This is a genomic window from Acetobacterium malicum subsp. dehalogenans DSM 11527 (assembly GCF_000472665.1).
GTDB classification, from domain to species: Bacteria; Bacillota; Clostridia; order Eubacteriales; family Eubacteriaceae; genus Acetobacterium; species Acetobacterium malicum.
Genome location: NZ_AXAC01000011.1, coordinates 57,672 through 103,567, shown reverse-complemented (window position 1 = coordinate 103,567; position 45,896 = coordinate 57,672). Strand labels below are relative to the sequence as shown.

Annotated in this window: 41 protein-coding genes, 2 pseudogenes and 1 riboswitch; of the genes and pseudogenes, 4 read left to right on the top strand and 39 right to left on the bottom strand. The window is 44.9% G+C overall.

The genetic code is table 11. From position 1 onward, the window contains the following. The 3 genes from A3KS_RS0105520 to A3KS_RS0105510 form a co-directional block, all read right to left on the bottom strand. A partial coding sequence (locus A3KS_RS0105520; RefSeq protein ID WP_026394065.1) for a NuoF family protein occupies nt 1-1,539 on the bottom strand: 1,539 nt, incomplete at its 3' end. Further along, on the bottom strand, nt 1,536-2,120 hold the full coding sequence (gene nuoE, locus A3KS_RS20205) for an NADH-quinone oxidoreductase subunit NuoE (protein WP_051355683.1): 585 nt from the start codon (nt 2,118-2,120) through the stop codon (nt 1,536-1,538). The genes A3KS_RS0105520 and nuoE, both read right to left, overlap by 4 nt. Nucleotides 2,121-2,453: 333 nt before the next feature. After that, nucleotides 2,454-3,374, bottom strand: coding sequence for a hypothetical protein (locus A3KS_RS0105510; protein ID WP_051355681.1), 921 nt, complete (start codon nt 3,372-3,374; stop codon nt 2,454-2,456). A 428-nt stretch (nt 3,375-3,802) separates the two neighbouring features. On the opposite strand from A3KS_RS0105510, the gene A3KS_RS0105505 reads away from it, so the two are divergent. Both A3KS_RS0105505 and A3KS_RS0105500 read left to right on the top strand, forming a co-directional pair. After that, nucleotides 3,803-4,141 (top strand): winged helix-turn-helix transcriptional regulator, encoded by a 339-nt coding sequence (locus A3KS_RS0105505; protein ID WP_026394063.1) that lies wholly within the window; start codon nt 3,803-3,805, stop codon nt 4,139-4,141. 453 nt (nt 4,142-4,594) lie between these two features. Then, entirely contained in the window at nt 4,595-5,152 is a 558-nt protein-coding gene (locus A3KS_RS0105500) for an NADPH-dependent FMN reductase (protein ID WP_026394062.1), read from the top strand. A gap of 63 nt (nt 5,153-5,215) precedes the next feature. Here A3KS_RS0105500 and A3KS_RS22385 read toward each other — a convergent pair whose 3' ends face one another. The 16 genes from A3KS_RS22385 to A3KS_RS0105415 all read right to left on the bottom strand — a co-directional run bounded on the left by A3KS_RS22385 (nt 5,216) and on the right by A3KS_RS0105415 (nt 21,036). Next, nucleotides 5,216-5,905: a metallophosphoesterase gene (locus A3KS_RS22385; RefSeq protein ID WP_026394061.1), complete on the bottom strand. Its 690-nt coding sequence runs from the start codon at nt 5,903-5,905 to the stop codon at nt 5,216-5,218. A 20-nt stretch (nt 5,906-5,925) separates the two neighbouring features. Next, a complete protein-coding gene (locus A3KS_RS22380) occupies nt 5,926-6,507 on the bottom strand; it encodes a metallophosphoesterase family protein (RefSeq protein WP_026394060.1) in 582 nt (193 codons plus the stop codon). Further along, on the bottom strand, nt 6,508-7,500 hold the full coding sequence (locus A3KS_RS0105485; RefSeq protein WP_051355680.1) for a zinc-binding dehydrogenase: 993 nt from the start codon (nt 7,498-7,500) through the stop codon (nt 6,508-6,510). Nucleotides 7,501-7,502: 2 nt separating this feature from the next. Beyond that, a complete protein-coding gene (acgM, locus tag A3KS_RS0105480) occupies nt 7,503-8,525 on the bottom strand; it encodes a radical SAM/SPASM domain protein, ACGX system (protein WP_026394058.1) in 1,023 nt (340 codons plus the stop codon). Between the two features lie 205 nt (nt 8,526-8,730). Beyond that, complete coding sequence (acgA, locus tag A3KS_RS20195) at nt 8,731-8,946, bottom strand: ACGX-repeat peptide (protein ID WP_035355356.1); 216 nt, start codon at nt 8,944-8,946, stop codon at nt 8,731-8,733. 332 nt (nt 8,947-9,278) lie between these two features. Next, nucleotides 9,279-9,965 (bottom strand): 4Fe-4S dicluster-binding protein, encoded by a 687-nt coding sequence (locus A3KS_RS0105470; RefSeq protein ID WP_026394057.1) that lies wholly within the window; start codon nt 9,963-9,965, stop codon nt 9,279-9,281. A 2-nt stretch (nt 9,966-9,967) separates the two neighbouring features. Then, entirely contained in the window at nt 9,968-10,702 is a 735-nt protein-coding gene (locus tag A3KS_RS0105465; protein ID WP_026394056.1) for an amino acid ABC transporter ATP-binding protein, read from the bottom strand. Then, nucleotides 10,699-11,415, bottom strand: a complete 717-nt coding sequence (locus A3KS_RS0105460) for an amino acid ABC transporter permease (RefSeq protein WP_242834742.1) — start codon at nt 11,413-11,415, stop codon at nt 10,699-10,701. Before A3KS_RS0105460 ends, A3KS_RS0105465 begins: the two co-directional genes overlap by 4 nt. 30 nt (nt 11,416-11,445) lie before the next feature. Next, complete coding sequence (locus A3KS_RS22375; RefSeq protein WP_051355679.1) at nt 11,446-12,282, bottom strand: transporter substrate-binding domain-containing protein; 837 nt, start codon at nt 12,280-12,282, stop codon at nt 11,446-11,448. A 212-nt stretch (nt 12,283-12,494) separates the two neighbouring features. Next, on the bottom strand, nt 12,495-13,433 hold the full coding sequence (locus A3KS_RS0105450) for a DUF1848 domain-containing protein (protein WP_026394054.1): 939 nt from the start codon (nt 13,431-13,433) through the stop codon (nt 12,495-12,497). After that, a complete protein-coding gene (locus A3KS_RS0105445) occupies nt 13,405-13,626 on the bottom strand; it encodes a hypothetical protein (RefSeq protein ID WP_026394053.1) in 222 nt (73 codons plus the stop codon). Before A3KS_RS0105445 ends, A3KS_RS0105450 begins: the two co-directional genes overlap by 29 nt. A gap of 273 nt (nt 13,627-13,899) precedes the next feature. Continuing rightward, entirely contained in the window at nt 13,900-14,907 is a 1,008-nt protein-coding gene (locus A3KS_RS0105440) for a uroporphyrinogen decarboxylase family protein (protein WP_026394052.1), read from the bottom strand. 259 nt (nt 14,908-15,166) lie between these two features. After that, nucleotides 15,167-17,233, bottom strand: a complete 2,067-nt coding sequence (locus tag A3KS_RS20185; RefSeq protein WP_051355678.1) for an HD domain-containing phosphohydrolase — start codon at nt 17,231-17,233, stop codon at nt 15,167-15,169. Between the two features lie 151 nt (nt 17,234-17,384). Next, nucleotides 17,385-17,771, bottom strand: coding sequence for an MmcQ/YjbR family DNA-binding protein (locus A3KS_RS0105430; protein WP_026394051.1), 387 nt, complete (start codon nt 17,769-17,771; stop codon nt 17,385-17,387). 514 nt (nt 17,772-18,285) lie between these two features. Further along, complete coding sequence (locus A3KS_RS0105420) at nt 18,286-20,649, bottom strand: heavy metal translocating P-type ATPase (protein ID WP_026394050.1); 2,364 nt, start codon at nt 20,647-20,649, stop codon at nt 18,286-18,288. Nucleotides 20,650-20,661: 12 nt separating this feature from the next. Beyond that, nucleotides 20,662-21,036: an ArsR/SmtB family transcription factor gene (locus A3KS_RS0105415; RefSeq protein ID WP_026394049.1), complete on the bottom strand. Its 375-nt coding sequence runs from the start codon at nt 21,034-21,036 to the stop codon at nt 20,662-20,664. Between the two features lie 346 nt (nt 21,037-21,382). Here A3KS_RS0105415 and A3KS_RS0105410 point away from each other — a divergent pair, with 346 nt between their 5' ends. Next, on the top strand, nt 21,383-22,015 hold the full coding sequence (locus A3KS_RS0105410) for a DUF305 domain-containing protein (RefSeq protein ID WP_026394048.1): 633 nt from the start codon (nt 21,383-21,385) through the stop codon (nt 22,013-22,015). 130 nt (nt 22,016-22,145) lie between these two features. Here A3KS_RS0105410 and A3KS_RS0105400 read toward each other — a convergent pair whose 3' ends face one another. The 14 genes and pseudogenes from A3KS_RS0105400 to A3KS_RS20175 form a co-directional block, all read right to left on the bottom strand. Continuing rightward, a complete protein-coding gene (locus tag A3KS_RS0105400; RefSeq protein WP_026394047.1) occupies nt 22,146-22,952 on the bottom strand; it encodes an MBL fold metallo-hydrolase in 807 nt (268 codons plus the stop codon). Nucleotides 22,953-23,069: 117 nt separating this feature from the next. After that, on the bottom strand, nt 23,070-23,354 hold the full coding sequence (locus A3KS_RS0105395) for a hypothetical protein (RefSeq protein WP_026394046.1): 285 nt from the start codon (nt 23,352-23,354) through the stop codon (nt 23,070-23,072). A gap of 26 nt (nt 23,355-23,380) precedes the next feature. Then, nucleotides 23,381-23,527: a hypothetical protein gene (locus A3KS_RS23430; RefSeq protein ID WP_156913205.1), complete on the bottom strand. Its 147-nt coding sequence runs from the start codon at nt 23,525-23,527 to the stop codon at nt 23,381-23,383. A gap of 204 nt (nt 23,528-23,731) precedes the next feature. After that, nucleotides 23,732-23,842, bottom strand: a riboswitch (NiCo riboswitch). A gap of 184 nt (nt 23,843-24,026) precedes the next feature. Beyond that, nucleotides 24,027-25,328 (bottom strand): transaldolase family protein, encoded by a 1,302-nt coding sequence (locus tag A3KS_RS0105385; protein WP_026394045.1) that lies wholly within the window; start codon nt 25,326-25,328, stop codon nt 24,027-24,029. A 187-nt stretch (nt 25,329-25,515) separates the two neighbouring features. Further along, nucleotides 25,516-27,036 (bottom strand): xylulokinase, encoded by a 1,521-nt coding sequence (locus tag A3KS_RS0105380; RefSeq protein WP_026394044.1) that lies wholly within the window; start codon nt 27,034-27,036, stop codon nt 25,516-25,518. Between the two features lie 13 nt (nt 27,037-27,049). Further along, nucleotides 27,050-27,772 (bottom strand): deoxyribose-phosphate aldolase, encoded by a 723-nt coding sequence (deoC, locus tag A3KS_RS0105375; protein ID WP_026394043.1) that lies wholly within the window; start codon nt 27,770-27,772, stop codon nt 27,050-27,052. A gap of 27 nt (nt 27,773-27,799) precedes the next feature. Beyond that, nucleotides 27,800-28,519, bottom strand: a complete 720-nt coding sequence (gene deoC / locus A3KS_RS0105370; protein WP_026394042.1) for a deoxyribose-phosphate aldolase — start codon at nt 28,517-28,519, stop codon at nt 27,800-27,802. A 199-nt stretch (nt 28,520-28,718) separates the two neighbouring features. After that, on the bottom strand, nt 28,719-29,456 hold the full coding sequence (locus A3KS_RS0105365) for a GntR family transcriptional regulator (protein WP_026394041.1): 738 nt from the start codon (nt 29,454-29,456) through the stop codon (nt 28,719-28,721). Nucleotides 29,457-29,563: 107 nt separating this feature from the next. Continuing rightward, complete coding sequence (gene deoC / locus A3KS_RS0105360; RefSeq protein ID WP_026394040.1) at nt 29,564-30,283, bottom strand: deoxyribose-phosphate aldolase; 720 nt, start codon at nt 30,281-30,283, stop codon at nt 29,564-29,566. 53 nt (nt 30,284-30,336) lie between these two features. Beyond that, nucleotides 30,337-31,008 carry an HAD family hydrolase gene (locus A3KS_RS0105355; protein WP_026394039.1) on the bottom strand — a complete coding sequence of 224 codons (672 nt, stop codon included), beginning with the start codon at nt 31,006-31,008 and terminating at the stop codon, nt 30,337-30,339. Between the two features lie 2 nt (nt 31,009-31,010). After that, nucleotides 31,011-32,783: a ketose-bisphosphate aldolase gene (locus A3KS_RS0105350; protein WP_242834741.1), complete on the bottom strand. Its 1,773-nt coding sequence runs from the start codon at nt 32,781-32,783 to the stop codon at nt 31,011-31,013. A gap of 574 nt (nt 32,784-33,357) precedes the next feature. Beyond that, on the bottom strand, nt 33,358-34,101 hold the full coding sequence (locus A3KS_RS0105345) for a TRM11 family SAM-dependent methyltransferase (protein WP_026394037.1): 744 nt from the start codon (nt 34,099-34,101) through the stop codon (nt 33,358-33,360). A 245-nt stretch (nt 34,102-34,346) separates the two neighbouring features. Further along, a pseudogene (locus tag A3KS_RS20180) lies at nt 34,347-34,766 on the bottom strand (transposase); the annotation flags it as partial. 82 nt (nt 34,767-34,848) lie between these two features. Then, nucleotides 34,849-35,508, bottom strand: coding sequence for a reverse transcriptase domain-containing protein (locus tag A3KS_RS20175; RefSeq protein WP_051355677.1), 660 nt, complete (start codon nt 35,506-35,508; stop codon nt 34,849-34,851). A 147-nt stretch (nt 35,509-35,655) separates the two neighbouring features. Here A3KS_RS20175 and A3KS_RS20170 point away from each other — a divergent pair, with 147 nt between their 5' ends. After that, nucleotides 35,656-36,816, top strand: coding sequence for a site-specific integrase (locus tag A3KS_RS20170; protein WP_084504901.1), 1,161 nt, complete (start codon nt 35,656-35,658; stop codon nt 36,814-36,816). A gap of 95 nt (nt 36,817-36,911) precedes the next feature. Here the strand turns inward: A3KS_RS20170 and A3KS_RS24255 are convergent. The 6 genes and pseudogenes from A3KS_RS24255 to A3KS_RS0105300 all read right to left on the bottom strand — a co-directional run. Continuing rightward, nucleotides 36,912-37,067, bottom strand: a pseudogene (locus A3KS_RS24255) (transposase); the annotation flags it as partial. Nucleotides 37,068-37,360: 293 nt separating this feature from the next. Further along, nucleotides 37,361-39,676, bottom strand: coding sequence for a methyl-accepting chemotaxis protein (locus A3KS_RS20165; RefSeq protein WP_051355676.1), 2,316 nt, complete (start codon nt 39,674-39,676; stop codon nt 37,361-37,363). Between the two features lie 375 nt (nt 39,677-40,051). Beyond that, nucleotides 40,052-41,236 (bottom strand): acetyl-CoA C-acyltransferase, encoded by a 1,185-nt coding sequence (locus tag A3KS_RS0105315; protein ID WP_026394036.1) that lies wholly within the window; start codon nt 41,234-41,236, stop codon nt 40,052-40,054. A gap of 14 nt (nt 41,237-41,250) precedes the next feature. Further along, nucleotides 41,251-43,602 carry a 3-hydroxyacyl-CoA dehydrogenase/enoyl-CoA hydratase family protein gene (locus tag A3KS_RS0105310; protein ID WP_026394035.1) on the bottom strand — a complete coding sequence of 784 codons (2,352 nt, stop codon included), beginning with the start codon at nt 43,600-43,602 and terminating at the stop codon, nt 41,251-41,253. A 101-nt stretch (nt 43,603-43,703) separates the two neighbouring features. Continuing rightward, nucleotides 43,704-45,002 (bottom strand): acetyl-CoA hydrolase/transferase family protein, encoded by a 1,299-nt coding sequence (locus A3KS_RS0105305; RefSeq protein WP_026394034.1) that lies wholly within the window; start codon nt 45,000-45,002, stop codon nt 43,704-43,706. 41 nt (nt 45,003-45,043) lie between these two features. After that, nucleotides 45,044-45,832 (bottom strand): enoyl-CoA hydratase/isomerase family protein, encoded by a 789-nt coding sequence (locus A3KS_RS0105300; protein WP_026394033.1) that lies wholly within the window; start codon nt 45,830-45,832, stop codon nt 45,044-45,046. Nucleotides 45,833-45,896 lie beyond the last annotated feature (64 nt).

The following is a 45,896-nucleotide window of genomic DNA, read 5'->3' as shown; positions in this document are numbered from 1 at the left end:
GTAAATATGATCTTCATATTCGTTACGGAAATATTTGATGGTGGTCAGTACCGGGTTGGGAGCGGTCTGACCGAGGCCGCATAGGGAACCGTCTTTGATCTTGTAACACAGTTCTTCGAGCAGTTCAATGTCGCCGTCCCGGCCTTCGCCCCGGGTAATCCGGTTGAGGATTTCGAGCATTCGGGTGGTGCCGACGCGGCAGTAGGTACATTTACCACAGGATTCTTTACAGGTGAAGTCGAGGAAGAACCGGGCCATGTCAACCATACAGGTGGTTTCGTCCATGACGACCATTCCGCCGGAGCCCATGATGGCACCGGTTTTGGTGATTTCGGCGTAGTCGATCGGGGTACCTAAAAGACTGGCGGGGATACAGCCGCCGGAGGGACCGCCCATCTGCACGGCTTTAAAGGCTTTGTCGGCTTTGATGCCGCCGCCGATGTCAAAAATAACATCGTGTAGGGTCAGGCCCATGGGGATCTCCACCAGACCGCCTTTTTTGACCTTGCCGGTGAGGGCAAAGACTTTGGTGCCTTTGCTCTCGGCGGTGCCGAGGGCGGCATAGGCGTCGCCGCCGTTACGGAAGATCCAGGGGACGTTGGCGAAGGTTTCGACGTTGTTGATGTTGGTGGGTTTGTTCCAGTAACCTTTCTGGGCCGGGAAGGGTGGTTTTAACCGCGGCATCCCCCGCTCTCCTTCCAGAGAAGCGATCAGAGCGGTTTCTTCGCCGCAGACGAAGGCGCCGGCACCGGCTTTGATACGCAGATCAAAGTTAAATCCAGTTTCAAAAAGATTGTCTCCCAAAAAGCCTTTTTCCCGGGCTTGGTCAATGGCGTTCTGCAAACGCACGATCGCCAGAGGGTACTCAGCCCGGACGTAGATGATCCCTTCGCTGGCGCCGATGGCTTTGGCGCCGATTAGCATTCCTTCAATCAGGGCATGGGGATCGCTTTCGAGAACGGAGCGGTCCATAAAGGCACCAGGGTCACCTTCGTCAGCATTACAGACCATATATTTGGTGGTCCCGGGCGATTTTTTTGCGGCGTCCCATTTGAACCAGGTCGGAAAGCCGGCGCCGCCCCGACCTTTTAAGCCGGCGACTTTGACGGTTTCGATAATCGCGTCGGGAGTCATTTCAGTCAGGCATTTTTTGGCGGCCAGGTAACCGTCAACGGCCAGATAATCGTCAATCTGTTCGGGATCGATGATCCCGGAGTTTCGCAGGACAATCCGTTTCTGTTTCCCGATCATGGTGAGATCTTCCTGAGAGATCTGTAAATCCGCCAGTTCTTTTTGGGCGACGACATAGTCGTCAATGATCCGCCTGGCATCTTCGGTGGTGACATTGACAAAGGTGATCTTCTTGCCGGCATCGTCAACTACGTCAACGATCGGTTCGAGGTAACAGGTGCCAATACAGCCGGTTTGTTCGACTGACAGATTTAAACCTTTTTCGGCAATGATGGCTTCAAAGGCGGTCTGGACTTTGTGGGCACCGGCGGCGATGCCGCAGCTGCCTGATCCGATTACGATTTTCATGCGGTCACCTCCTGGGCGCTTGTCTCTAAACCAATGGCATCACTCTTGGCAGCTTCTTTTAACTCGGCCAGAATATGGGTNACCTTGTCNCGGGTCAGCTGACCGTAGGTNTCGTCGTTGATCATCATNACCGGNGATAAGCTGCAGCANCCCAGACANGCCACGTTGTTNAGGGTGAACAGTCCGTCGGAGGTGGTTTCGCCTTCTTTGATGTCGAGGTAGTCCATCACGGCTTCTTCGACCTGTTTGGAGCCGTTGACGTGACAGGCGGTGCCCTGACAGAGCATGATCAGGTATTTCCCCACCGGTTCAAAGCGGAATTGGGTATAGAAGGTGGCCACCCCGTAAACCTTGGCAATGCTGGTGTGGGTTTCCAGGGCAATATGGCGCATCAGCTCAACAGATAAAAAACCGTAAAGCTCCTGGGCTTTCTGAAGGATCGTGATCAAACTTCCGGGGATGTCGGCATAGCGATCTAGTACCGGGTTTAGTTCCTCAAAGGGATTTGGCTGATCACCGTGACAACCGCAGCCGCAACCGGGTTCATGATGGTGGTGATGTTCGTGTGTTTCTTGACTCATTTCGGGATAACTCCTTTCAGTGAAAAAGGCCTTACAGGCATAATGCAAGGCTGGGTAGATAAACAATACATACAAGTACCTCCTCAAATAATTGCAATCTTCGAAATAGGCAACCATTTTTTGAAACCTATGATTTGATTATATTCCTAAGTGTAATCCTTTAACAATGATTCAAACAGGTGATGATTTCATTGCATTTCTACCCTTTTTGGACAGTCACTTTTATATTAATGAAGAATACCATCCCAACTTACGTTAAACGAAAGACGGGATGGTATTCATAAATGTATCTTTCAGTCAGACTGATCCCAAGTATCTAGTTCAACTGATTATTTATTTTTGATATAAGAATCCGGCGGTCATGTCCAGATAATTTGCTCCGGCATAATCCGGGAAGGCCTTGGACATGGCTTCTGTAAATATTTTAGCATCAGCTGAACTTTTGGCCAGTTCTTTAGCTTTTTCAATGTAGGCAATCTTGGCTACCACAGCTGCCTGGGTTTCAGGAGCAGCATGACTGGAGAGAATTAAATCATAACCCTTGGACTGATACTCGTTCAGGGTTGCGATGGTAGCATCCATCATCTCATTGCTGACCAGGATTGAATGGACTTTTTCACCCAACATGTGAGTATAGACGGCGTTCATCTCTGGGATTTCAATGGTATAGGTATCGCCGTTGTCGGTGATCATAAACTCAGTTCCAGCAATGGTTTGGGAACCAGCAGATAAAATCTTAGTTATTTTGGCCACATTGCTGTCAAAGGCTGTACCAATAGACTGTGCAAGCCCTTGCATGGTAGCCAGAGTCGCACCGCCCTCAATGGCAGCTTTGGCGTTTTCGGTGGCATAAACGTTCATCCCAGTAAGATAATCTCCGCCGGTATTATGATTGTCAATCAGAATATCATTCATCGGTTTGTTCAGACTTTTTATGTAGTCTTTCCATTCATTTAAATTGTCAGTAAAAGCCGGAATTTCAATTCCCACCAGATTGTCCTTATTTTCGACAATATAACATTCATCATTTAAGGCATCATTAGTAGCATAAGCGTGTAACTTGACATCGCCGAAATCATAAACCTGAACCTTGCCAATTTTTAGTGGCACTTCTATAACCGTAGCTTCTTTTTTTGTCTCCTCCGTGGTTGTTGAAGAGCTCTTGTCAGTGCTGTTTGCGGCATTGCTCCCACAACCAGCAACTGTCAGCATTAAAAATGATACAATCAGTGTCAATACAATCGTTTTTTTCATTTTCTTTTCCCTTTCTTTATTCAAAAATTAACGTGACTTTTAGAAAAAATACTCAGATCATATCTGTCGATTTTTTCCGTAATAGCTTATTTAACAAGCATTCATACTTTTTTGATCTCCCTTCTCTTTATTCAATTTACCCTCTTGTAAATTCTTTCAGGTTTGTAAAGCTTGTCAATTCATTTTAATTCAGCTGTACCGCTTTGAAAAGTAGGCACCTTTTTATTAGATAGTTGCCTATTTGTAACTATCGGACATACGGATAACCTCGATTTACGGTTTGATCGTTTTTGAACCTCTATATTAAAATATTAAAGCAGCAACTATTTATAAACACCGATTTGTGTTGACCCTTTCAGCATATTACACTATAATTCGAATATAACAATCGTTTTTATACTAACGTATTTTAAATTTGGAGGGTTATAATGTTAACAAAAGAAGAGTTACCGGCCTGTCCGGTTGCCACCATGGTGGAATTGATCGGAAATAAATGGAAACTGCTGATTATTAGAAATTTACTTGTTAGGGAATATCGTTTTGGCGAGCTGAGAAACGGCGTCCCAGGGATCAGCCAGAAAGTCCTGACGGACAACCTACGGGCTCTTGAAGCCGACGGACTGATTGTACGAACCGTTTATCCGGAAGTTCCGCCCCGGGTGGAATATTCCCTAAGCGATCTGGGCAACTCCCTGCGTCCGCTCTTTAAATCCATGGAAGACTGGGGCAACAGTTACAAGGAGTATGTTTCTTCAAGTACTAATTAATCATTCTTTTTCCAAAAGCGAAGTAACTGGACATAGCAGGTGTCCGGTTACTTCGCTTTTTGTGTTATTTATTTTTGTTTTATGGCTATATTTTTGCGCTCTAATCACGTCTCGAACAATTCAAACACTGCGCTGATCACACCAGTTTCTTTAATAAACAATTTAACAATTTTCCACCTTCATTTAAAAGTGACCGATAAGTCATTGTTGACCAATTGGTTATTGACTTATCGGTCATTTGTTGTTATACTTCACATTATTAAGCATCTTGCGTTGCACCACAAATGAACCCGCGGCTATAAAGAAAAAAGTAGCGAATATCGGCGGCCGCCAGTATTCTTTTTAAACACATTTATAATCATTTTTTATTTTATTTGTTTTATAACAAAATTTACGGGTAAAATATTATTAAATACATTTAATAATATTTATAAAAATTCTAGGAGGATTAAGATGACAAAAATCGGTATTATATTAGGAAGCACCCGACCGGGACGAAATGGCGAAGCTGTTGCAAAATGGGTTTATGAACTGGCACAGAAACGTGATGATGCTACATTTGAGTTAGTTGATGTGGCGGATTATGATTTGCCACTTTACGACGAGCCGTTTCCGGCAATGATGCAACAGTATACCAAAGATCATACCAAAGTATGGTCAAATAAAATCAAGGAATTTGATGCCTATATATTTGTAACGGCCGAGTATAATCACAGTATTCCCGGTGCGCTAAAAAATGCCATTGATTATTTGAATATTGAATGGAAAAATAAGGCTGCCGGATTTGTCAGTTACGGCAGTGCCGGTGGATCTCGCGCAGTTGAACATCTCAGACTTGTTGCCGCAGAACTTCATATTAATGATGTTCGAGCCCAAGTAATGCTATCGCTTTTTACTGATTTCGAAAATATGAGTACCTTTACTCCCGACCCACGCCACGAGGGCACACTTAACGATGTCTTTGATCAGGTAATCGCCTCGAGTAATTCGTTAAAAACAATACAGAATTAACAAAAATTAAAATTAGATTCACAAAACAAACGACTAAGTAGTGATATTTAGTCGTTTGTTATTTCAGCATTTTTTCGGTTCTTCTTTCAGCATACTTTCAATATACATGGTTTCGAAACTGGCGGGCATTTTTTGCTGCCATAATTTGTAGTTCAGATCCTGTTTGTATTTTTCTATTTTCACGGCATCAAGCTGGTCGCTGAAATAATCGAGATTCAGCATGGTGGCATAAACAGCCATCCCCTTCTTGGTTTCGTCCGGTAGGTAAAGCGTTCCCAACACATCATAAAACTTTTTATAACTGTTGTCATAAAAAAACTGATGTGAATCGCTGCCATAATCCACCGAGTTGGTGGTATAGCTGACTTTTTTGGTACTATCCAGCTCCACCAGGGCATAGAGATTGGGCCAAACCGCCAGGGATCCAGTAGCGCAATCGTAAAGAGTATTGTCATCTAAATTGTTATTGACGTCGCTATCGTTACTGGCAATATTCTGGATATGCATATGGCCACTTAAATTCAGATTGACCTGGTATTTTTCATATAATGCTGTCAGTTCCTGACCATTTTCGATGGTATAGAGTTCTGAAAAAGCCGGGTTATGGGGCAGCAGATTCTGGTGGGTAACACTGAGCACCGTTATACTTCTGCTCTGGGCTTCTTTCAGGCAATCTTCAATCCAACTCAGTGTACCGTCCTTGACCCTGCCCAGATCAGAGGTGGTGCTGTTGTACTGGCTGGCATCGATCATTATGAGCCAGATATCATTGGTCAGGGCAGCCAGATATCATTGGTCAGGGCAGCCAGATAACTTAAGGAACTGCCATCCCGGGAAATTGCTTTGTCATAACCAAAAGAACCATAAATTTGGGCAAAGCTTTGGGGGCTGATTGAAGCCGTCTTTTTGATCTCAGTATCGGAAATGGCATAAGCTTGAGTACTATTGATATCGTGATTGCCGGGAATTACCAGCACCGGTATGCCCGCCGCTTCAATCTGCTTTAAATACTCTGCCATTTCGACATGGCTGGCTTGTTCCCCATTTAAGGTCAGATCTCCGCTGATTACCACGGCATCCGGCTGTTTGATCTCCACTTCTTTGACAAAGGCCGCTATGATCTGAGGACTGTTCTTGACATCTTTTCCATCACTATTATTTATTATTTCTGTAAATTTGGCGCCGTAATCTGTGAGCGTTGGCGAATAATAATGGGGATCCGAAATGGCCATAATGCTTGCGGGGCTGTTGTTTGGTTTTAAGTTCTTGGAAACATCATTGAAGGTGGTGGCGCATCCTCCACTCACTAAAGCTGTCATAATCATCAACCCGGCGATTTGGCATTTTCGTTTCATTTAATCAACCTGATCCGCTGTAGTTCTGATGACGATCTTGCCCTGGGCTTGATTATTCTCCATCATTTCATGAGCCGCTGCGATCTCATCCAGTGTAAAAACGGCACCGATAATAGTGGCGAGCTGATATTCTTCGATCCGTTTAAAAATATCATCGATCACTTCTTGGGTGGGATAATTGCTGTAAAAAGAGCTTAAATAAATGCCATTGGGAATGCTTTTGATCAGATCAAAGCTACTGGTGGGATTACCGCCAAGCTGTCCAGTTGAACAAATGATACCATGTTTTTTTAGTAGTTTTGTAGTCTCGGGGATGGCCCTGACCCCGACCAGTTCCAGCACCTTTGTTACGCCATCAGGAAAAACATCGCGGATTCGTTTGGACAGCATTTCATCATCCAGCACCGCAAAATCTGCGCCGACTTCTTTAAGAAAGTCCAGCCGTTCTTTTTTTCGGGAAGTTCCGATAACCGTGCATCCAGTCGTTTTGGCCAGCTGGATAGCTGCCAGCCCCAGCGCACTGGTTGCGCCGTGGATTAGTAAGCGGTCATTTTGACCAAGCTGCAGGCACTCAAACAAGGAGCCATGGGCGGTAAAAAACGTTTCCGGAATGGCTGCAAGTTTTGTCCATTCCAAATTTGTCTTTGCTAAAAACACATGGGTCACCGGGAGCAGCGCATATTCGGCATAGCTGCCGTCAAAACTCCGACCCATCCCGCCCATTAAAGCCACCACGCGGTCATTAACCGCAAACTGACTATCTGAAGGATCAACAATTTCGCCCACGCATTCAATTCCCGGGATAATCGGTAGCTGAATATATGAAGAATCGGCTTCGTATTGGCGCAGCGTCAGCTCCGCCCGATTTAAACCAAAGGCTCTTATTTTGACCAGAACCCAACCGGGTTTGACAACTGGCACATCGACCTGGCTAAGTTGTAATACAGCCGGGCCTCCGGTGCCATTTAATAATACGGCTTTCATCTTTTTCATACTCAGACTTCCTTCCAGCACTGGGGATCGGCGGCATACATATTCTTGGTATAACCGTAAGCCACCGCCGGGCAACCCCGACAGAACCGCAGCAATTCACATTTTGCACATTTCTCAAATTGATCATACTGACGATAGGCATCCATCCCTTTTCCAACAAACAGATCATGCATACTATCACTCAAAGCATTGCCGATTTGACTTTCCATTCTACGACAGGCATAAACATCGCCAGTGGGCAAAATGGTCATATGGCAATTGCCGCAATTACAGCCATCGACCATCACCTGCGCATCCAACCCCTCCGGGATCTCAAACAGTCCTTTTTCATAGAGAAACAGATTCCATAAATGATCTTTCAGGTTAAAGGTGATCTCAGCGTCCTGATAGTCTTCAAATTTTTTCCAGAGCCGACTAAGCAGAGCTTTGTATTCCAGCGGATCGATATGGTTTTCCTTTTCAAATCCGGTGGGACAATAGCGGGCAAAGGCAAAGATGTCCACTTGATTGGCGACGACCAGATCGACAATCGCTTCAATTTCATGCTTATTGGTGCCGGAGACCGTGGTCATGACCGCACAATCGATGCCGGCCTTTCGGATACAGTCAATTTTTTCGATGGTGGTGTCAAAGGATCCGGGCTTCCGGATGGCATCATGGGTTTCACGCAGGCCGTCAATCGACAGCTGGTATTTCCGGCAGCCATGCTCGGCCAACCGTTGACAGATTTGATCATTTAAATGGAAAGGGTTTCCCAGAATACCAAAGGGGATGTTGCGATTTTTTAAGCTTGCGGCCAGCTGCCAGAAATCCGGGTGGAGCAGCGGGTCGCCACCGGTAATATAGAAATAAGGCCGCCGGTTCAACTGCTTGCACATGGCGACGCAGTTAGCGATGACTTTTTCAATATTCTCGATAATCATTTCGTCAAGACACTTCTGATGATCTTCTGAAAAAATATAACAATGCTCACAGCGCTGATCGCAGTGATCGGTGATGTGAAACTGATAGGCAAAATATTCCATGGTTTTTTCCTTTTTTTGTAGATTTAAATCAGAACTCGCTCGCTTCTCTACGCTCGACTGATTGTGAAGCAAATGTCTTTGCCTGCGAAAGCAAGCTTTCTCGTCAAAGTCGCTTGCTGCACTTTTAAAAAATAAGCTGACATACCTTTTAATATGCCAGCTCATGCTCCTGAATTGATTGTTAAATTCGAGATTTGGGAGTTTTCTATTTGTCGCCAGCGCCGCAGGCCGATCCGCAGGCTATTGGTTTTGTTTCTGGTTCTTTGTCACCGGCGCCACAAGCTGAACTGCAGGCGCTTGGTTTTTCTTCTTTTTCCTTGTCCCCGGCCCCACAGGCTGATCCGCAGGCACTTCCTGCTGCACTCATTTCTGGCGCTTTCATATAAGCCTGAGCGCTCAATCTTTTCTTAAATAATCCCATTTGTGTTCCTCCTAAAAAATTTAAATTTGATATGAATTGTTGTTACACTTACACTATAAATCATTTCCTTTGATAAAGAAAGTAGGCACTAATTTATTAGTTGGTAACAAAAAAGTAACTAATGAAATTTCGACTGTTCAGATAAAATCAGATCCATATTAAAATATGAGCACTCCCGTTATAAAAATTATCAGGCTAGCCAAAATGTTAATGATTTGTTATCACATAACTAAAGAACAATCAATAATAATTAGGTAAATCATAGATCCAATTACAATTTTAAAGCACTCGGCAACAGCTGACCCTATCACCACATAGGCTTCCCGATCCACTCACTCCCTATAACTGTCAATGGCACCCACCGGACAGACCAGGGTACAATCGCCACAGACATCACAGTGATTGTTATTAATGAAATAGCCACCGTTTTCGTCAATTTCGATGGCTTTAAACAACTTGACATCACATTGTTCCTTGCACTGGTTACAACCGATGCATTTTTCATTAATCTTCATCCCGCGAAATTTTGTCGGAAAATCATTGAAGCTGAAACTCTCCCGGATGATCTTATGATCCCGGGTGGCCAGATCAAAATCGTAATCATAATACTCACCGCGGAAGCGATCCATCACAAAGGCCCGCAAATCCCGATAACGTCGGATATCTTTAATCCCCATGGCAAAGCCCTGACTTTTATTTTCTTTTTTCAACAGCTCTTCAAAGGAAATCTCCCGGACATCACCGGTGGCTTTCATCGTAAAACCCGGTTCGAAAATCGGTAAACCGGTTGCTTCTGCATGAACCACATTAGGCGAAGCTGACATCCCGCAAATGGACATTTTGCCGGTTTCGGTAATTTGCCGATAAAACGGTTTAACCGTCATGGTTCGAAAATAAAGGCCCTCTTCATCATAGGCAAACAGATGGGCAATCCGGGTTTCCGGATAACCATCATCGATAGTTGCAAAAGTTAGGCAGCCGATCTGATCAAATTTCTCATAAATTTCTTTAATATCCATATTCATTCTCCAATAAATTGATTTTTTGTTTCAAATGCCAGAAACTGTTTCAGTTTTTCCGTTATCGGGTTGTCAATGTGGGTAATATCCCCATGCTCGATGATCTGGCCCTCATCCATAAAAATGACATAGTCGGCAAAATTTCGCAGAAATGAAATCTCATGAGTGACAAAGATAAAGTCCTTGCCGAGGTTTTTTAAGTTATGGATGGAACTAAGCACTTCCCCGGTCAAAATCGGATCCAGTGCCGCTGTCGGTTCATCCAATAGGATCAATGAGGGATTGTTGGACAAAGCCCGGGCGATGGACGCCCGCTGAGCCTGCCCCCCGGATACGACATTGGGCTTTTGATCAGCCTGATCGTTAAGCTGAAATTGTGTCAGGAGCCCATCAATTCGTTTTTCGGACTGATTTTTATCCATCTTCTTGACTTTCTCGAGAATCAGCAGCAGATTTTCCCGAATCGTCAGATGGGGAAATAAATTATGTTTCTGAAAAACATAGCCGATATTTTCCTGGTAGGATTTTACCGTTTTTAGATTAATTGGCACCTCATTGATCCGGATTTTGCCGGTCTCAGGAAATTCCATCCCCGCCAGCAACCGCAGCAGCGTCGATTTGCCACACCCGGAAGCCCCGATAATCCCCACCGCCTGGACATTATCGATGGTTAAATTTAAATCATTCAAGATCGTTTTATCATAATTTTTGATCAGCTTTTCCAGTTGCAGTTTCAATGGCTCATCTCCTTTCCGATCTTTTGGGCCAGCAGCGATAAGGGGATGGTGATCAACAGATAGGCCACCCACATGACCAGATACCCTTCAATGGAAGCCCAGTTTTTTTGAGAAATAAGGGTGATGATGTAGGAGATTTCGGTGACTGATACCACCTTCAGCAGGGCAGACCCTTTGATGGTGCTCGATAGCCCGTTGATGAATGATGGGATCATCGGCTTGATCATCTGTGGTAAGATGACATAACGGTATTTCTGATAGGCAGAAAAATTGTACAGATTCATGACCGTATACTGATCTTCGTCAACCACTTCCACTGCCGTCCGGTAGGAATTGGCCAGATAAGGACTGGTATATAAGGTCAGCGCCAGGATTCCCAATAACACCTTGTCCTGTAGCTGGATCATCGGTCCAAAAACGTAGACGGTTAGGAAAACCATCACCAACAGTGGCGTGCCCATCATGATTTCTTTAAAAAGCATGGCCACCGCTTTGATAAACGCAATCCGGCTATCCATCATTAAAAACAGGATAAAACCAAAAATCATACTTAAAACCAGGGTGACGACGCTAACGTACAGCGTCGTCCAGATCCCTTCCAGCAACAGACTTTTTTCATTGAGAATCAGATAATATTTAGGGTCGTCGATGGTGTTGGTAAAGATGTAGCCGATGATCCCGGCAAACAGGGCCACCGCCAGGATTGTTTGCATGTTTTGACTCCAGCGTTTCATCGGATCCCTTTACTGCGGCGGATCAATAATATAATTTAAGCCCAGTGACGGATCTTTCAAGTATTCACCAATCGCCTGGTCATATTTGCTGCCAGCGGTTTGGTAGAAACCGCCATCTGCATAGATGGTATTGATAAAAGCGTTGACCTGTTCGAGCAGATCGGTGTTTCCTTTTTTTACCGCCATGGCTGTTTCGCTGGAGTTATTGATGCCGACGTAAATCACCGTCGACTCTGGATAGGTGGCATGAAGACCAATAATGCTGTTGGCGCCCACCAGGACGTCAGCCGTGCCGTTATTAATTTCCATTAAACCACTGGCAATTTCGGTGATCTCTTCCACTTGATGTCCATAGGATTGGGGCACGGTGACGGAGATTGTCCCGGTCAAACCAATGTATTTGGCATCCAGAGCAAAGAAATCTTTTTCTGACATGCTATCAGTAATCTTGTTTTTTTCAGCGAAGCTTTTATTGACCAGCGCCAGGGTGCGATCATACATATATGGTTTTGAAAAATCAACCTTTTCTTTACGCTCTTCTTTTACCGACATTTCGCTGATAACAATATCGACCGCACCAGTATCCAAAGCGGTGATCAGCATCGGAAAATCAGTATTGACTATTTCCACGTCCCGACCCAAGTATTCGCCCAGAGCATAGGCCATATCCACTTCCAATCCTTCGGGATTGCCTTTTTCATCAGTCCCGGTAAAGGGGGGATACTTCAAATCCATAGCCACCTTTAGTGGCTGAGTTGCCGCAACCGTCTTGTCACTGCTGCTACACCCCGTTACCAGCAGTGTTGCCATAATGACTGTTAATAAAACAGCGATAATATTTTTCATTTTCTTTTCCTTTCATCCGCAGAAACTAATTGAATTTTGGTGTGATTCTTTTCTGCATTGATATTATACTGAACTTCAATGTGATTAAAAAGTAGGCACTTTTTTATTAGATAGGCACCTTTTGGTAACTAATGGAGATAACGGTGACTGCCCAAAGAATTATACAAAAATAAACCGTCATCAGTCACGAAAATCTAACTGATGACGGTATCTTATATTTTTCCAAATAGAGACAGCTGACCATCTAGATAGGATACCTGTTTAGCGGCCTTAATGATATCCTCAGCCATGGTATTGCCTATTAAAAAAGGTGAGCTTGGATCGTGGTTGGCCATATTGTGTTTGACGGTTTGGCCATCATGATTGGCGTAGCAGTAGCTGCAGCCATGGCCGCAGCTATTATATACGCCGATATCGCTGCCCAGCAGACAGTCACAGCCTTCCCGGCTGGTGTGGCGGTTTTTGGGCACCTTCAGGCTGGTGCCAATGGCTCGCTCCAGAACAGCCTGGGTCATACAGCCGAAGCAGTCTACCCCATAGGGTGCCAGATCGACTCCTTCACAGCAGGTGCGCAGCATCATCCCGTTTTGTCTGGCAATGGTGGCAAAGGCTTGGCCGATCTCGGTACGTTCGGCAGTTGTGACTGCCTGGATACCTTTAAAATTACGCCGGGTCTTTTGATAGAGATCGATAAAGCTGATGACGCTGTGATCGGTATAGCCTTTAAGGCTAATGGCCATCTGCTCAAAACTGTCTCGATGAAAATCCAGCGAATATTTCTCCGAAATGAAAATCGGATCATAACGCCAGCCCACCGCTTGAATACCGACCACGTCGGACAGCCGCTTGAAGGCCTCGATGACCTGCGCCTGGTCCGGCACATGGGGTTCAATGTCTCTACCATAAGGGGTTATAGTGACAAACCAGAACTGTTTAAAGGCACTGATTTCTGACAATCGGTCTAGCATCGGAGCCGGATTTTTAGTACAGAAAGCCAGACAGTCCACTACCTCCGGCGATAACCGATAGCGAATGACCTGCTGGGGATAGTAGGGATTACGAACCAGGACAAAGCCCGCCCGGATGCGATTGTAAAACCACTCACTGTAAAAGGCTGGTATATCAGTGCGGTTGCCGGTGTTTAGGATCATAGGAACCCCTTTCTGAGTTGTTATTTTTTACTTTCTCCCGGATCCCCCGCGAACAGGGCACGCCACACATGCATTTACCGCAGGCATCGCCGCTGCCGATGGGATACTCGGGCACCAGCTCGCCGGGCAGAGCGTGGTTGGGACCGATGATCTGCTTCAGTTGGGGAAACAAGGGATCCACAGCAGCCGCCACGCCGACGATCGGCTCCCGTCAGTCGGTACGGGTCTGTTTCTTTTCCTGATAGTTCTTAACGTAGTCGGTAATCAAAGCCCTCAATTTCTTCCATTATTTCGCTTGCATCCTGATCTGTTTAATCTATCCCTTATTTCACCACAAAAAAGAATATTTGTAAACCGACGAAAAAAACAGCCGAAGAAAATTCATTCTCCGGCTGTGGGGGTGTAAAAGATAACCTCGTACCGACAATTAGTCGGCACGGTATTTATTTTCTCAGATGAGGAGTTATTATTTACCGGCGTTGATCAGATCAATTTCCGCGGTAATGGCTTCATAAACACCAGGATAGACGCTGCCTGGACCACCTTGGGTGATGCAGGGAATGTAATAGTGTTTGCCACAACGAGCTACGGCCTTGCGAACTTCAGCACCAACGCTTTCCTGGGTCCAGTTTTCATCATCAATCAGGGAGTTGTCGATATCGCCCATGAACGAAATCTGGCCGCCATACTTTTTAATCAGGTCGGGAACATTATTGTTAGAAATACAGCCCTGCCAGATATCGATACCCATTTCGATCATCAGTGGTACCAGATTGGCAGCATAGGAATCGCTGTGATGGACCACTAGCTCGACGCCGTTGGCCTTATAGAAACCATAGATTTTTTTATAAGCCGGAACAATAAATTCTTCAAACATTTCCGGTGCCATAAACGAATTCAGAGAGCTGCCCCAGTCGTCATGATGGAAGAGACAATCCGGTTTGTAATATTTGATCAGTTCGGCGGCATAGGCCAATTCATATTCGACGATGTAGTCGATCAGAGCATGCATTTCTTCCGGTTCTTCATAGAAGCCCATCAGACAATCTTCCATTCCCATTAAATGATGGCATTGTTCAAAGACGCCAGGAGCGACAAAGACGGTGGCAAACACTTCGTTGCGGTCGATCGCTTCGATGGCTGGCAAAAAGGGCGCCCAGGCTTCAGCTGGCAGGTCTGTTTTCGGGGCTTTGACGACGTCTCGCCATTTGGTGATATCCTGAAGGACCTTGTGTTCCTTATCGTGTAAGGGAAATGCGCCGGGAGTGCCAGCTGGCCAGGCAAAGGTAATTCCCCAGGCATTCTTGACCGGTTCCCCGCCTGGCATCGGAAAGCCACCCTGACCGGTAATCGGATCGCCCATGATCATTCCGTAAATGGCATCGGTGCATACAAAGGCCTCGTACTGATTGACAAAGCGGTCAGGATTGCCACCTTTAATCGTTTCCAATAGGTTCTGTCGTTTCGTTAGCATAAATCATTTCCTCCTATAAAATAGTAGCGATACACAATTTAAATACGTGTATATTTGTAAAATTAATTATATCACCAGTTTTGCCAGATTACAAGCAATACTTAACCGGTTAAATTTTTATTTTTGATTACGTTACCATCGGCGTTATAATGGCATTTTAAAAAAGCCCCTGATGATCATTAATTTTCTGAGCATCAGGGGCTTTATCGTATTATTCTGTTATTTTAAATCTAATTAAGAAAGTATTGCAACTACTTTTTTAATCTCCGGCATTGCTATTTTTTTCGATGACATCGTCAATGAACACCGCCACCAGGGTCGGATCAAATTGGCTGCCGGCATGGCATTGCAGCTCGGCAATGGCATCCTCTTGGGACATCGCCCGGCGATAGGAGCGATCCTGGGTCATCGCATCGTAGGCATCCACAATCGCCAGAATCCTGGCCAGTAAGGGGATTTCCTCGCCTTTCAGACCCTGGGGATAACCCTTGCCATCCCAACGCTCATGGTGACAGAGTATATATTCAGAGATCTTGCGCAGTTCTGGTACGGTCTGGGCAATCCGATAGCCAACCTCGGGATGTTTTTTAATTTCCGCCCATTCGGCCTCAGTCAGGGGGCTATTTTTTTTGAGTAGCTTGCTGTCGATACTGATTTTACCGATATCGTGGAGGGTTGCCACCAGTTCCAAAGATACCAGTTCCTCCTGATCCAGACCTAATACCCGCCCCAATTGCTTGGCCAGGTCGGCCATCCGCTCGGCGTGTTCTTCGGTTTCGTTACTTTTTTCAAAAAGAGTGGTCTTAATCGAATCCATAATAGCAGAATGGAAACTTTTATATTCCAGCAGCTTTTTCCGATACATCGATTCCTCGGCCAGTTTAAATGTTTTTTCAAAAAGTTGATGCTCCCTGGTCTTGGTTGCATAACCCAGTGAAATGCTGGTAATGATCAGTTCGTTTTCCAGCTTGTAGCCTTCATCACAGGCAATTTTCAGCTTTTCAACCAGGGCCCCGGCTTGCCGATAGCTGGTCTGGGGCAACAGCATGACAAACTCATCGCCACCAGTTCGCACCAGAACATCTTGTTCCCGGGCACAATCTTCCATGATCTTGGCAATGCTGATCAGCAGTTTGTCCCCTTCGCCATGACCAAAGGCATCATTGATCAGTTTAAGCCCATTGATATCCCCGATGATCAGGGACAGGGGCAGATAATCCGGATGATCCAGCCGCTTTCGTTCTTTTTCGTAAAAGCTACGGTTGTGGAGGCCGGTAAGGGCATCGTGCTGGCCGAGATAGATGATCTCAGCTTCGGTTTTCTTACGGTCGGTGATATCCCGACTGACCCCGATTAAGCCAAGGATTTGCCCATTGTGATCATAATAAGGGGTTTTTAGAGTTTCCAGATAAACTTCCCGACCATCTGGATAGGTAACAATTTCCTCGTTTCGGCGGGATTTTTTTTCATTCATCATGATCAGGTCCATTTTTCGAAATAGGGTAGCCATTTCCAGATCAAAGATATCAAAATCGGTGAGTCCGACCAGTTCATCCATGGTTTTCCCAGCAAAACCTTCAAACGCTTTGTTGCAACCCAAATAAACACACTCTTTATCCTTATAAAAAACCAAGTCCGGCAGAGAATCCAGCAGCGAACGCAACAGTGATTCTTTTTTCTGATATTCGTAATACAGATGTTTATAGTTTTCCCGACTTTGCCTCAGGTTTTTTTCCGCTTCCCGATTTTTCAGACCCTGAATCATCACCAGACACAGGAGCAGCGAGCCAAGCGGATAGATGATCAGCACCGGCAGTGTGATGGCCTGAAGAACCACCATCCCCTGTTGATTGGGCAGGGTCAACATGCACACCAACATGGCAATATGGACGAGCAATCCAAACAGGTACAGCTCAGGCCAGATCTGGTTCTGCTTTTTCAAGATTTTCTGCAACCGATATTTATACCAGATCAGACCGATCAAAGCCGAAGTCACCGTCACCAGCACCCCGGTGAGAGCCCCACCGCCACCTAAATAAATCCGGTAGATCGAGATCAGCAAAGTGGCAATGATAGTCGGGATATAGCCCAGAAACAGACCGGAAACGCTGATTAAAACCGATCGGGTATCAAAAATAATACCATTTGCAAAGCTGACGGTATTCATCATCAAAAGCATCCCCACACCGCCTAGAAATAGACCGAGAACAACTTCGACCCACTTTTTCCGACTATTGAAGCGGATAAAAAAGAGATTGTAAACAATGCTGATAATAAGCAATAAGGCAGTATTAAAGAGCAGGTCCTTAATCAGTTCAGATGACATGGTGGTCTCACCTCTTTTCTATTTAGGCTGTTTAGGGGAACTGTGTTCGGTGACATCTCCTCCAGAAGCAGCAGGTTTATTTGATCTTTTTATACCCGTTTTCGTTGGTTTATCGCAATCGATTAGGTCAATGGTGGAAAAAGGTCGGCCCTCACGGTTGTGGCGGGCCTTCCTCAATCTCCCGCTGTTTCTTTTTAGTCAATTTAATCAGCACTGTATGATAGGCCAATTGGATACAATCAATTAAAATCCTTTCCGGCACATTTCCGTCGAGCATAATAGAATTCCAATGCTGTTTGTTCATATAATATCCGGGAATAATATCCGGATACCGGGAACGGAGAATTTCACCGTCACCGGGTGGCAGTTTGACTGTCAATAATGACTCACCGACCTTATTTTCACCACGCATGGCAAACATCACATCGCCTACAAAATATCGCACCGCATCCCATTCTGGTTGATAATCCTGGGATGTACCCGGCATCGATGCAATTGTTTTTTCAATCAGTTCATCCCAATTTTTACAAGCTTTCATCTTGACTCCTTCCAAGTTTACAGGATATCAGCATTTAGCTAAATCGCAGTTTTCTCCTTGATTATACTCGATAATCAGTCGTTTATCCATGTTCCTGGATATTTTTTTAATAACCGCTCTATTTGCCCCCAGCTTAATGATCGCTCTGTGATTTAATTACATAAAAACATAAACTATCCTATATCAATTTAATAAGAGCTTACCGATCTTGCAATTAATTATTCACATTGATCTCACTGACGGGATGATGGATTCGGGCATGATGCCTACGACCATTGAAAGCAAGCACGATTTTTTAGTCGATATGATTATCCATCATAAATAGGCGATTCTATTAAAAGGGGACGATCATTGATGTTTTCTACCCAACGCGACGATAATGTCAGCCAGCCGCTGGGGGTCGCTGTTTAATAATTAAAGCACTGAACATGTGGCAGTAGGATCGCATTACAAACATCCATGGGGAAGATCATAAAAACCACCGCATCATGATGATAACGGTGGTTGGTCGGCCTTAAAGATTTTTGGTATTCAGCACCCGCATCGCATTAAAGACGGCCAGCAGGGTTACGCCGACATCGGCAAAGACGGCTTCCCACATCGTCGCGACGCCAAACATCGCCATGATCAGAAAGACACCTTTGATCCCCAGCGCCAGAAAAATATTCTGCAGCACTATTTTACGGGTCTTCCGAGCAATTTTGATGGCCGTGACAATTTTCGTCGGCTCGTCGGTCATGATCACAATATCAGCGGCTTCGATGGCGGCGTCGGAACCCAGCCCGCCCATGGCCATACCGATATCGGCCCGGGCCAGCACCGGCGCATCGTTAATGCCATCGCCGACAAAGATAATTTTTTCATGGGCCGCTTTATGACTTTCCAGCCATTCGAATTTGGCCACCTTGTCAGCCGGCAGCAATTCCGCATAGACCTGATCGAGCCCCAATTGCTGGCCGATCTGGTCGCCGACCGCCTGGTGATCGCCGGTCAGCATTACGGTTTTCTTGATGCCGATGGCTTTCAGAGCCGCAATCGCCGCAGCCGCGTCGGCTTTGACCTCGTCCGAAATGATCAGATGACCGGCATAAACCTGATCGACCGCCAGATAAACCACCGTGCCCAAGCTTTCCACTGGACTGATCGGGATCTGCTGTGCCGCCATCAGTCCGGCATTACCGGCCATCACGACCTGGCTGTCGATGCTGACCTGCAGGCCCGAGCCAGCCATTTCCTGATGATGCTGGATACGATCCGGCCGGATCGTCCCGGGATAGGCGGCGACAATTGACTTGGCGATCGGGTGATTGGAAAAACTTTCGGCATGGGCGGCGTAATCAAGCAGCGCGTCCGCCGTGAAGCCGGGCTGGGGATTGATGGCGGTGACCTTGAAAACGCCTTTGGTGAGGGTTCCGGTTTTATCAAAAACCACCGTTTCGACGCTGTTTAAGGCTTCCAGATAATTACTGCCCTTAATCAGAATCCCCCGTTTGGAGGCCCCGCCAATCCCGCCAAAGAAACCCAGCGGAATCGATATAACCAAGGCGCAGGGGCAGGAAACGACCAAAAAAATCAGCGCCCGGTAGATCCAATCGGCGAAGGTCGCTCCAGGCAGCAGCAGCGGCGGAATGATCCCCAGGGCCAGGGCCGCAAAAACCACCGTCGGGGTATAATAACGGGCAAACTTGGTGATAAACTTTTCGGTCGGGGCTTTGCGGCTGCTGGCATTTTCGACCAGATCTAAAATTTTGGCCACCGTCGATTCACCAAAGGTTTTGCTGACGGTAATCGTCAAAAGCCCATTCTTATTGATAAAGCCGCTCAGCGCCACCGCCCCCGGCACTAGTTCCCGGGGCACCGATTCACCGGTGAGGGCCGAGGTATCAACCATCGAGAAGCCCTCCGCCACCACCCCATCGAGGGGAATTTTTTCGCCGGGCTTAACGACGATAGCATCGCCGACGCCAACCGCTTCCGGGGCGACCCGGGTGATGTTGTCGCCGACTTTCAGATTGGCATAATCGGGCCGGATATCCATTAAGGCACTGATCGATTTGCGGGAGTGATCGACGGCCATATCCTGGAACAATTCACCGACCAGATAAAACATCATCACCGCTACCCCTTCCGGGTACTGACCGACCAGGAAGGCGCCGATGGTCGCAATCGTCATCAGAAAATGCTCACTAAAGACCTGACCGCTGGCGATGCCCCGGACCGCCCGCCACACCACGTCGCCACCGACAATCAGGTACGACGCTAAAAACAGACTCAGCGCCAGCCAGCCGGGCAGACTGACCAGCAGCGCCACTGCAAATAAGCTGCCACCCAGAGCCAGTTTGGTCAACAGTTTCCGGCGCTGGCCACCCTCATCGGCGTCGGGTCGGACGGTTGCCGGAGCCCCGGACTGGGCGGTTGCCGCAGCCAACCGCACCTGCACCCCCGGCTCGATCTTCGCGACAATCGCTTCAAGCTGTAAAACCAGGGCCGACAGACTGACCGAAGCAACCGTTTCGAGGGTCAGCTTGGTGGAAATGAAGTCGAGGTGGGCGGCTCTGACACCGGTCAGTTTAGTCGCTTCGGTTTCAATTTTGGCAGCGCAATTGGCACAGCACAGCCCCTCCAGGATAAAAACCTGACGATCACTGGGCCGCCCCGCTTTTTCTTTGACCTGTACACCGGGTTCATGCTTATGGACAATCGCCTTGACCTGAGCCACCACGGCTACCCCGTCGCTGGCAGCGGTTTCGATGACCAGGGTCTGATTGATGAAATTCATGGTGGCACTCAGCCCCGGGATCGCATTGACTTCGGCTTCAATCTGGGCGGCACAGTTGGCGCAGCACAGACCCTCGAGAATTAATTCTTTTTTTATCATGGCGATTTTCTCCTAGCTGTTTTCCTCAGAAATATGAACCAGACCCTGTTCAAAGATTTGTTTGACGTGCTCGTCATTGAGCGAATAAAAGACCACTTTGCCCTCCTTGCGGCTTTTGACCAGATTGGCGTTCTTTAAAATCCGCAACTGATGGGAGATCGCCGATTGGGTCATGTTCAACAGGTAGGCAATATCACAGACGCAAATCTCGGCTTCATCCAGAGCCCAGAGGATTTTAATCCGGGTCGAATCGCCAAAGACCTTAAACAATTCAGCCAGATCGTAAAGCGTTTCTTCCGGGGGCATTTTTTTTTTGACTTGCCGGACGATCTCCTCATGGATCACATCACAGTCACAGCGTTCAATCGGCGGTATTTTATTCGACATGGTTCACCTCTTCTTTTTTTGAACATATATATTACGCTATAAAATAATACATGAACGATTGAGCAATCGTTCATACGTTGTGCCGCAATTATACCGCCACCCCATCCCCTTTGTCAATTACTTTATTTTTGACACCAAGCTGACACAAATAAATGGTATTATTTACTAAAGACTATTAAAGAATCCCGCTGGTTATGTGATCGGATCACATTAAAAAGAGCCGCTCCGTGCTATGCTTAACACATAAGATCCGGCCCGGTATCAGAATTGATTAGCTTTGCGCCCCACAGACAGGTGGCAAAGTTAAACCAGCGCGATAAATCGCGACGAAGTGGAGGTGTCTGAGATGAAAAAGACAACCCTTGTGATCCTCGGGGCCAGCATCGCTGCGGTGCTGCTCCTACTGATTGGGATGATGAGCTACATTATCTTTTTGCTGTCCAATAACAACAATCCGCAACCCAACTTTCAAAACATGAACGGCGGCATGATGGGCTCCGGGATGATGGATACAGAAATGATGGATGGGGGGATGATGCAGGCGACGATCGAAAGCGAGCATGATTATCTCGTCCATATGATTGCCCATCACGAGGAAGCGGTGGCCTCGGCCACGATCCTCAAAGCCAATACCGACCGGGCCGAAATGAAGCAATTCGCCGACACGATTATCACCACCCAGACGGCCGAAATTAACCAGATGAAGAGCTGGCTGGACAGCTGGTATCCCAATTTGGATCATCAGGTTGATTACCAGCCGATGATGCGGGATCTGACCAGTCTCAAAGGCGATGCCGTTGATCAGGCCTTCCTGCAGGATATGATATTCCATCATATGGATGCCGTGATGATGTCCCAACAACTGATCACCAGCGGCTACGCCGACCATCAGGAACTGATTCCATTTGCCCAGACCATCCGCGACACCCAGCGTGACGAAATTCATATGATGCGCAACTGGCTGGCCACATGGTTTTAAACCCTGATCAGGATTATGAACAAGCCCCGCCGGCAAGAACGGAAATAACCCCGGCCGGGGCGGCCAACGCCAAAGCGGGCCGGTTTCACCAGTAACGGTGGAACCGGCCCGCTTTTTTGCGGTCGTCAGCTTAAAGTTCAAATGCTTCGAGGTCATCCGGCACCAGCAGGTTGCCGCCGAAAAACGGCGCCCCCTCGGCGGTATACAGGGCCTTGCGGTGGACCAGATTGCGATCTTCGGTATGATAGAGCAGCAGATTGGCCACGGCCAGCCGGGCCCCGATTTCACAGGCATCCTTCACCGTGGTATGGGCCTTTTCATAGGGCTTGAACTGCTCCCGCTCGGCATAGAGACAGAAGGCCTCATGGAGCAGCCAGTCGGTCCCAAAAGCGTAGGGGTACTCGTGCTCCTGATAGGGCTCGTCGCCCAGAAAGGTCAGCCGCCGCCCCGTCGACAGCGTCATCACAAAGCCGAACTGCTTGGCCTTGGCGGACTGGATATCAAAAAACGTCACCTTATTGCCGAGAATTTTCTTGCTCTGTCCGTTTTTGATCACCTTAAACACCACCCGATCGCCGATCAGCTTGACAAATTTCTCCGGCAGCGTCAGTTTGACGATCGTCAGCGCCGTTTTCTTCAGCTCGGCATGGCAGTAAATGGTCAACTGGCCCTGATAGTGGCCGCTTTTGATCTGGGCGGTGATCATCCGGATCAGCCAGATCAGTCCCAGCAGATGATCGGTATGGCCATGACTGATAAAGACCTCATGGATCTGCGTCAGACTGATGTCGGCCCGCTCCAGCTGGGTCAGAATGCCGTTGCCGCCGCCGGCATCAACCAGAAAATAGTCCTCGCCCTGCTGGATCGCAAAGCAGGTATTATAACACCGGGTCACCGCCGCATTGCCGGTGCCCAAAATAATTAAGCGTTCACTCATGGTGTTCCTCCCTTAATTGTGGTCATTGATTGGTTCCTGCTTGATTATACTAAAAAAGCCGCAGATTTTCCAGTCCCATTCGCGCCGGTCCGGTCCAATGGCTCCGAAGCCTGGCGGCTATTCGTGATTTTTTAGCGCCGCCGCCAGGGGGATCTGGTTGATCCGCCGCAGCTGCAGAAAATTGATGCCGAGGTAGGAAGCCATCCCGATGGCGACAATCAGCGGATAGAGATACAGCGGCAGATAGACCGGCAGATAACCGCTGAGTTTCATCTGGACCAGGAAAAAGCTGCCCAGAATCCCCAGTTTGGTCAGCACCATCGGCACATCCGAACCCATGTCATCATCGATAAAGGCGATGCTCTGGTTGTTCTCAGTGCTTACAAAACCGGTTAGCAGCACTCCGCTGGCGATCAGCTGATCCTTGATTACGTGGCCAGCTGCCGCTGGGCGGTGATGCTCAAATCACGATTGTCAAAGCGATAGCCGTAGCCGTTGATAATTTCAGTGGCCGGCCAGCCCGCAAAGGCGGCCGGGGTGACGACGCCGACCCCGAAATGAAAGGAATCCATCATCAGATCGGCATTGTTTTTCGACAGCAGCCCGGGCTTCTCTGCTTAATGCCCGGGCGGTCTTAGAGGTCGTTGTTCGGGCCATTCTTTTTTTCCATGATCTTGCCTCCATTAGTGAGATTTTTTCACTCCACCACAGCCACAATTCCCATGCCTTGTCTCTTTTGTGCCATCAAAAAAACACCTGTGAAACAATAGCAAGTAAACTACTGTCCCACAGATGTCAAATACGTGCATCTGTTGTCACCTTGTGACCCGGCCCCACAAATTCTAAACGCCTACGCCTTTAAAATTTATCGCCTGCTCAGTTTGTACTGTCGAAAAATATGCAGTGCAAAGAGTATTATAGGATAATGTGTTATTTGAAGCGTTTTGTCAAGGCTTATCGTTCCAAAAGCCGCAGGCTGATTGATTAAAACGTTTTGAATTCATTAAACCCTACCAGCAATAACCGATCCGTTCTAATTATCAGGCTCATCCCCAGCCGTCCCGCTGGCCCCGCCTAACCCATCCCATTGGCGGCATTCATAAAGCGGCGTTGATAAGAAATAACCTGATTGGCGCTGGTAAACCGGGCCAGATAGCGGGGCTCCGCCGTCACCACGACCCGGCCGGCCATGTCGCTGTATTCATCAGTAGACAGCAGCCGATCGATATCCGGGTAATTGTCATTACCCTCGATACTGCATACAATCAGACGGGTGTCCGGCAGATTACTGTGGCGCAGCAGCCGTAAATTCTGGCGCACCGCATCCAATCCGTCGGCGCCTTCAGGGGTCCCGATCTGGCGGTGCTTGAGGATGTTTTCAGCTTCCTGAAAAACGGTATCAAGATCGATATTGGTCTCATTGGCGGTAAAATAATCCTTCTCTACCAGCAACGTCCGCAGCTGTTCCAGATAGCTTTTGTCGGTGGTGGTCTGATACCGGTGCAGCAACCGTTCGATGGCCTTCGACTGGATCAGCCGATGGCGGATGAAGCTGTTAATAAAATAAGGCCGGGCCTGCAGTGCCAGGGCGGCCTGCCAGGGTTCAAACATCAGCGTAAAATTGACCCGGAAGCCGTGTTCCCGCAGCAACAACGCCAGTCGATGGCCGCGGAACGCATCCCCGGTGGCGGGGTTGGTGTAGCGGGTGGTGAGCCGTTTATCCCCGGCCAGCAGGCTGCTCACATTGTTAGCATTAACCGGTCCGGTATGAGGCACCTTGATGACAACCCGATATTCGCTGAGCATTTCTCTGAACTTTTCCGCCTCTTCCAGCAGTTCGCTGTCACTTTTGCCGAAGGGATCGTTAAGCTCAACACTGATATCTGCGCCGGGCCCCAGAATTCTGCCGATTTCGGCCATCACCTCGTCCCGGGTCTTAAAGTGATTGCCCACATTGGCCTCGGGATTGTTGATAAATAAATCATAAATGATGCCCGGGTTACAGGTCAGATTGGCGATGTAATCCTTAATCGGAGCGATCTCATAGGGATTGGCACTGTCCGCCGAAAACAAGACCTTGGTCGGTCTGAGACAATTGTTTTTATCATAGCCGATATCCCGAACCAGATCGACCCGTAACACCCGCTCGGCAAAGCTCAAGCCAACCTTAAATCCAGCCGGGATTTCGGACGCCGGCACGGGAAAGGTTTCGATCACTTTCCGAAAGCCCGAGGTAACCCCAATCCGGTCCGCCCGACCACTTAACTGAGTGATCTCGGCGTAGCTCAGCGGCAAATTTTTAACCCGGGCAAGCAGCGACTCTTCGCCGCTGACCTCCGGCAAACCGAGATCATTGATGGTCCAATTGATATTCATAATTTCCTCCTAAGGTGTGATCATAACCAGTCCATACCACACTATTTCTAAAAAAATGCATGGGAGCAACAAGGGTGTCGCTCCGCATGCAAGAATCCCGCTCCGTCACGCTTCGACAAAGGCCGGTACCATTCCGCTTGCGCGCATCGTCGGCAACGCCACGGATCAGCGCAGCCGGTTACAACTGTTAAAAGAATCGTCCGTTTAAGGCATCGTAAACATCATTGAAACGCTTGTAAGCTTTATCATAGGCTTCATAATTAGCCGGATTTGGCATAAAGGTCTGGGAAATCTTAACTGCCCGTTCCACCGCTTCGTGGGGATTCTGATAGGCGCCAACCCCGATTCCGGCGTACAAGGCCGCCCCCAGACAGCCGGTTTCACTGGTCGAAAGCAGGTGAATCGGCTGTTTGGTGATGTCCGACAACATCTGGCTCCACATCGGCGATTTGGCTGCCCCACCGGTCAGACGAATCCCATTGAGCGCGATGCCCGCTTCCATTTCGGCATTGATGATATCATACATTTCATAACAGATGCCTTCCATCACCGCCCGGGCCATGTCAGACTTGGTGGTGCCCAGACTCATCCCGATGAAGGTGGCCCGGGCCTTGTCGTTGAGTTTCGCCCCGGAAACGCCCTGGAGATAAGGCAGGAAGGTGATCCCGTTGGCCCCGATCGGTGAGCATTCAATTTCCTGATTAATCAGCACATAGGGATCGATTTTGGTCAATTGACCGGAGAATTTTTCGAGATCGCAAAAAGTATCCCGGAACCAGCGATAGGCCGAGGCGGAGGTATTGGCAAAGGCTTCAATGGTAAAGTTGCCGACACCATGATTCCCCTTGACCACCAGACGGGCTTTAGGATCACGAATCGATTTGTCGGAGATTACAAAACAGGACCCGAAGGTACCCATAACCATGACGGCGGTACCATCATCGTCCCCGCCCGAACCAAAGGTATTACAGTTTTGATCGTGAGCGCCGATGGAAATCGGGGTTCCCACGGCCAAGCCGGTTTGAGCGGCGACTTCGGCGGTAATATGACCCACCACTTTTCCCGGTTCAGAGACAATTTTTGCCCGTTTGCTCAAGGGAATCCCCAACAGGACATGGTGTTTCTGAGACCATTCGGCCTTGTCAATGTCCATCATCCCTTCCCGGCTGGCCGAGGAATAATCGGTATAGTAGCCATCAGCCCCCAATTCCTTGAGGAAGTAATCCTGATGGGTGGAGAAAATCGCTGTTTTTTCCCAGTTTTCCGGTTCATTTTGTTTCAGCCAGACCAGTTTGGCCACGCTGAAGCACATGCCCAGTGGATCGCCGGTGATTTGATAGTGTTCGGCCCGGGAAATCTGTTCTTCCAGCCAGCAGATTTCCTGACTGCCGCCGCGGAGATCCTGCCAGCCGACAAAGGGTCGCAGCAGTTTACCGTTTTCGTCCAGCAAACCGATGACCGATCCCTGGGAGGACAACCCCACCCCCATGATTTCGCTGGGATCAACTTTAGATTTACTGATGGCATCTTTACAGGTGGCAAACAACGCCGGGGTAATGTCTTCCGGAATTTGTTCCACCCAGCCTTCCTGGGGATAATAACAGGGATACTCCCGATAGTCACTGCCCATCAGGTTTCCTTCCAGATCAAAAACGCATACCTTACAACCCGTCGTGCCAGCGTCCATACCTACTAAATATTTTCCCATGATACTCTCCTTTTTAATCTCCTTCATACTCCGGACACAAGCCACATCTGCGCATGTCCGCCACCGCATCCAATATTTCAGCTGCTCCCTGAGTGCCAATCAACTCGGCGCCAGCCGCGAAAAAGGCAAAGGCATTCTGGGGCCGCGGCGCCTTGACCCCGGCCACCTTGACCTTGGTCTTGGTTCCTTTAAGGGTATCGACCATCAGCAATACCTCCGAGACCGACGGCCCGGCGTACTGACCGGTGGATGTTTTCACCCAGTCAATGCCGGCTTCCGCCACCAGCTTGGTGGCGGTGACAATCTCCTCGTTAGTCAGCATACTGGTTTCAATAATCATTTTTGTCATCACCGGCCCGGCGGCGTTCTTGTAGTCTTTAAATTCCTGCAGAACCTCATCGTATTTTTTATCTTTAAGAGCTCCGACATTCATGCAATTGTCCAGCACCGTTGCGCCCAGACGCACCGCTTCTTCGGTTTCAAAGGCTTTAACGGTACTGCTCTGTTGTCCAAACGGAAAGCCAATCGCCGCTCCCACCAGCAAGTCGGTGCCGGCCAGTTCCTCCACCACCACTGCAGTCCAGTAGGAGGATGAAAAACAAAAGGCCTTGGCGTTGTAGCGGATGGCATCACGGCAGGCCTGGCGAATCTGGGGTTCGGTCGAGTTTTTCGGCAGCAGTGAGTAATCAAAGAGCTTACCCATATCCCATTTTGTCATTTTTGATAGATCTATCATTTCCTCATTCCTCGTCTCTGTATTCGTTTACAGCTGTAGCGCCGGCACTACCCCGATTTCCCGCATGGTATCCAGGGCCTCGATGATTTCCGGGGCCGACCGCGAACCGATCAGTTCGGCGCCAGCCATCAGAAAGACATAGGCATTCTGGGCCCGGGGAAATTTCACCCCCGAAACCTTGACCCGGGTTCGGGAATCCTTCAAGCTGTTCACCATCACCCGAACCTGTTCCAAGGACATGCCGTTGTATTGTCCCGATGATGATTTCGCCCAATCTATTTCGGCTTCGGCAATCAGTTGACAGGCCGTTCTGATTTCTTCGTCGGTGAGCATTTCGGCTTCGATGATCATTTTTGTCATGGCCGGACCCGCGGCTTTCTTGTAGTCTTTGAATTCCTGGAGAATTTCCTGGTATTTTTTGTCTTTGAGCGCGCCCACATTCATGCAATTGTCCAGCACTGTGGCGCCCCAGCGAACCGCTTCTTCGGCTTCAAAAGCCTTGACGGCGCTGCTCTGCTGACCAAACGGAAAACCGATCCCGGCCCCGACCAGCAAATCGGTGCCGCTGAGTTCTTCGGCCACTACCTTTGTCCAGTAGGATGAAGAAAAGCAAAAGGCCTTGCAATTATATTTAATCGCCACCTTGCATTCACTTCGGATCGTTTCCTCCGTGGTATCTTTGGGCAAAATGGCATAATCAAAACATTTACCCAGATCCCATTTTGTCATTTTTGTGAAATCAATCATACAACCCTCCTTGTTCTAAATTCGCCAGCGCCGTTTCAGGCACACTAGACCGGTCATGACTGGTATTAAAGATATTGTAACTAGATATAACTAGTATGTCAAGCAAATTGTGACGTTTGCCTCAATAAATATAAAAAAGCGCTGAAGCTCGGTTGGCCACCGGATTTCAGCGCTTTATCACCATTGACCTCACAATGGCTCAGAAACAATTCTTATATTCAAATTTCAATTTAATCTTGTCGCCCCGAAAAACCACCTTGGAATATTCATAGGGCGTATCCTGCTGATCATAGAGAACATCTTCCAGCACCAGCAGCGGATAACCAGGCTCCACTTCAAAGAGGGTGCTTTCCATTTCGGTGGCAGTTGCCGACTCCAGCGTTTCAATCACCCGGAGTGGTTTTAAGCCCCGTTGTTGTTCAAGCAGCACGCAGAGCTGTTCCCGTTCCAGAATATCATTATCCAGATTTGCACAAAGCGCCACCGGAATATAAGAATAGTGGAGACTGAGCGGCTGTCCCTTTAAGAACCGCAGGCGCCGTATTTGGATAATCGGGGTACCCTCGGGACAGGTTAAACGACGGCTGATCCGGCCCTCGGCGGCCACGGTCTCAATCCCCAGCACGGCGGTCGAGATTTCATATCCCATCCGTTCCAATTGTTCGCGAAAGCCCATGTATGCCAGCGATTCGGTTTCAATTTTGGCATCAGCCACGAAGGTTCCTTTTCCCGGCACCCGGTAAAGCAGGCCATCTCGAACCAGCTGTGAGCAGGCTGAGCGAATCGTCATCCGACTGACACCAAACATTTTGTTGAGTTCACTTTCTGATGGAATGGCCGTATGGGGTTTCCATTGGCCGCCCTCAATTTTGTTGCGGATCAATTCCTCTAACTGAACATACAATGGTTTGGGATTTTTTCTTCTGATATCTTCCATGACTTCTCCTCTATTTTGCGTTCCAACCCTGCTGAAATGATTTAATCCTTTAATCCTAACACAAACCACTGCTTTTGAAAAGTCCAGGCCTTTATAAAATTGTCGGTCTAGCCCTGATAAGGTGGTACCAGGCCGATTTCACGCATCTGATCGAGGGCCTCAATAATGGCCACGGCGGCTCGTGTTCCGATCAGATCGGCACCTGCCAGCAGAAACGCATAAGCATTCTGAGGCCGGGGGAATTTTACGCCCGCCACTTTCAGTTTTATTTTGGTATCTTTCAAGGTGTTTTTCATAATCAGAAATTGGTCCATGCTAGGCCCTTCAAACTGCCCGGTAGACGTTTTGGCATAGTCAATCCCGGCTTCGGCAATCAGCTGACAGGCCGTGGCAATTTCATCATCGGTCAGAAAACAGACATCCATAATACACTTGGTGACATGGCCCTGGGCCGCCTTAACAAAAGCATCCAGACCGTGCTTAACTTCCTGATAATTCTTATCCTTCAGGGCGCCAATGTTCATCACCATGTCCAGGGCGGTACAGCCGGCGGCCACCGCTTCCTCAGTTTCCAGACCCTTCATCCGCACCGTCGACACCCCAAAGGGAAAATCCAACCCTGTTGCCACATGAATATCGGTGCCCTGCAGTTCGTCCCGGACAACCGGGGTCCAGAACGCCGATGCGGAATAAAAGGCGGCACAATTATAGGCCTTTGCTTCCTGGCACCCCTTGCGAATGTCTGCTTCGGTGGTGTTTTTGGGCAACACCGAATGGTCAAAAAATTTCCCCAACTCCCATTTGTTCAGCTTTGCTAAATCGACCATAATTTTTACCTCCATCATTTATTAAGCAACCACAGCGTGGTACGGCCATGATTTTACCAGACGACCGATGGTAATTCAGCCATCCGGTCGATTACATAGGCTGGTTTCAAACTGATCATCAGCTCCGGCGAATTATAGCCGTAGGTCACCCCGCAAACATCAATGCCGGCATTGGTAGCGGTCAGATAATCGGTGCGGGTGTCCCCGATCAAAATAAAATCGGCTTTTTCGGCACCGTAATGATTGATAATCGCATCAATACAATCCGGAGCCGGTTTGGGGTTTTTAACATCATCGGCGGTAATGATCACGTCAAAATACGGCGTCAAGGCAAAACGTTCAAAAATATTCATAGTGGCACTGCGGATTTTAAATGTCGCCACCGACAATTTTTTCCCAGCCTCGCGGTACTGCTCCAGAATCTCCCGGACCCCCTCATAGAGCCGGGAATGGACGGCACAATTACTGGTATAATAGGCCACAAACAACGGCAAAATCTCCGCATCAATAAGGCTTTCCCGTTCCTCACCGAGACTTTTGAGCAAGACGTTGCGGGCCCCGCCACCGATGCAACTCTGGATAGAGGCATCGGTTTTTTCTGGCAAACCGTATTTTTTGATCAGATACTGGACCGCTGCCACAATATCCGGACTGGTATCCACCAGGGTTCCGTCCAGATCAAAAATAAGGTGTCCGTATTTCCGGGCATTCTGATTTAAAATCATCCTTACCGCTCCAATCTGGACAGCAACGGATTTGTCTTGAAATAGGTCAGGCTGATCCCGGCTTCACCGATCTGGCGGACCTTTTTATCGGTCTTTTTATAATCAGCATGATAATCCGAACCGCCGGAAATAATCGCCACCCGGTCAGCATAGTTATGCCTGACCTGTTCGATGATCTGGGCTTTTGTCAGATCGCCGTTGTAGGTGGTTTTATCATAGGTATATGCGGCCTCAATCCCGTCAAGACCGGCCTCAATCAGCCCGTCGATGAAATCGGCCCGGGTCATCTCACCCTGTTGCAACACAATCCGTTCATCAATCAGATAAGGATGGGCCAGAATGGCGATCCCCCCGGTTTGATGGGCCAGCCGGATAATTTCTGCGGCTGCCGGTTTTTCCCGCTTGACACTATACTCGGGATTATTTCGACAGAGCAGTTTAGCCTCACTCCAGGTCTTGGTATAACCTTTTTCGGCCATCAGATTGAAAATCAGTTTTTTCTGAACGTCTTCCGGTTTCCGGGGAATCTCATCGTAATTGAGGACCTCTTCCCAACTGATCGGGTAGCCTTTTTCGGTCAACACTTCAGTTAATTTCCGATAAGAATCAATTTTGCTGTGGACAATTTTCTGATTCATCGCAAGAATCCGGGGATCACTGAAGTCACATCCCAAAACGACAATGTGCACATCCTCAACCTCGGTTTCGCAGGAGAATTCAATGCCCGGGATAAACGTCACCCCTTTTTGAGCTGCAAACGCCACGGGATCAATCATAATCCCATTGATTTCAATCTTATCTGGCGGCAGGACATCATGATCCGTAATCGCCACCACTTTAACCCCCCGTTTGGCCGCATTGATAATCAGCTCCTTGGGAGTATCGCCGCCGTCAGAGCGGGTCGAGTGACAATGAAGATCCACCTCAAACGGGGCCCGGTCACGATCCATCTGGCTAAAAAAGCGGATGTGTCTGCTTACCACGGCCTTAACCTGAGCAGCCACAAAGGCATCCAGTTTGAGCGGATCATTCTGATCCGGGTGGTCAAGCAGATATTGCTTCATGCCCTGACAATAGGCAATCTTAATCGCAGTGGAAATATTGACTTTGGCAGCACCCAGATCAATGAGCCGATAAAACATTTCATCGGTCAGCCCCGTTCCACCATGGAGAACCAGCGGGCAGGGTGAGAAGCTGTTGATTTCATCAAAGAGATCATAATCGATGTTGATTTCGCCTTTGTACACCCCGTGGGCGGTTCCCACTGCCGGGGCAAACGCATCGACCCCGGTTTTTTCCAGAAAAACCCGGCAATCAGCGGGTTTGGCATGGGCACCGGCGCCTTCCATCACAAAAATGTCGTCTTCGACACCAACAATTGCCCCCAGTTCCCCCTCGATGGTCGCCCCCATTTTGTGGGCATACTCACCGAGCTCCCGGGTGTTGGTAATATTTTCGGCAAGCGACAGCTTCGAGCCGTCATACATAACGGATGACCAGCCCGCATCAAGGCAGGCCTTAGTAAAGGCGACATCCGTGGAATGATCCAGATGGATGGCCACATCGACGCTGGCATGCACTGCTAACGGTTTTAGAAAGGCCATCATTGCTGTGATCCCAAACGCTTTGACGGTCTTCACCGAGGTCTGCAGAATAATGTTCTGTTCCAGTTCTTCAGCGGCCTGAACGGCGGCCCGGGCAGTCAAATCATTGACTATGTTGAAGGCACCTACGGCATAACCGCCCTTGCGTGCATCGTGTAAAATTTTTTCCATATTGACATATCCCATTCTTATCACTTCCTCGCTTATCGGATACGACCTAATTATTCCAATCAATCCTGACTTCGTTCATTAAAAAGGTAGTCGCCATGTATGATTATGACTAGCTATAACTAGTATACTCTCGTGACGATACAAAGTCAAGATACTTTAAGACTTCCAGATTTCAGGTGCAAAGCCCCAACCTGCTGGAGGAACTTAGGAACTTTCAAATGTTATCACGATCGGTTAAAATTCGGTTAATGACAAAAAAATCCCATCCCCAAGAAACTGGTGAATGAGATTTATGGTATGCCTTTGTCCATGTTTTTATCAAAATTCATCTATCCTACTTCGCAGACCCAGATATAACGCAAAAAATCACCATTTTTATTTTTCCCAATTTTACAATGATCGATGATTTTGAGATTTTCCTGTGCAAGCTCATCTCTTATATCTTCTGATGAAGCTAGTACGATTTTTTTTGAAATTCTTATCGCATTCCTAATGATTTTTAATTGATTCTCATCATTTTTAAGGCTGAAATTACCATATGGAAGATCTACAATGGCAGCGTCAAAACTATCCTCTATATCCTGAATATCGCCAGTAATAACTGTTGCTTCATAATTGAGTATTCCGCTGATTTAGAGCCACCCCGTAATATCCAATAATTAAAATGTCTCAAGTTTTTTCGTGCATTTTCAGCCGTTTTACTATTTATTTCACACCCGATAATATCATATCCTGCCCAAATACCTTCTAATAATACCGTCCCGACACCACAGCATGGATCGATTAATCGTTTGGATGTATCGCCATTCCCCGCAATATTTATCAGAACTTTTGCAGTACTTAGACCGATCGAACTCGAATATGAATTCGGTTTATTATTGTGCTTTTTCCAATAAAGACTTCTCTCTGTTAAATTTCCAAAGTACCAGTTGCCCTTATAGAAAGTAATTCCAAATATAATTTTAGGTGACGTATAACAAGCAGGCCCCCCAATAACAAGACCGATTGCTTTGCAATACTCTCGTCTTTTCGTAAAGTGCGGGTCGTCTATTCCCAATTCCATATATTTAACCATGAAATCTGATGCTGTTATCTTATCTTTCGTTGTCAACTCGATAAGTTCTAAAAACGTGGAAGCCTTGTATCTAATTTCCAACCGGCTTTTTAAAAATGGACTTATGGAAGGATGAACTTTTCTACTGTCAAAAAAGACTTTTTCTTTCAAATCGAACTTAAAAAGAGAGCGCACCTCAATTTCGCAACTCTCTTTTTCATAACTAGGATAATTCAAATTATAAATGAACCCTCCTGTTTTCATTTGCATCACCTCATGGTTTATTTGACGTTTCCGATTCCGTTTTTTTGATTATACCACTTTCTTTGAAAATTACCAGTGTTCGATGTCGTGTTCGTATAATACAGTTTATCTTCCAATTGCCTTCCAGGCTGTTCTCAACGACCTGCGCAATCAATTCTTTGTCGAGATCATCAAAGTTATTTTCCATCTTTGATCGGTTTTCCTTCAAGAATTTTCCAATTAAAGCCCTTCATCCCTTCTTTTCTGGTGTGACGATGTTCGTAATTATAAAAACGGGTGAAGTTGAGTACCCATTCCCGCGCTTTGTCAAGATCAGAAAAGCCTTTATAGGGATAATTGGGCCGATATTTGACGGTTCTAAAGATGGATTCGGCATAGGCATTATCATTACTTACCCGTGGTCTGCTTCTTGATGTGGCAACTCCCAATTTATAGAGGGTTTCCAGTAAAGCTGCGCCTTTCATCGGACTGCCATTATCGGAATGTAGAATAAGTGGTTGGGTTCGGTGTAAACACCCTTCGGATAAAACGGCTTTTTTAACTAGAATACTGGCATTTTCGGCCGATTCTTCCGGCCATATTTCCCAGCCGACGATCTTTCCGCTGTACAGATCGAGAATGAGATAGAGATAATAATAAAAACCTTTTACTCCGCTTGGCAACCACGGGTGAGTAGACCGTGGGAATTTCACCCACAGCCCCTCGCAGAACCGGACGTGAACCTCTCGACTCATCCGGCTCCCATTATCAAATCGCTGGTAAATATCCAAGTTTCCAGTGTATAAAAAGATTAGAGTGCGCTCTCGACAATTCTCCCAATTTCTTTCTCGCCCGCCGTTGATGCTTGGCAAGATGTCTATCTTTTCGCATCAGCCATCGTGTCAGATACATGTTTACATGTTTCCATATTACAAACATTTCTGATTCATAGAATCGGCTGTAGTAGTTATGCCAGCCCCGTAATATTGGATTAAACATATTCGAAAGATCAAAAATATCTTTCTCGCATTTTAACTGAAGATGCCAGCCTCTGATTGTTTGACGCATTTGCGTTAAAGCATCCTTACTGACTGCGGGCAGAAAATTATGAAATATTCTTCCATATTTGTCTTTCGCTCTTCTCGGTCTAAACGTGTATCCTAAAAATGTGAACTGAATGTTTTCGTGGGTTTCTGTTCGATTAATATCTTTACAGTAAACAATTTTGGTTTTCAGCGGGTGTATTTCAAGACCACATGCTTTAAAGCGCTGAGTGATTTTTCTTAGAACATATTCAGCCTGTGATTTGCTTTTGCAGTGAATAACGCCATCATCCGCATATCTGCAGAAGCGTACACTCTTAAGATTTACTTTTACCCATTTATCGAACGCATAATGCATGAATAAATTGGCCAGTATCGGACTCACAACCCCACCTTATGCAAAGTAAGTAGTTATGCGAAGTAAAAGTTGAAATACCTGTAAATGATGGGATTTCTCTTTGATTTACTTTGCATAATATCCGACAATGAAGAGAGCACAAATGCTCAAAAATCATTGAAGGAGGTATTTCTTATGCAGAGAAAACCACTAAAAGAAGTTTTATCCGATTTGGAACAGGAACTGATCCGCCTTGGCTATACAAAAGGCAGCATGAATTTTTATCGCAATCGGTGGCAAAAACTGCAGCTGTTTGCCGATGAACGCGGTGAAACGTATTTTTCGGAACAATTGGGGCTGGATTTTGTTGAACATTATTTCCAGATATTTGAAAAAGATACTGGTAAAACCTTATCTCAGAAGGACACCCAGGAACTCCGAATTATCCGGATGATCGGTGATTTTCAGCTACATAGCACAGTTTTGAGGCGATATTATAAGCATCATGCGTTACTTGTTGATCCGTATTATATGGATATCAGCAATGGTTTCAGAAAATACTGTATTGGCAAAGATTATAGCAGTGTAACCGTTAATCACTATGTCAAACAATCGGAGCGATTGATGGACTATCTCGTCTCTCAAAAGATTATGGATTGTCATGATATCAACCTGCCCATCATAAACGCCTATATCCGAACATTGGCGGGTTATGCCTTCAAAACGGTGGAACAGAGCATCTGTTCTATCCGATCATTTTTGAGATACCTCCATGAACAGGATATTTTGACAACTGATTTAGCTTCCAAAACACCGATGGTTCAGACGCGTAAACAAACTCGTATCCCGTCGGTCTGGACAAAGGAAGAACTGACGGCACTGATTGCCGCCATCGACCGTGGCAGCCCAAAGGGCAAACGGGATTATGCGATGATTCTGCTCGCCTGTATGTTGGGGCTTCGGGTTTCGGATATCAAAAATCTGACGTTTGATTGTTTTCACTGGGAAGAAAAGAAGCTGATTTTCACCCAGTCAAAGACCCGGGAAACCGTAATTTTACCAATCCCCACTGAAGTTGGATGGGCAGTGATTGATTATCTGAAATATGGTCGACCCAAGGTGGATGTACCAGTGATATTCATCAGACATATGGCACCTTTTCTGCCTTTTGCTGCGGATGATCATTTGTGTCAGATGATTCAGTCCTATATGCGCATTGCCAGGCTGCCCACCTTAAAAAAACACCGGGGAATGCATTCACTCCGACATACCGCCGCCTCGAGAATGCTTGAGCATGACACCCCATTAGCTGTGATTTCCGATATTCTCGGACATGTGGATACCCCCCGACAATAAGCCGCCAGTTCAGCCTGGTTCATTGTTACGGTTTCTAGAACGATTAGAAATTTATCTTCACTTGACCAGCGTTCCGATGATGATTCACCGGCTGGCGCCGCAATACCAGCTGATTTTGCAGCCCGTTTCCACGCATATAGGGTGTGTTCTGAAACACCGGTTTCGGCGGTAAGCTGGTTAACTGATTTATTGGTTGGGGGCATCATCTGTTTGATAATGTTCTCTTTGAATTCCTTACTGTATCGTGTCATCAGGTGGCTCCTTCATCGTTATTAATTACTATAATAAAGTATTTTTGTCTACCTGACAACTATCCTAACATAGGGGGGCTACCGTATGTACGACAATCATGAAGTTAAACAAGGAAGTATAATTAAGATTCATTCAATTTTTAACTACTCTTTATGGTAGAGGCAGTCCGCATTTAAGGTGTCAAAAATAGCACGAATTAGGCATAAGTAAACTAAATTTAAATTATTTAATTTTATGCTGAATATACATCACTTGTTAATAAATAATTATTAAAATACTCCTTTAATGAAAGCTAATTTTTTCTTAACTGAAACTTATCTATCAATTCTTTGAGTAGTTCAGCTTGACCAGATAACTCTTCACTAGCAGCAGCACTTTGTTCTGCAGTTGCAGAATTGTTATGGACCACTTGAGCTACCTGTTCAATTCCCGTGTTAATCTGAACTATGCCTGATGCTTGTTCATTGGAATCAACTGCAATATCATCTATCAACTCTGTTACTTTTTCTATTCCTGAAACAATTTCATTCAGGGCTGATGCAGTTTTATCTGCAATTTTTGTACCATCCTGAACTTTCTCTATAGATCCTTCAATTAATAGTGTTGTTTCCTTTACTGCTTCTGCGCTACGTGCTGCCAGAGTTCGCACTTCCTCAGCAACCACTGCAAAACCTTTTCCATGATGACCTGCTCTTGCTGCTTCAACAGCTGCATTGAGAGCCAGTATGTTAGTCTGAAAAGCAATGTCATCGATAACCTTTATTATTTTTGAAATATCTACTGATGACCGATTTATATCAACCATCGAATTTTGCATTTCCTTCATTTGAACCATACCGTTAATAGCATTATCTCGTACTTTAACCGACATTTCCTGTACATGATTAGCATTTATCGCATTATTTTTGGTTTTAGATGCTATTTCTGTAATCGAAGCTGTTAGCTCCTGAAGTGAGCTCGCTTGTTCGGTAGAACCTTGCGCTAAAGCTTGGCTACCATCTGATACTTGAATTGATCCGTAAGCTACTTGTACTGCCGCATTATTAATGTCTGATAATAATGCATTTAACGATTCAATAATAGTGTTCACCGAAATTGACATTTTATTAAAATCTGCAAAATATTCTCTGAGATTTTTAATATCCAAATTTCCGGCTGCAATTTGAGCAGTTGCGTTTGTTATTTCATCAATAACTACTTTTAAATGAGCGCCCATTTTATTTGTCGTTATTTTTAGTTCATTAAACTCACCTTTATATGAACCGGTGACCGTAGCTTGTAAATTTCCACCGACAAGCAAACCGAAAACTTCTGAAACTTCTTGAAGCGGTTTCGCAATTTCTTCAAGCATATTGTTCATATCGCATATGAGATTCTGCCATGAACCAGTGAATTTAGTTTCATCTGCTCTGGCATTAAGTTTCCCTTCCAAAGCTGCAGTGCTTAACATCGTAGCATTTTCCAGCAGACTTGCAATTGTTTTCTTAACTTCAAATAATCTATTTCCGATTAAACTAAAATTGTCATATACTTCTCCGGTGTATTCGTCTGCTTCTCCGATAATTATTTCAAAATCTAAATTACCTTGTGCCAGTCTCTGTAGATTTTGTTCTAATCTAATTAACTCATCATTTGTAAATCGACTAACGCTAATCAATGGAGTTATATCAGTGACAACTTCAACAAATCCTATTTTCTCTCCATTTTTATTGGTAATGTATGATGCTTCTTGTCTATAATTTTTACCAAAACCATCAAAATAACTATTGTGTAAACCTTGTTCAACCAATCGATGTATTCCACAAAATTCTGTATTGCAAATATTTGCACCTGCGTTACAACAATCCATTCCATAAGCAGATTCTCTGTTATTAATTATACCGTTAACAATCATCGATTCTTCAAATTTCTTATTTAAATATGTCCATTTTAAATCATTGTCGACTGCCTGAATTGAAAATGGTATCGCATCCAGGATCGATTCATACCATTCAATCTTACTTATCAACATATTCTTCGTCTGATCAAAATTCTCCATTATCACTTTATAATCCCCTGCGTTATTTGCAGTATCGCTTTCAAAATTCAGGATCCCTTTTTCTACCAGGTCTTTCTGAACTGCTGTATCAGCACGAAGTGTTTTGATAGAGGATTTTATTTTAGATAAACTCATTCCCATCAAATCTTTTTCTGATGCAAGGTGAATATCTATTAATGTATCTCCCTCTGATAAGCACTTTGCTTCATTCGAATGAATTTTAATCAATTCACTTATATTAGAGAATGCTAAGCTCAACTCTCCAAATTGATCTTTGGAAGTAACCAACTTAAAGTTTTGATCAAGATTTCCATTTGCGAATTGATTAGCTGAATCTAAAAGGCTTGAAATTTTATTGGATAACCCGATCGCATTAAGAATAATTACCCCAAGAATAAAAAATACTCCTAGCCCATAAATTAATAATAAATTATTTTGAAGATCTTTAATTTGATCAACGTTGTCCCATACCATAGACATTGACACACTAACAATAATAATATAAATTATTATAACAGGCAGTACGTTATTCAATAACATCTTAACTAATAAGCTCTTTCGTATGCTCATCTTCTTCTCCTAAAAAGTTAATCAATAATTAAAAAAGCTGTACTGATTTTTTCAGAACAGCTTTTTTCTTTGTTTTTCTTTAATAAATTTACATATTTGATGATGGTGCCAAAAATAAATAGCTTCTAATCTATCTCCCATTTAAACATCAGTAACAGTATAATGAATAGCACATTCGTCCTTAAGCACTTTTGCTTATTCTTTCCAGAACTCAAAGTTGGCTTCTTTATTTATTTTAAGTTTTGCAAACATAGTTTTTCTTTAGGTATTGCATAATAACTTTCATCTAAAATCAAAATTCCAATTTAGTTTCGATTTCATCAATTTTTTCGCAGCATGAATAAATTTAACCTTAAAACAAATTTTCTAGTTTAATTAATCTATATTTTCAAATACCGCAGCTGCACCCATGCCGCCACCAATACACATGCTAACTAATCCGTATTTACTTTTTTTTCTTTTTTTCATTTCTGAAATCAGTTTAATTGTGAGATAAGCACCTGTACAGCCTAGAGGATGTCCTAACGCAATGGCACCGCCGTTAACATTGATTATTTCATTATTCAATTCCAGTTCTTTAATGCATGCTAACGATTGAGATGCAAATGCTTCATTTAGTTCTATTAAGTCAAGATCCTTTAATTCGATTCCAGCTGAACTCACTGCTTTGGGAATGGCTTTAATTGGGCCAATTCCCATTAATGCAGGATCGACACCAGCAACTGCAAAACTCCTAAAAACAGCTAAGGGTTTCATCCCCAACTCCTCTGCTTTTTCCCTACTCATGATTAATACAAACGCAGCACCATCACTAGTTTGCGAAGCATTTCCAGCTGTAACAGTTCCCCCATTTTTAAATACAGTTCTAAGTTTTGCAAGTGTTTCCGATGTAACACCTTTACGAGGTCCCTCATCCATTTTAAATAAGAACTTTTCAATGCATGGATTTCCGTTTTTATCTTTTGCCATTCTGTCTGCTTCTATTGGAATGATTTCATCATAAAATCTATTTTCTTCAATTGCGGATAAAGCTTTTTTATGACTTTCCACTGTAAAAGCATCTTGTGCTTCTCTGGTGATACCATATTTTTCTGCAACGTTTTCTGCCGTCAATCCCATTGATACATATGCATCGGGCTTTTCTTCAATCAGATCAACATCGGGGTGATAAATATTTCCTCCCATTGGCACAACACTCATTGATTCAACGCCACCAGCCAGAACACAATCAGATTGTCCTAACATGATACTATTGGCTGCTATTGAAATCGTCTGTAATCCGGATGAACAAAAGCGGTTCACCGTTTGTGCGGGCACAGAATTTGGCAAGCCAGCCTTAAATGCAATCATTTTTGCTAAGTTAACACCTTGCTCAGCTTCTGGAAACGCGCAACCTACTATAAAATCATCAATTTCTTTTGGATCAAACTCCGGTATTTTTTTTAATAATCCCTTTATCACTTGAGATCCGATTGCTTCCGGTCTTGTTCCTTTTAAGCTTCCTTTTGGCGCTTTTCCGATTGGAGATCTCCCCATCGCTACAATAACTGCTTCCTTTATCATAAATATTCTCCCTAATTTCTTAATGGTTTCCCTTTTGCCAACATATACTCAATTCTTTCTAAAGTTTTTGTTTCACCACATAAACTCAGAAAGGCTTCTTTTTCCAATCCAAGAATATACTCCTCTGAAACAGCCGTTCCTGGAAGCACATCGCCACCAGTGAGTATAAATGCGACCTTGTCAGCAAGAAATGTATCATATTCTGTTATCATCTTGCCATCTTTCATCATGTCAATTCCTATTCGAATTGCACCTCTTCCCGTCTTGCCTGTAACAACCAAATCTTTTTTGATATTTTTACGGAAAGATAAATTGCTCAAAAATAGAGCGACATCTTTTGCTTCTTTTACCTGATATTTCAAATTCATATTAATTTGATCCGTCCCTCTGATGAATCCCAATTTTTTTGCTTCATGAGCACTGCTAGAAACTTTTGCACTTGCAATGGCACTCCAAATATTTTTTACATGATTCACTCGTTCAGCCATACTAACTTTACTAAGCCCTTCCATTCCGCGCCAAAGCAATTCTTTGCATCCACCACCACCTGGCACTAAACCGACACCAAGTTCAACCAAACCCATGTAAGTTTCTGCGTTAGCTACTTGTCTATAACCATGCAATGCAATTTCAGCGCCTCCGCCTAATGTCATTCCATAAGCGGCAGTAACAACTGGTTTGTTACAGTATTTTAATGACATATTTGCATACTGAAATTCTTGAACCATTTTTTCAATTTTTGTCCATGCTTTTTCTTTCGCATATTCTCTAATGAGTGCTAGATTAGCACCAACAGAAAAATTCTTTGCTTGATTTGCAATCACTAATCCCTTATAGTCGCCTTTTTCTACCACTTCTACTGCATTATAAATCATAGAAATGACATCATCTGTGATTGTGTTCCCTTTTGTTTTAAATTCAAGACATACAATTTGATCGCCAATATCTTTTAATGTCGCTCCATTATTTTCATCTATTACTGAAAATTCTGGCGCTGACAAGCGAATATAAGGAACTTTCATGTTTTCAGTTTCATAAAACTTAGCACGTCCTTCACTCATTCGCTTCTCTACCCAATCAGGAATCACTTCACCTTCTTGTTTCATTTTTTCAATTGATTCTTTAACACCAATAGCATCCCATATTTCGAAAGGACCCAACTCCCAATTAAATCCCCATTTCATTGCATTATCAATCTCGATATAATTACTAGTAATTTCTGGTATACAATTAGCACTATACAAAAGATTTGCTTTTATTACTCGCCATGCAAATTCACTCTCTTTTGAATCGCCATATATTAGCTTTATCAATTTGTCTGAAAGTGTTTTTCCGCGTTTAGCAAATTCGACACAATCAATGCTTTCCGGTGTAATTTCAACGTACTCTTTTTCATTATAATCCCAATAGAGTCGCTTTATACCGATTTCAGATTTTATTTTCTTGTAGAAACCGCCATTTGTTTTATCACCTAAGCATTTATTATGCACCATATCCATAACATACTCTGGCACAAGATATTCATCTTTAGCTTTTTCACCAATTTTATTATTGATTACATTATCAGCAACATGAACTAAGATATCAATGCCAACAATATCCATAGTTTTGAAGGTCGCACTTCTTGGTCTACCAATTATTTCTCCAGTTAACAGATCTGCTTTCGGTATGCTGAATCCGTATTCTTCAGTTAATTTTGCGACAGCGATGTTCGCATGGCACCCAATTCGATTAGCAATAAAATTGGGTGTATCTCTTGCAAATACTACGCCTTTACCAAGCTTTTCTGTTGCAAAATCTGCCATAAAATCGATAATTTCTGGAATTGTGTCTCTCGCTGGGATAATTTCAAATAAATTCATATACCGTGGCGGATTAAAGAAATGAGTACCCAAAAACCGTTGTTTAATACTTAAAGGCATATTTTTCACGATTTCATTTATCGAAACACCCGATGTATTTGATGTGATAATCGCATCGGATTTGAGGTATTCACTGATATTTTCCATCAGCTTTTGTTTTACTTCGACATTTTCTAATATAACTTCAATAATCCAATCACAATCTTTTAACATCCCAAGATTATCCGTCAAGTTACCTACTTCAATCATGGCACCCAAATCTGTATCATAAATAGCCTTAAATTTTGGATTTGTAACTTTACTTTTACCTGCAATTGAAAAGCGATTTCTAAATTCATAGCTATCTGTTGATAGCCCTTTAGATTTTTCTTCATCTGTTAAAGCATTTGGAACAATATCAAGCAAACAAACAGGAACACCTGCCCCGACAATATGAGCCGCGATACTTGCCCCCATAACTCCTGCACCTAAAACAGCGACTTTATTAATACTTAAAGTCATATATTTTCCTCTTTTCTATATAGTTATTATTTAGTAGAGCAATTTTATCCAACTTATGAAATGATTGGATAAAACTGCTCATCATTTGGCCAATTTAGAAACTATTTGATTAATTTTGCATGTCTAGCTTTTTCTCTTAAATCATCTCTAAAGTCTGGATGTGCTATTTGAATCATTGCTTCCACTCGATCTGGAATCGATTTATTATATAAATCTGCAATACCGAATTCAGTTACAATATACATCACATCCGATCGAGGTGTCGTAACGATTTGACCGGGTGCAAAATCACACATAATATTAGACCTTAAAGTTCCATTCTTATCTTTGCTTACCGAAGCCAGGCACAAGAAACTCTTTCCACCTTTTGATATTGCTGCACCTCTAACATAATCAACTTGTCCACCAACGCCACTGTATTTTCTATGTCCAATTCCTTCGGAACAAACTTGACCCGTAAGATCAGCCATTAAACATGCATTAATGGAAATGAAATTGTCATTCTTACCAACAGCATATGAATCATTTACTATCCAAATCGGTGCCAGTTCGACATTTCCTCGACCTACGAATTCATATAGTTCCTGACTGCCTAATCCAAATCCACAATAAATTCTTCCGCTAATAACCCCCTTTTTGCAAAGATCATACATTGAATCGGTAAACATTTCCGTGTGCACTGATAAATCTTTTTTTGATTCAAGACCGTAACCAATAGCGTTTGCAAGACCACCTAAACCGATTTGAATACAAGCGCCATCAGGAATTTCATCTAAAATTACATTTGCTATTTTTTGATCAGTTTCACTAATCGGAGGTTGAGGAAATTCTGGCAATTGATGATCATATTCACAAATCCAGGTTACATCATTAACATGAATCTTATTGTATGTACCAAAAACTTTTGGTTGATGTTTGTTAACTTGAACGATTACTTTATCCGCAATTTCACACACCGGTCCAGTCACAGACACTCCCATAGGACCAAAATACAAATAACCATCTTCATCAGGCAGTGATACTTCTGCTAAAACAGTATTAATTCTCGGACCTTCTTTTGATTGATCCAAAATGAGTTTACCAAAGTTCTGAAACTGAACACTGTATAGTTCAACATTGCCAGCTTTTTCATAGGCTCTGTCATATGGTCCATAAAAAGCCGTGTGGTAATTAATATGACCAATATAATCTGGTGATGTCATAAACTTGAATGGATACATTGCTAATGCAGTAGTCATATGGACATCCGTTAGTTCCTTGTATCGATCACATATTGCATCGACAAGTTGTATCGGTGAAGCTGAACATGGACTAATCCAGGCTCGATCGCCGTCTTCAATTTTTGATGCCGCTTCATCTACTGAAATTAATTTACATTTATAATCGTCTTGCCAATTCATCTTTTTTCCTCCTGAGTTTTAATTTCTATTTTAAATAAGACTTATTTCCCAATGAAATTTGCTTTTCTTTTTTCAACAAAAGCAAAGACACCCTCTCTGAAATCCTCAGTTGCTCCGCATTTATTCTGAAGTTGTTCTTCAAGTGTCAAATATTCTTGAAACCCCTTGTACTCGCTTTCAAAAATCAATGCCTTCATTCCAGCAAGTGCTATTGAAGGTGACATTAATAATTGTTCTGCCGTTTTATAAACTGTTTCTTCTAATTTATCAGCTGATACAACTTTATTAATCATCCCAATTGTTAATGCTTCGTCTGCACCCACAGGCCTTCCTGTCATGACAAGTTCAATGGCTTTATTGACCCCAACTGCACGGGTAAGTAAATAAATTCCTCCAGCATCTGGAACTAATCCCAGTTTTACAAAAGCTTGAATAAATTGTGTTTCCTCTGTTGCAAAACAGAAATCACATGCTAATGCCACATTTACTCCAGCCCCAGCTACTGCACCATGGACCGCTGCAATTACTGGTTTTGAAAGTCTTTTTATTCCGTAAGCAACTAATCCAGCTTTTTTTACTGCATCACCAAATTCCATTTCTCCAGACTTGAGTGTTGAATACATGTATTTAATATCCCCTCCAGCACTGAATCCATTTCCAGAACCCGCTAAAACAGCAACTTTTACTTCATCATCATTTTCAATCAATTCAAGCGCCAGAAGTAATTCATCCAACATCGACTCATCCAGTGCGTTTAAATTTTTCGGTGAATTTAGAACGACTTTAGCAACATAATTTTTTACTGAATACTCAATTTTTTTAAATTCCATAGTTGATCTCCTCTTTAAATAAATATTTGCTTATTTTTTTATATCCAAAAACAAGCTAAAACTA

What these genes read in the sequence shown, in the direction of transcription:
- A3KS_RS0105380 (WP_026394044.1), bottom strand. Translation starts at nt 27,036, where the DNA reads ATGGGAAAATATTTAGTAGGTATGGACGCTGGCACGACGGGTTGTAAG.
- A3KS_RS0105300 (WP_026394033.1), bottom strand. Translation starts at nt 45,832, where the DNA reads ATGGAATTTAAAAAAATTGAGTATTCAGTAAAAAATTATGTTGCTAAA.
- A3KS_RS0105365 (WP_026394041.1), bottom strand. Translation starts at nt 29,456, where the DNA reads ATGGAAGATATCAGAAGAAAAAATCCCAAACCATTGTATGTTCAGTTA.
- A3KS_RS23430 (WP_156913205.1), bottom strand. Translation starts at nt 23,527, where the DNA reads ATGATGGATTCCTTTCATTTCGGGGTCGGCGTCGTCACCCCGGCCGCC.
- A3KS_RS0105485 (WP_051355680.1), bottom strand. Translation starts at nt 7,500, where the DNA reads ATGAAAAAGATGAAAGCCGTATTATTAAATGGCACCGGAGGCCCGGCT.
- A3KS_RS0105345 (WP_026394037.1), bottom strand. Translation starts at nt 34,101, where the DNA reads ATGAAAACAGGAGGGTTCATTTATAATTTGAATTATCCTAGTTATGAA.
- A3KS_RS0105410 (WP_026394048.1), top strand. Translation starts at nt 21,383, where the DNA reads ATGAAAAAGACAACCCTTGTGATCCTCGGGGCCAGCATCGCTGCGGTG.
- A3KS_RS0105450 (WP_026394054.1), bottom strand. Translation starts at nt 13,433, where the DNA reads ATGATCCTAAACACCGGCAACCGCACTGATATACCAGCCTTTTACAGT.
- A3KS_RS0105430 (WP_026394051.1), bottom strand. Translation starts at nt 17,771, where the DNA reads ATGAAAGCTTGTAAAAATTGGGATGAACTGATTGAAAAAACAATTGCA.
- A3KS_RS20165 (WP_051355676.1), bottom strand. Translation starts at nt 39,676, where the DNA reads ATGAGCATACGAAAGAGCTTATTAGTTAAGATGTTATTGAATAACGTA.
- A3KS_RS0105510 (WP_051355681.1), bottom strand. Translation starts at nt 3,374, where the DNA reads ATGAAAAAAACGATTGTATTGACACTGATTGTATCATTTTTAATGCTG.
- A3KS_RS0105440 (WP_026394052.1), bottom strand. Translation starts at nt 14,907, where the DNA reads ATGCTAACGAAACGACAGAACCTATTGGAAACGATTAAAGGTGGCAAT.
- A3KS_RS0105305 (WP_026394034.1), bottom strand. Translation starts at nt 45,002, where the DNA reads ATGAATTGGCAAGACGATTATAAATGTAAATTAATTTCAGTAGATGAA.
- A3KS_RS22380 (WP_026394060.1), bottom strand. Translation starts at nt 6,507, where the DNA reads ATGAAACGAAAATGCCAAATCGCCGGGTTGATGATTATGACAGCTTTA.
- deoC (WP_026394043.1), bottom strand. Translation starts at nt 27,772, where the DNA reads ATGATAGATCTATCAAAAATGACAAAATGGGATATGGGTAAGCTCTTT.
- deoC (WP_026394040.1), bottom strand. Translation starts at nt 30,283, where the DNA reads ATGGTCGATTTAGCAAAGCTGAACAAATGGGAGTTGGGGAAATTTTTT.
- A3KS_RS0105470 (WP_026394057.1), bottom strand. Translation starts at nt 9,965, where the DNA reads ATGGATATTAAAGAAATTTATGAGAAATTTGATCAGATCGGCTGCCTA.
- A3KS_RS0105505 (WP_026394063.1), top strand. Translation starts at nt 3,803, where the DNA reads ATGTTAACAAAAGAAGAGTTACCGGCCTGTCCGGTTGCCACCATGGTG.
- acgM (WP_026394058.1), bottom strand. Translation starts at nt 8,525, where the DNA reads ATGGAATATTTTGCCTATCAGTTTCACATCACCGATCACTGCGATCAG.
- A3KS_RS0105460 (WP_242834742.1), bottom strand. Translation starts at nt 11,415, where the DNA reads ATGCAAACAATCCTGGCGGTGGCCCTGTTTGCCGGGATCATCGGCTAC.
- A3KS_RS0105310 (WP_026394035.1), bottom strand. Translation starts at nt 43,602, where the DNA reads ATGACTTTAAGTATTAATAAAGTCGCTGTTTTAGGTGCAGGAGTTATG.
- A3KS_RS22385 (WP_026394061.1), bottom strand. Translation starts at nt 5,905, where the DNA reads ATGATCGATGCCAGCCAGTACAACAGCACCACCTCTGATCTGGGCAGG.
- A3KS_RS0105400 (WP_026394047.1), bottom strand. Translation starts at nt 22,952, where the DNA reads ATGAGTGAACGCTTAATTATTTTGGGCACCGGCAATGCGGCGGTGACC.
- A3KS_RS0105355 (WP_026394039.1), bottom strand. Translation starts at nt 31,008, where the DNA reads ATGATTTTAAATCAGAATGCCCGGAAATACGGACACCTTATTTTTGAT.
- A3KS_RS22375 (WP_051355679.1), bottom strand. Translation starts at nt 12,282, where the DNA reads ATGAAAAATATTATCGCTGTTTTATTAACAGTCATTATGGCAACACTG.
- A3KS_RS20185 (WP_051355678.1), bottom strand. Translation starts at nt 17,233, where the DNA reads ATGTCATCTGAACTGATTAAGGACCTGCTCTTTAATACTGCCTTATTG.
- deoC (WP_026394042.1), bottom strand. Translation starts at nt 28,519, where the DNA reads ATGATTGATTTCACAAAAATGACAAAATGGGATCTGGGTAAATGTTTT.
- A3KS_RS0105420 (WP_026394050.1), bottom strand. Translation starts at nt 20,649, where the DNA reads ATGATAAAAAAAGAATTAATTCTCGAGGGTCTGTGCTGCGCCAACTGT.
- acgA (WP_035355356.1), bottom strand. Translation starts at nt 8,946, where the DNA reads ATGGGATTATTTAAGAAAAGATTGAGCGCTCAGGCTTATATGAAAGCG.
- A3KS_RS0105350 (WP_242834741.1), bottom strand. Translation starts at nt 32,783, where the DNA reads ATGGAAAAAATTTTACACGATGCACGCAAGGGCGGTTATGCCGTAGGT.
- A3KS_RS0105415 (WP_026394049.1), bottom strand. Translation starts at nt 21,036, where the DNA reads ATGTCGAATAAAATACCGCCGATTGAACGCTGTGACTGTGATGTGATC.
- A3KS_RS20170 (WP_084504901.1), top strand. Translation starts at nt 35,656, where the DNA reads ATGCAGAGAAAACCACTAAAAGAAGTTTTATCCGATTTGGAACAGGAA.
- A3KS_RS0105500 (WP_026394062.1), top strand. Translation starts at nt 4,595, where the DNA reads ATGACAAAAATCGGTATTATATTAGGAAGCACCCGACCGGGACGAAAT.
- A3KS_RS0105385 (WP_026394045.1), bottom strand. Translation starts at nt 25,328, where the DNA reads ATGAATATCAATTGGACCATCAATGATCTCGGTTTGCCGGAGGTCAGC.